This is a genomic window from Bacteroidia bacterium (genome assembly GCA_023228875.1).
Lineage (GTDB): Bacteria > Bacteroidota > Bacteroidia > NS11-12g > UBA955 > JALOAG01.
Genome location: JALOAG010000001.1, coordinates 115,343 through 173,013 on the forward strand (window position 1 = coordinate 115,343; position 57,671 = coordinate 173,013).

Below are 57,671 nucleotides of genomic sequence, written 5' to 3' on the forward strand. Positions count from 1 at the left end.
CCGGTCAGCGGCAACGTAATCAACAACGACATCGATCTGGAGGGGAATACCCAGAGTGCAACTCCGCAAAACATAAATGTTCCGGGAGTAGGAAATTTCACCCTCAGTTCCAACGGCAACTATACGTTTACACCCTTTATAGGTTTTCAGGGATTCACCGGCTTTGATTATGAAGTATGTGACAATGGCACCCCCGTGGCATGCGAAAAGGCTACTATTTATATCATGATAGACAATGAAATAACCGAGCCTGATATGCAAGCCACCACAGTCAATAAGAGCATAAACGGAGATGTGTCAACCAACGATCCTTTGCCGGCAGGATATCTTTACATCTCCGGTGGAGGTCTTGCGGGCAATCCGTTAGGCGGAAGTTTCAGCATCAATCCGGATGGCACCTACACATTTTCAGGAAGCAATGTGGGCACCTATCGTTACAAAGTTAACGCATGTACTCCCACGCCCAATGCAGTATGTATGGAAGAGTTGTTGGAGATCAATGTGAGCGATCCTAAAGTAAACTCCAACGACCCTATTACCAATCCGGATATGGTGATCATGTATGGACATGATTCGAATCCGGCAACCGTAACGATTAATGTACGCGCCAATGACAACATATCCAATATATATGGAAAAATAGGTGCTCTCGGCACATTAGCAAATCCAACCATAAGTGTAAGTGCTAAAAACAGCCAATCTCTCTCGGTGAATGGTAGTGGAAATATAGAATACAGACCCAAAAATGGTTTTTACGGTCAGGATACATTTTATTATGAAGTATGCGAAGCCTTAACCGTTTTGTGTAAAGAAGAAATGGTAGTTATAACAGTCAATGCTCCATCAACTCCTGTTGCAACTGTGGCATCGGATGATTACGGATTTACGTTTACAGCCACTACAGTCAATGTATCGGCAGCCAACGGCTTGCTAGCCAATGACTTTTCGAATTCAGGAGGAAGTTGGAATGTAACACCTCAAGCTATCAACAATCCATCAATCGGTAATTTAACAATCAACTCTGATGGGAGTTATAGTTTTGTCCCGGTATCTGCCTTTTTGGGTACGGCAGTTTTCCCATATCATGTATGTAAGGGAAGCGCATGTACCGAAGCAACACTGTATATTCAGGTATTTGATTTGAATCTGTTGCCCATAGAGTTGATAAGATTTCAGCCAATAGGCTTTGACAGTTATGTTGACATCTATTGGACAACCACAGTAGAGCAGAACAATTCCTACTTCACGATAGAGCGCAGTTATGACAAGGAATCTTGGTCACATGTAGGAGATGTACAAGGAGCGGGCACAAGTTTTCAAGAGAACAACTATCAACTCACAGATTACACAAAACCGGAGCCATTGGTATATTATAAGATTTCGCAAACCGACTTTGACGGCATCCGTTCTGATTTGCGCATAGCCAAGTTGCAGATGGGTACCGACTTAGTAGGAGAAGTGATGTTGTTTCCGAACCCATGTTACCAAGAGTTGAATTTGAGCGGCATGGCATCGAGAAAATTAGGATATGAGATATACAATGCATTTGGTCAACAGGTAATGAAGAGCGAAGGAGGCTTGGGCAATGAACTCAAGATAGATGTGAGTGGGCTGCCGCAAGGAACGTATTATATCCGAGTAACAGACAAAGGAGTTCTCAAAGTGAAATCCGCTTTTATTAAGTTGGATTAAACTTAACTATACAGAAATTAAGAGATAACAAAGAGGCTGCCCGTATCGGGCAGCCTCTTTAGTTTAATAACTGCTAATCAATGTGCAAGCTATCTTTTTCCTGACCACATCGCCATTTTCGTGAAACGCTTCAAATAGAATGATATAAATACCGATTGGACATCGGGTTGTGGTTGCATCCAAAAACCCATCCCAAATGAGCGTACCAGAATTTGCTATTGTATGATTTCTGATTGGATGTGCTACAAAAACCCCTGACGCATTATAGATATATACATTGGCGACAAAACCATTTTTTTCTAAATTAAATCTAATATTGAGCAAATCGTCAATTCCATTGCCGTCCGGGGAGAAAACTTCCGGGTCTAACCATACTTGTCCGATAGATGTTGAAGGCTTGCGAGATTGCGAGTTTTCATAACCGGGGGTAGCAAAACCTGCATTGGCAGTGGCTGATGTCCAATTTGTAGGGTCTGTGGCAGGTCGTTCAAATTCAATCCGTTCCAGACTTAGCCCTTTTTTGTCGGTAATCATTTTAAAGTGCATAGATTCATTATACAAGAAACTGTCTAACACTTGTCCTTTAGAATCGGTTAATACAACTCCTCCGCTCTTTTGTGGAAACGAAGGCATAGACTTGACACGAAAGATATTCCTTGGTTGCAAGCATGTATAAAAAGTACACAAGTCAGTGCCCGAAGTCGAAAAAACAACATATTGTTGAGGAAAAAGCAACATTCCATCGGAAACAGGTGTTGTAAAATCTCTAAAACTGCCATCGTCCTTGAGGTTTCCTAAACGCAAATTTTTTAAATCTAAAATTTTATTGCTGATATTATAGATTTCGACAAATTCAGAAAGCTCAGCAGGCGGGTTGAACAGTATTTCATTAATTAAAATATCTCCTTTTTGAATGGTATCAAACATGCCTACCCGAATGGAGGTTTCGTTTATAAAATTGCCGGAACAATCGCTAAGACCTTTGAGGGCGAGTGTATAAACAATATTGGGTTCAAACTCAAAATCCCATTGCAAATGGACTATACCCATAAAACATCGCGTAACCGCCACAGGGCTGATGGACAGTTCCTTGATGGTATATTGATTGGTGTTCATACATGAAAACGAATCAAGTTCCTCAGAAAACCTAAGTTCTATAATAGAGGGGTTGAGAGGGTAAGCCGATAATAAAGTAGGAGCAACATTATCAGAATTGGACGATTTAACAGTATTATGACTTGCCGGTGTACCTCCTTGTAGGTGCGTAGAAGCAGCCCAGTTTTCACTACCTCCACAAGGGTTGGAAGGGTCTATCATTTCTAAACTGAACCCGCCATTTTTCTTGAATTCATTGCCATACCACCGATCTGTATAGCGGATATTGTGAATGATATTGTTATTGGCATCGCGCAAAATGACATCGTCTTCGGTTTTGTTAAAAGTCGGGAAATTGCTTACACCTTTGGTAGTTCCAAAAATTGAAAGAGAAGCAACGCCTGAATGTGAGCAGATGATAAGAAAACTGTCAGGGAGCAAAAGAAAGGTGCTTATTGTTGCAGTACTCACCCTGTCCGCCAACTTGAAACCCGTCAAGTCAATCACTTTTGCAGAACGGTTGTAAATTTCAATATAACTATATTCGGGCAAACCAACCGAGGGGCTGGGAGTTGCCATAATTTCGTTTATTACCAAATCATACGGATTTGCAGACTCGGGTTTTAAATAGCGATAAGAAAGTGAGGTATCCCTCATAGAATTCTGTTCTTCATCGGTAATGTTTTTAAGTGTAAGTGTATATGTTGTTAAAGAAACAAGGGGTGAAGCAAGTTTCAATCCTACTTTTGTATTACTGTCAGAAAGATGAATAGATTGAATAATGAGAGAGGGGGCTAAAATAAAATTTGCAGGATTGGTGGCAGCAAGGGAATCTAATTGCTCACTAAAAACCAATGAAATACTGTCTTCACCTATCCAATTACTTTGCAATAAATACGGAGCTATGCTGTCGCGTATTTCCTTACCCATGTAATACAAACTGAAAAAATGTTTTTGAAAAAAGGATGCGGTAGATTGTCTGATAAGCAAGCCTGTATGTGGCAGTGCTGAAAGCGTTGTGTCGGTGGTTACTCCTTCTAAGCTCATTGGATTTAACTGTCCTTGCGTATTGACCGAAAGCGACCATGTGCCTTCAAAAGTTCTGAGCACACGAACCGTCAACAAATTATTACTTTTATTGAGTATGTCATCCGTGCCGTCTATAAGCAGAACAGGGGTTTGTCCATTCACTTTTTTATATAAACTTACTTCGTCCTTGGTGTTGCCAATTCTGACATAGTAAGCGTTTTTAACAGAAGGCAAATGACCGGTATCAGCCATCAAAAACCAATCAACATAATTAGCAGAAGAGGGATTAAACTTGAGCTCCATCTGAATCAACCATTCTGTAGTGTCATGGTGAAAAGATTTTCTGCTTAAAAAAAAAGTTGCATTGGCAAGTTCAGAATTGGAGCGTAAACGATAGTTGTCAATAATAAATGCCTGCGTATCTCCCTCCCATTCAGTGTTGTATCTTAGCGAATCATAATCAAACACATCATCAATTTGTGCTTGTAAGCAAGAGAATTTCCAAAAGAAAACAAATGCCAACACCATATATCTGATGGTTTTCATAAGCAAGCAATAACTGATTCATTGGAAAAACAAATATAAATTAAAAACTGTATTTAATTCATTAATTGCTATTTACAGCAATGCAATAGAGAAATCACCGCTATTAGCAGACACAAAGAATATGGATAATACAATTAAAACTGAAGAATATTGTAAGAGTACAAAGACCTTTCGCTATATCCTTATTTAGCTTCAGGCCGCATTTGAGGAAAGAACAAAACCTCTTGGATTGTGCTTTGGTTGGTCAGTAACATGGTTAAGCGGTCAATACCAACACCTAAGCCCGAAGTTGGGGGCATGGCAAATTCAAGTGCTCTCAAGAAATCTTCGTCCAAAGGCATAGCCTCATCATCACCCTTGCCTGCAAGTCTTAATTGGTCTTCAAAACGTTCGCGCTGGTCAATTGGGTCGTTTAACTCGCTGTAAGCATTGGCGATTTCTTTGCCGTTTACAAACAATTCAAACCTTTCTACCAAGCCTTCTTTTGTTCTATGCTTTTTGGTTAGCGGACTCATTTCAATAGGATAATCCGTAATAAAAGTAGGCTGGATGAGATGTTCTTCGCACTTTTCTCCAAAAATCTCATCAATTAATTTGCCTTTACCCATGCTTTCCTCAGTTTCGATTCCGAGCTTTTTGCAAGTTGCACGCAATTCGCTTTCATCCATCTTGCTGATGTCAATTCCGGTATATTCTTTAATTGCATCAAACATTGTAATCCTTTTATAAGGACCTGCAAAGTTTATGCTGTGTTTTCCTACTGTGGCCTCCGTAGTCCCGTTTACATCTAATGCTGCTCTTTCTATCACCTCTTCCACAAAATTCATCATCCATTCATAGTCTTTATAAGCCACATAAATTTCCATACCTGTAAACTCGGGATTGTGAGTGCGGTCAATGCCTTCATTTCTGAAGTTTTTTGCAAATTCATACACGCCTTCAAATCCGCCAACAATTAATCTTTTTAGGTATAATTCATTGGCAATTCTCATATACAGGGTCATGTCCAATGCGTTGTGATGAGTAACAAAAGGTCGCGCTGCTGCTCCTCCGTGAATGGGTTGCAAAATCGGAGTCTCAACTTCCAAATATCCATGAGAATTAAAGGTGTTGCGCAATGATTGAATGAGTTTGGTACGCTTCACAAAAGTTTCTTTAACCTGCGGATTTACAATTAAATCTACATAACGCATACGGTAACGTAGTTCGGGGTCTGTAAAAGCATCATGAATTACACCATCTTTTTCTTTAGGGAGTGGGAGCGGGTTTAAGCATTTTGATAACAATTTGAACTCTTTCACATGAACAGAAGTTTCGCCCGTCTGTGTAGTAAATACAAACCCTTTTACACCAATGATGTCGCCAATATCCAGCCATTTCTTAAAGAGGTCATTATAGAGTGTTTTATCCTCGCCCGGACAAATTTCATCACGGTTAAAATACAGTTGGATTCTTCCTGTGCTGTCTTGTAATACTGCAAATGAGGCTTTGCCCATGATTCTGCGTGTCATGAGTCTTCCTGCCAATGAAACATCTTTATATTCTACTTTATTGTTTTCGTAATTGGTCAGAATCTCTTGTGCAGACGCATTCACTTTGTATTCTTCAGCAGGATATGGGTCAATACCGACTTTTCTTATTTCATCCAAAGCTTGTCTGCGTAGTATTTGATGCTCGTTCAGTTCCATTGCCTTTATTTTGAGTCTGCGAAAATAATCCTTGTTTGTATATTTACTTGCTTAATGCGATTAGTTTTCTATCAATATAAAATGAAGCAATATTTAGAACTAATTAATCATGTATCAGCCAATTTTATTCATCAAAATAATGACTCATCTTCTCTTTATCATTTTGCTTAAACGCTGTGTATGGAGCTGATTGAGCCAAAAGATTCCCCTTTATGATGCGCCTGAAAAGGATTGTTACTAACTTTTGAATTGCAGATACACTTTTTTGAACTTTTTCAAAATATGTGTTCAAAGTGTCTTGCCTAAAATGAACAATATTGTCTAAATCATCACTATCCGTATAATATCCGCAATGGTAATTCTTTTGAACAAAGGCATAAGTCGGGAAATCCAATTTGCCCAAACCAAAGAGTTCAAAGTTTTTTTGAAGAAAGTCTTTGTTAATAATCCTGTTCTTTTCACCACCTCCTAAATTGAATGTTTTACCCGCTAACTCTCGTTGATGTTCTATACTATTTACAAATGCCCTTGCAGTATCTTCCGGTGAAGTAATTTCCATAGGAGTTTTTAATGGCATTAGAAACATAATTCCGCTCATTTTGTGATTGTCTGCGCCCATAATTGCGGATAATCTGAAAATAGTCCAGCGAAGTTTACTGTTTTGAATCACCTCTTCTGCTTTGATTTTGCTCACGGCATAATAATCACCAACGGTATTTAAAGCATCGGTTACACTGATGTTTGGATTGTTAAGCCGGTCTCCGTAGGTTGCAACTGAGGAGCTGAAAGCAAAGAATGCATCCGGTGAATTTTTTTCGAGATTTGTAATAAGGTTTTTGGTGCCTATAAAGTTAATTTTCTCAGTAATCTCTTTGTTTCTATATGCCGAAGGAGGGATAATTCCTCCCAAATGAATAACAACATCCTGATTTAGTGATGGTTCGATAGTGTCCTCCGGTTTAGATAAATCTCCATAAAAGATCTGAATATCAATTTTGATATTTCGAGAAAATCCGATTGCTGTGCTTAGTTTTTAAATCAAATACCGAGATTGTAAATTGATTTTTTTGTGCGATAAGTTGCTTGAGCACCTCATGTCCGATGTTGCCGGATGCGCCTGATAATAATACCCTTGTTTTCATCACGTATAAAATATGTTTCTTGTAAAGTTACAAAAAAGTAGTGATAGCAGCAAGGTGTTTATAGTAAAATCGCGATGCGCAGTAAACAAAAACCCCCTACCTTTCACAAAGTAGAGGGTATTATGATGAAAAAATATTCTATTTATTTACAACTAGTTTGCTATTGGTAACACTATTGTTGTTTTCCACTTGAATAAAATACACTCCGTTTACAAGATTTTCTGTATTTATCGTTTCTTGAGTATTCGAATTAGTAGCGAAATAAATCAATTTGCCTGTCATATCAATAATACTTATGGTTGAATGACTAGGAATATTATTAATAGTAACAATATTGCTGGCTGGATTAGGATAAATGGTTATAAGGTTATTAGTGATGGGTGTCGCTATTGAACTAGTTGGGCTTTGCTGCAGCTTCACCAAGTATAAATCAGCAGAAGCGGAATGACCGCTTGAAAATCCTGCGAGGTAAATGGAACCGTCTTGCGCAATGGCGATGGAGTGTGCTTTATCGTTCTGGTTGTTGGGTCCGTCATAGCTGTAAGACCATAGCTGATTTCCGTTTTCATCTAATTTGAAAGCGCCTAAATCAAAGTATGATGAACCGGCATTAGAGTATGAACCGGCAACATAAATATTATTATTGGCATCAGTTACAACATGATAAACGTGATTACTCCATTGCCCTGTTCCGCCATATAATTTCAACCACAGCAGATTTCCGTCAGGCGAAAATTTAGCAACGCCCATTTGTGTGTTCATGTTCACGGCAACAATCAGATTGCCCGAATTGTCAAGCACTAATGGCATATCTGCACCTGTGAACGAAGCAGTGTTATTAACATTTACCGTGTCAAACACATAATCCCATTGCTTTGCACCGGTAGAATCATGCTTAGCCAGATAAAACTTAACATTTGAATTAATCCCAAGCGAATATGAGTTGCCATTAGCATCAACATTGATATTATCAAACTGTTCGCTCGTGTTATTTACAGGTCCCGGTATGGTATTTATCCATCTGAAATCACCGTTACTATCAATTTTCCAAACAGCCATATCGCGCCATGTTGTTGTTAAAGTAGTTACACCGCATACATATGCATTACCGGCAGCATCCACTCCAACACTTTGCCCGTAATCAGCATATTCATGTATGTTGGAATTGTTGAAGTATCTTAGCCACTGGCGATGACCTGACAAATTATATTTCACCAATAGCATTTGGTCGAATTCGGTTGTACCGTTGCCTGAACTTGATCCAGTTATAATAATGTCACCCGAAGCAGTAATCTGCAAAGAAGTACCTCTATTCTGGTTTATATTAATACTTCCGGAGAGGTATCCGGACCCTCTGATGCTGTCTGACCATAGCAAATTACCGTCAGCATCCAGAGCGAAAACAAACATATCGGAATTATTAGAAGAAGATGCATCGATTTTACTGTATCCTGTAACAATGATACTATTGTCAGGCGTGATGTCCATATCTCTTGGGTAATCACTGAAATTGAGATTGTCATTATTCCACTTATGAGACCATAACAAATCACCATTGGGTGCATATTTCCGAGTAATAACATCAACATATGTAGAAGATGTGCCTGAATTAGTGGTACCTGTAACTATTATATTGCCCTGTGCATCTAAGCGGACAAACTTTGCTTCGTCATGTAATCCCGCGCCATCAAAAGTTCGCGACCATTCTACAGAAGGAACTTGTGCAAATGTGAAACTGTTGAGCAGTGATAGTAGGAAATAAACTGCACTGTGTTTAATCTTTAGTGTTTTCATGTTTTTTAGGGGTTAAAGAATAGCAAATATATATATTATATTTTATAGAAAGCTCATTGACTTAAGAGGTGTCATGAGTTTTCAAAATTTAAGTTATGATAATAAAATTTCAGATTTATCTTTTTTGTCGCTATTTTGGGTTGTATATTTTGTTTTTCTTGGAGTTTTGTGGTTGATTTTGTGCATCTTATGCAATTAAACTTCTATGGGTTGTTTAGATATGTTATAGTATTTTGCTTGTAAAAAAATGGACTGTGTTATTTTGCTTAGTAATGAGAATTTGTTCTAGAACCATTATTTTACAAATACTTTATATTATTTCTATATTATACTGATTGGTTTATTGATGGTAGTTAGACGAATATTCAATGATATTTTTGTGGCTTTGAGTTGTATTTTGCTATTGCATATACATACCTTTTTCATTACATAAGCATTTCTCATATTACTAGCTATGATTCTACTTTGCAGTGGTCTTATACCCTTGTTTTCATCATGTATAAAATATGTTTCTTGTAAAGTTACAAAAAAGTAGTAATAACAGCAAGGTGTTTATAGTAACATAGCGATGCGCAGCATTCGGATTAAATCAGATTAAATTACCGGAGAAGTTTCGTTCTTCCTTTTATTCTTTGATAAGTTTTACTACCGAATCATTGATTTTTACAAAATATAAACCGGTAGCTAAAGTTGAGATATCTATTGTTGTATGTTCACTTGTGACCACGCTCCTGTGTAGTATTCGTCCGCTTAGGTCTGTAATCGTAACCGTACTTCCAATTTGTTCTGAATCAATACTCAATGAATGATTTGCAGGATTTGGAAACAAGTTGTATGAACGATTATCAATAAACTGTGCTAATCTAATAGGACCTAAAGTGCTATTTCCATCTATGTCAACTTGCAAGAATCTATAATAGTTTATCTCTAAAGGAATATAATCATAAAACGAGTAATCATTTGTTTGGTAGCTGTTTCCGGAACCTTTGATACTTCCAATGCTTTCCCAGCTTATACCATCAACACTCCTTAGAATATCAAAATTACTGTTATTTATCTCTTGTGATGTTTCCCACATTAATTGTACCTGTTTTTTTGCATAATCAGGAACCGCTTCAAAATATATCAGACTTATAGGCAAAGGAGTAGGTCCATTACCAATGGCAAAAGGCGAGAAAGAGCCATTGTAATTCGAATGAACCAATTTTTTGGAACTGTACATTGAACTACCTGCTGTGGCCATTTCCCATTCTTTTTTTATGCTGTTAAAATGATTAAGAAGCGGGGCAAGCAGTGAGCCCGATTCGTCAGCTGCATTCCATTCAAAAGTAAAATTAGTGTAAGGATTTAATCCTACTAATCCGTAATTGTTTTTTGAAATATTCTATGTTGTTTTCACATGTGGGGTGTTCACTATCGTTCCGCTCTGACCATTAAAATAAACCTCACCAACCAGATTGACTGAATAATAAGAGCTTTGATCCTTATTTTCTATTGTTACAGGAGTGTATGTGGTAATACCTACAGGAAACAATTTAGATGAATTGTTTTTAACATCAATTGTAAGCACACCTGCATTGTCGCAACGAACATAGCTATTACTACCCGAAGACTTAAAATATTTATCTACCGACAAATCATAACTTCCAAGTATTATCTTCTTTTTTGAGCCATTAAAATCAACGCTTCCCACTTTTCTGTTTTGATCCAATTCAAGATTATTAGATGCACTATTGTCAAATTGTATATCAGCGAGAGGAAGCGGTACTATGCCTGTTTTCCAGTTATTTGCATTAGCCCAGTCTGTACTGGTGGCTCCTGTCCACAATTCCCAACAGTCACTTGCTACACCGCCATCTTTAAATGTCCAGGATTTTGTCTTCACAAGATAATCAACAGCAGAACTTGCAGCATTAGAGTATTTTATTCCATCCGCACCCAAGGTAATAGAAGAAGGTGCAGAACCATTGTTAGCCCATCCATATATTGTCCTGCCATAATTAATACAATCCATTCCTGATTTATCAAACATGTATTCCATGTCCGTTATTGATGCAAGATTCCAATCTTCTAATGTTTGATTGAATGATGTTGCATTGTCAAACATTCCTTTAGAAGTAGTTACGTTTTTTGTATTCCATTTGTCTAATGGTTGGTTAAACGAGCCGGCATGTTGGAACATGCCTTGACAATACATTACATTTATAGTATTCCACTTATCTAATGGTTGGTTAAAGAATTTATTATACGCAAACATACGCCCTAAATGTCTTACATTAGACACATCCCAATCATTGATAGGTTTGTTGAAAATACAATTATAGAACATGCCATTCATGTCTTTCACATTACCAGTATTCCAGACACCAATATTTTGATTAAATTTTAATGTATTACCAAACATCCCGCTCATATCCTCAACGTTTTTTGTGTCCCAACCGGTTATGTCGGCATTGAACATATAGGCACTGTTGAACATGGCGCTCATGTTTTTTATATATACAGTATGCCATTTCCAATTAGCGGATTTACCCTCTAAAGACTTGCATTCCCTAAACATGTCAGAACAAAATATTACTTTAGCGAGTATAGGTGTGTCTTTTGCTGTCAAATCCATGTTAGATGAACCCTCAAATGAAGAGTGAAAATCTTCCCATTCTATATCACCCCATTGAGAGATTTCTAATAAAAGGTTTTTATATTTTGCAAAGTTATCTCTAACTCCATTATTAAAATGTGGGAATAGACCGGTAATGGATACTAGATATCTGTCTCCGGATGATAACCCGGTAATGTTATAGTCTCCTGTTTCATTCGTACTTGACCCATCACCAACACCCGCATTGTCTAAATTTTTCCATGCTATATCATATTTATAGCTGTAAGAACTATTGGTATAAATCATTAAATCCCCTCCTGCACTGACTTTCCATATAGTTTTAAACCCGCCACAAAAATCATTAAACCCGTCATCCTTTATTGTCCAACCTAAATTACTAATTAAGTTGTCGTGAGCTGTTTTACCGCTGGTATTATACTCTACACCTACTGCACTTAAGGTTATATTTGAAGGAGTATTTGCGTTTGCTTCCCATCCTGTTAAAGTTTTACCATAATTAACACAACCCATTCCTGAGTTATCAAACATAGATGTCATGTCTTTATTTTAGATAAATCCCATATTCCTAAATCTTGGTTGAAACCATAACCATCATGAAACATGTCATTCATAAGTTCGACACTACTTACATCCCAACTGCTGATATCCTCATTGAAAAGTGTGCCTTTGCAGAATATGCAACTCATGTCAATAATTGAACTTGTCTTCCACTTCCAGTTAGCAGTTGTGCCTTTCAAATTTTCACAGCCGGCAAACATGTAATTTGTATATTTAATTTTTGAGAGGTCGGGAATATCCGTAGCTGTTACATCCAGATTATTGCATGAGGCAAATGAGAAGTCAAACCTCCCCCAAACAATATCACCCCGTTGTGTAATCAAAAGAAGCATATCAGGCTTTCCTATAATTCCGTTATTTGAAACGAAATATAGAAAATCTTTACTTATTTCTACTTGGTATTTATCTCCTTTATTCAGTTTAATAATAACAAAGTCACCGGTCTCACCTGAGGAACTGCCGTCACCTTGTCCCACATTGTCCAAATTCGTCCATTTAATATCATATTTATAGCCGGGACCATTGGTAGGGATAGCGATCTCACCATTTGAATCAGCTTTCCAAACTGTAATAAAAGGCTTTTGAGCTTAAATCAGATTGTTAAAGCCGAACCCTATTGTACATAATAGCAGTAAAAAATATTTTTGCATGATTATATTTTGTTTATCATGCAAAAGGATATAAAAATGTTACTCACAAGAATATTTTGAAATTTAGTAAACAAATTAACGCAAAATAACATTTGGTTGCTTTTTATTGTTTAATCAGTTGGCGTGTAGTTTGACCTTTTGGTGTAATCAGCTGATAATAATAGTTTCCGCTGGGTAGTTGTCTTCCGTCTAACATGTAACTGTGTTTGCCTTTGGGCATATTTTCCTTCAACAGTGTCTTCACTAATCTTCCATGTATGTCAAACAGTTTAATTTCGGTTAAACCGCCCGGAGAAAAATAATCTATCTGAATATTATCACTAAACGGATTTGGATAACTCTGGAGCAAGTAGTTTGTATGTTGTGGGGTCTTGCTAACCGATGAAGACATGTTTTCTTTGAAAATTGCTAGTTTTTCAAAATGCTTAAACAGTAAATCATCATCTACCAAATCCTCAGGCGCTTCAAACCAATCTCTCAAAACACTGGTATAAATCTGTCTGAAATCGTATTGCATGGCTAAATTGTCATTAACCGTTACTTCGTCCGGAATAGTTGGACTAGAACCAATTATGATTGGATTCACATTTGTTCCAAATACAAATACAGGAGCAGCAGTACCATGATCGGTTCCCATACTGTCATTGCTTTTTATACGTCTGCCAAATTCGCTATAGGTCATACCCGCTACACGATCGGCTATACCTAATAACTCGCAGTCTTTTTGAAATGCAGCAATTGCATCGGATACTTTTTTGAGCAAATTGGCATGATTTCCTGTTTCTGTCCCACCGGAATTGCTTACTTGAGCGGAGTGAGTGTCAAATCCGGTAATATATACAGTGTAGATGGGAGTTTTTAAGCCCCCTGCAATCAAATTAGCAACAATTTTAAGCTGGTCTGCTAATTCGTTATTAGCAGGATATGTTGCTTTATTTGTTGCGGACTGAGCCGCAGCTTTTACAGTTGTATTGTATTCTTGGGTTTGTTGTAAAACAAGTCTAATATAGGTGAGTTCATGTCCCATTGGAGTGTCGGGTTCCGTGTCAACGGTTCCACTGACTAACTGGTAGAAATTTGTTGGATCTGAGATACAAATACCTGTATTGGCATTGACTCCCATCAAAACAGGTGAAACCCTATAACCAATAGAAATAGCAAGGGGATCCGGTTCATTTGCGTTGGGGTAGCCATTTGGATAACCAGGATATTCTGTCTCAAGATATCGCCCGACCCAACCCGAATTCACAACCTCATCACTTTCGCTTGCTGAATGCCAAATGTCTGTAGCTCTAAAATGTGAAAAGTTCGGGTTTGGATACCCAACAGACTGAATTACATTTACTTTACCTTCATTAAACATTGTCCTAAGACCGGTCATAGAAGGGTGCATGCCGTTTGAAGTATAGCCATTTAATGAAAGTACTTTACTCTCTTGTATAAGAATATTGTTTCTTGCTTTTGATAAGTTGCTGTATTGATCTAAAGGGATGAATGTGTTTAAACCGTCATTACCACCGCTGAGTTGAATTAACACAAACACCCGACCATTTTGTTCAGAAGCCTTTGCAATAGCTTTTAACATGGGCGAAGCAGCATGACTCTGAAATCTCATTCCATTGATAAAGAATGGTAATAATCCTGCTTTTGCAGACAGTTTTAAAAAATCTTTTCTGTTCATAAGTTAAAGTTTTATGCTAATTGGTTTTCAGCTTGATCTAATAAATATTTATACATACCCAGCAGAGCAGTTGTTACAATCTTCTTTTTGGCATCATCAGATGGGTTGGCAATGTAGTCATTCCATGCGGAAGTCCAATAATAGTCAGAAGTTAAGCCAAATAATAATGTGCTCTGTTTTAAACTCTGTTTGCGTGTCGCAGATATATCCATTGCATACATTAAATCAATGGTTTCTTGTATAAGTTTATTCGGATTAGAAGGGTCTGAACATTGTTTAGCTGCTTCTATCAAATCCACCTGTAATTTTTTACCGGGTGAGTAATCAATTCCAATCATTAAAAGTACCGTATATAATATCCTTTTAGGCAATGTGTCAGAGTTGAGCCACAATTGACTGTATTGTGGTTCTTGATAATAAGCAGGCCAGCCTGAAACATTGGGAGGATTTCCCCAAATTAATCCGGATAAAGATATGCCTATAAATAATGCATAATATGCAGCATGTTTGTCTTCGGGAGTGTTGTCCGGCATCTCTAATTTAAATTGTTTTGCATAGGTTCCAAAAACATCAAATGCATTTTTAATATAACAACCCACATTGTTTGCATGAAAAAAGTGCTCACTCTTAAGCAAGGTGGATACAACATTCTTGATATTCCAATCTTGTTTAAAAATATTAGCTAACGGGATGATGACGTTTGTTTCGATAGAGTCGTCAATTACATAGTAAAGAAAATATCTGTACAGTTTTCTCACAATAAATCTTGCTACTACATCTTCCTTAGTGAAAATCATATCAATAAGTTCATCCGTCTCATTGGCTCCGGCTGCTCCTGACTTGCCGGTGATTACAGTGTTGTTAAAGAAAGAGGAGAATGTTTTATCATCTGTATCATGTACTACGCCTGAGAAAAAGGAAGAGTAAGTGCTGGGGTTAATTCTCCACCCTGTGAGAACACGAGCTGCTGCTTTTACATCATTTTCAGTGTATTGACTGTCAGGTGATTTGCCCAGTGTAAACAATTCCATTAACTCTCTTCCATAGTTTTCATCGGGTGCTGTTTTTGTATTTAGGTAACCATTCAAATAAATCAACATACCTACATCTGTTGTTACCTTTTTTACCAAGTCTTTAAAATTCCCTAGACAATTCTCTCGCAACATTTTATGATGATTATATGCAGCAATTGGATATCCTATGGTTTCTACCTCGGTTGCAAAGTGATTGTGAAGAAAGAAGGTCATTTTTTCTCTAATATTGCGTTGCGGAGATATAATTTGTTCTGCGCTCCAAGCATAAAGAGAATTGCGCCTTTCCCCATTAAATGCTAGATTTTCAGGTCCGTTAACCCATGTATCACCGGATGCAATATCCGGATCAATTTGTCCTGGTTTGTTATATCCGTTTACTGGTGGATCCGGTTGGGTAAGAGGTAAGGTTAATAAATAATCTACCGTATCGCTCATGGTCATATTCTTAAAAAATGCAACATCGTCTTTGGAAAAACCAAATAGCGTTCTTCTGAGCAAGTGCTTTAGAAGATTTTCATTCCATGCGCCTGCGTATTGATTGATACCGCCTTGTCCCAACACAAGATCATAGGGCATTTCTTGATTTTGAAACTTTTCAGCAGGTAGTGCTTTAGGAGGGTTTTTGTCTAAAAGCATACTGCTCAGAAACTCTCGTCTTTCCATAAAAAAGATTTTTTAAGTGAATTAATACGGCTAAGAACAAAAATAATGCTTTTAGACAAACGGTTGATATTGCAGGATGAATTATTTTTATGTTCAGTAGTGTGGTGTTTTTGATAGAATACAGCCCTTTTTAATATATCAATGTTGATTACTCATTTCGAGTATATTGTTTTGATTCCTTGAGGGTATTAGGTTAAGATAAATCTAAAGGGCATAAAAAAAATGTTTGTTTGAACAAAGTCAAAAACATACTTTTGCACCTCGTTTTAAAAAATATATAGATTCATTATGAGCTTAAAAAATTATGAATCTGTGATCATTTTAACACCCGTACTCTCAGAACAACAGATGCAAGATACTGTTAAAGGTTATAGAGAGTTGATCACAGAGCAAGGTGGAAAAGTAATCCACGAGACAAATTGGGGGCTTGCAAAATTTGCATACCCAATCAACAAAAAAGTAACGGGTTTTTATCACATCTTTGAATTTCAGGCAGAACCTGAATTTATTGCCACATTGGAGCTTAGCTATCGAAGAGATGAGCGTGTGATGCGTTTCTTAACTACCGCCCTTGACAAATTCGCTGTTATTTATAACGAGCGTAAGAGAAAAGGCGAAATAGGAAAATCGAAGAGCACCGAGCCTGTGAAAGCAAAGAAGAAAGGAGATATTGAATTAATTGAAACTGAAGATTTGGAGGACTAAAAATATGGCACAAGTTAAAGACACAAATTTTGTATTTGCCCCACAGACTAAGAATATCAATAGAAAAAAATATTGCAGATTCAAAAAAGCAGGTATCAGATACATCGATTACAAGGACGTTAATTTCCTTTCTAAGTTTGTAAATGAACAAGGCAAAATTCTTCCAAGAAGAATTACCGGAAATTCTCAAAAGTATCAAAAAAAGGTAGCGGAAGCAATTAAGAGAGCAAGATTTATTGCTATCATGCCTTTTGTAACAGATGGTTATAAATAATATTAGGAGGAAATTGAGATGAAAATTATATTAAATCAGGACGTTAAACACCTTGGACATAAAGATGATGTTGTAACAGTTAAGGATGGTTATGCAAGAAATTTTCTTATTCCACATGGAATGGCAAAACTTGCTACTGCATCTGCTGTGAAGGTGCTGGAAGAGGAAATCAAACAAAGAGCGTTTAAACAAGAAAAATTGAAGAAAGATGCTGAATCTTTGTCAGAAAAATTAGCTAACCAATCAGTTACTATTAAAACAAAGACCGGTATTACCGGAAAAATCTTCGGAGCTGTTACTACTCTTCAAGTTGCAAATGCTCTTAAAGATAAAGGCTTTGATGTTGATAGAAGAAAAATTGTCTTCAATGATGAAATTAAGATGATTGGTAATTACAAAGCTACTATTAACCTGTACAAAGGCATATCTACTGAAATTGATCTGAACATAGAAAGCGAAGGTTAATTTATTGTAATAACGATTTTTAAAAAAGGCTATCAATTCAGATAGCCTTTTTTATTTGAATTCACCGGACCCAAAGCGTTCCAACAATACTTTACAACATCTCCATCTCGTTGTGTCAGAAGGGGCTGCATTTATATATACATCTCCCAAACCATAGAGTTTTGCCTGCATAATATCTCTTGATTGGATATATGATGAACGAATGCTATAATGAAATATATAAAGATCATCCACTGTAAGATTGCGCGTATCAATGTATGAAGCATCGTCAATGGTACATGTCAAATATCCTGCTTGACCTTTTATCTTAAACCCTCCGGAATTAAAACCATTACACTCAATTCCATTGACATCAAAAATAGTGAGCTCTACATCTTCAACACTCAAGTTGTTTATTGTTATTTTATTCAATTTAAGTGTGTCAGTATTGAATATTTTGGCTGCACCTATCGCTGTAATTGTTTGAAGGTCATAGGTGTAAAAAACCCGAATTTTAGGTTGTAAGTTATAATTGCGAACCCAATTACATCGGTTATTATCATCTATAATGAGTTCTTTGTCAATAATTTCTCTCTGAATGCCTGAGATGAGATTTTTATTGTAAGTGATTTCAATTCGGGGTTTAGCAGAGGTATAGACAAGTTCTAGGTTAATTTTATTACTGACCTTGAGAGAGGTAAATTCTTCTAATTCATAGCTTTGGGTTGTAATACTGCCTGCTGATTTGAAGCAATCAAACTCATGTCCTTTTTTACAAGTACACAAGAAAATACAAGCCAATATCAACACAAAAGTTCTCATTTCACTTTTTTATAATTAGTATCAAACCTATATCCTACACACCAATCAATAAAGTCAGCATTGGCAGCATGTGATTTTAAACGAGTACCTATGAAAAACTTTTTATAGTGATAGTTAATACCAATAGAGATGTAGTACTTTAATTTACCGACCTGTTCTGGTTTATAAGCATAGTAGCCTAAATCAGCATAAATATTTACGTTTCTTAAATAGTATTCATATCCTGCTTTTACAGCTGCTTCAAAAGCATCAGAGAATGGAAAACTTTGTTTTGAATCCGGAGTGAAGACGATATAAGGATCTAGTTTATCATAATAAAAATCTAAGCCAAATCTTGCTCCACGAATAGGAGTGATACCTAAACCCTGTGTTAGACTCAAAGTATAGACAGGGCGCATTGTAGGGTCAGAAACTGTGGCAGTTTTCAATGCAAAACCAATTCTTGTTTCTAAATAGGTTTTTGTTTGAGGCAGTGTAGTGTCCGAATGGAATCGTAAAGTTCTTTTAACAGGAGTACTAAAATTGATTCCAAAATTAATTTGTGGTGTATTCAGTCCAAGATTAGGTCTTTTGAAGTTGGCGTTTGACAAATGTGACATTCCTATTCCATAGAAGAATGTAGCGTTTGAGGAGTATTGCCTATAATTGAGCAGAAAAAATTGCATGGTACCATTTAATTTACTGCTCATTGCACGATTCTTAAGATTATTTACGGAGTTAAATATTTGAGTACAGTAGCCAATTCCTGCGCTCAATCGCATCATGGTTTCTGAATATTTGTGTTTTTTTATTCTAACTTGGAAATATGGAATAACTCCTAATGTACTGCCATTCAGTGCATGTTTACCCAGGTAATTATAGTAGAATAACACTCCCCAGTCAGCATTTTTATACAAACTGTCAATATGTTTGTTTCCCAATCCTTGAAATTGAAATGCAATCTCTCCGCCAATTGAATGGGCTGCCATGTGTGGCATCGAAACAGAATGAGGCATCAGAAATCCCGGCAGAAATCCAACATGTATAGTTTCTTGTGTGAAAGCCCTATTATATGTAACTATGATTAACAGCGTTAAAAGAATTTGCCTCATCCGGTTCAAAAGTAGGACTTTGCGACAATCTGTAATAAACAAAAAAGTCCTGCATTGCAGGACTTTTTTGAACTTGTGAAAGATTATGGTTATTTAATAATGCTCACTTTAACAGTTTCTGTGCTTACTCCGTTGCTGTATTGAATGAAGTAAATACCATTGTTAAGATTAGATAAATCAATTTGTTGAATGTTAGTCAACACATTCAATTCTGTAGAATAAACAACCTGTCCATTTATATCCAAAACATTAATTTGGTTTGAGGAATTGTCAGAGTTGATAAAGGGAGTGTTGATATTTACAATACCGTTAGAAGGGTTAGGATAAACAGCAAAAGATTGTGCAGCTTCAATATTGTTAACTCCTACGCCCCAGCCTTGCCATACATACCATACTAATTGTTCTGTTAAAGTATTATTACCCATTTTGGAATTGTCTTCCATCGCAATAGAGTCTGCATCTCCTCTATTTAATAGTAAAGATACCACAGTAAAATTTATATTATTTGAAACCGAATTAGGATATAAGTTTACATCATTGCTTCCTGAAATTGAAATTGTATCACCTGGTGCAAGGTCTGCTGTTAATACTCTTGATAGATAATTACTTTGGTTAGGTCCGGGAATCAAGATTGCTTGTGATTGTGAAATTGGAATTTCAATTCTGTAAAAAATGGAGTCTCCTACTTTTGCAGTGTCAGTTCCGTTATTTTTAAATACTGCTTGATAGGTAATTGTGCTTCCTTGTTGATATCCTTTTTGACGAATTTCGGAAGGAGGAGTTAAAATACCTTCTACAGACCAGTCAATATGTCTTTGTGCTGATACATTTGAGGTAAAAAATACGGCTGCTGCCATACTTAACATTGGTAAAAGTTTTATTTTCATTTTGATTTGTTTTTGTGCGTGTCAAAAGTAAGAAATTCTCTTTATACACCATCTAAAAATCAGATGAAAAGTATAAAGTGCTTATTCTAATAGATTTAATTCGCTCAAAAACAAGTTATAAGCTTACTTCTTTGTGTCAGCGTAATCAAAAACCTTTTTTAATAATTCAGTAGTTCGTTGTGCAGGATTCTCTCTAATTAGATTCTCTTGCGTTTCAACTTCTTTGAATAATGCAGTCATTGCTTTTTCAGTTACATAGCCTGTTAAATCAGGGTTTATTTTTTTTGTTGCAACCAAATTGTATTTTGTCATTACCTCACCCCAATACTTTGTTGCGTTTACTTTGTCAAGGGATTGAGAAATAATTGGACGAAATTTTTCTGTAAGAGATTGCGTTGTAGATTGTTTTAAGTAATTTGTAGCTGCACTCTTTCCTCCTGTTAATATTCCCATTGCATCTTGGATGGACATAGTTTTAACTGCAGTTACAAATACATCAATAGCTTCTTTTGTTGCTAGTTCAGCTCCTTCATTCAATGTTTTGGTTACTTTGTCCACCTGACTGCCAAGACCAATATTTCTGATGGTTGATTCTACATTCCTCACTTCTTCCGGTAATGGTATTCGGATGGCAGGATTTCCCCAAAAACCGTCTTTTGCAGATAGCTTAGACACTCCTGTTTGAATGCCTTTTGTTAATGCTTCTTTGAGTCCGGCAATTATTTCTGTATTGGATGGTCCTAAGTTTTTGTTCACAGTTTCCATTGTGCTTAATACAGAGTCACATGCGCTGAATCCCATCCAGAGTCCGAAAATTACAAGTAGTTTCTTCATTGATTTTTTATTTGAGTTTTACGTATGCAAAAATTAGCCATAACTTTTAATTATCCAAAAATATATTGCACTGATTATGTAAGAAGTTGGCAACTTTACAGATTTTTCTAAGGATTAACTTTCAGAATATAACCAGCATAACTCCTTACTTTTAAGGAAAGTTTATTGGACTAATGATGTGCAAGATGTTAATAGTTACTCATTTAATTTAGTTTTGAAAACAAGACTTATAAAGGCTGAAAAGATGCGTGGTACCAAGTGTATTGTGCATCATGTTGTTCAATTTTTTTATATGCATAACTGTTAAGAATCGCATTTTTTATTCTTGAGCTCAATCAAAGCGATATATACTGTCTTATGTTTCACTGGTTTTTAAAGCAAAATATTTTTTAAGAATTTAGTTGGAGCAATGTAATATTAGCGTATCATTGTCCCGTGCAAAATAAGACGCACAAGTTTAAAAGTTAATTGTATGAATATTTATGTAGGTAATCTTAGCTTCCGTGCCAAAGAGCAAGATGTTTCAGACCTTTTCTCCACTTATGGAGAGGTTGTTTCGGCTAGAATTGTTAGAGACAAATTCACCAAACGTTCACGTGGATTTGCTTTTGTTGAAATGAGCAATGATGCTGCTGCCCAAGAGGCAATTCAGGCTTTGCATGAAAAAGAATTCATGGAAAGAGCATTGGTTGTGAATGAAGCTAAACCAAGAGAAGAAAACGCAGAATAGTTTTTGTTTCAAGTCTCATCTAAAAACACGGTTACACAAACCGTGTTTTTTTGTTTTTAGTTGAAACTGATTTCAGCACTATCTCCCAGATTTAGGGTATATGATATCCCTTTCAAACGGGAGTCGTTCCCTATTAAAGTGTCTTGTAAAATAGCACTTTCTATATGTGCAAATGGTCCTATGATTGAATCTTTGATAATACTTGATTGAATCACGGTGTTTTCTCCAATTGACACATTCGGACCTATTACAGACTTTGTGATTCTTGCGTTCTTGCCAATATATACAGGTGGTATAATGATACTGTCTTCGAATGTTTTACTATCAGGAGGTGCGGCTTTGAGCCTCTTTAACAATAGTTGGTTGGTTTGCAGTAATATTTCTTTCTTGCCACAGTCAAACCAGTTGTCAACTTCAAAAGTTTTCATGGTAACACCTTGTTCAATCATCCTCATCAATGCATCGGTAAGGTGGTATTCGTTTTGTGTTTTGACTTTATTGTCAATATTATATTGAAGTGCTTCAAACAACGCAGGTAATTCTTTAATATAATACACCCCAACCAATGCCATATTAGACTTAGGTATTTGTGGTTTTTCCACCAACCTGATAATCCTATTGTCATCACCGACTTCTGCAACTCCAAATTGTCTGGGATCGTCAACTTTTTTTACTCCTAACATCGAAGTCGGAGAAGAGAGCATTTTTTTTAAATTGGTTTCAAAAATTGTGTCACCCAGTACAATCAGCAGACTATCAGATTTAATAACCTTGTCTTTGGCTAAATGTATGGCATGTCCGATTCCTTTGCGCGAAGTTTGAATTACAAACTTATGTTTGAGTTCTGAATAGTGTTTTGTTATATAATTCTCCACTTTATCACCCATGTAGCCAATGATGAAGATAAATTCTTCAATTCCTGAAGATTTTAAATAATCAATGATATGAGCTAAAATAGGTTTGCCTGCAACGGGAATCAGTGCTTTTGGTTGAGTGTGAGTATGTGGCTTAAGACGGCTGCCAATCCCTGCAACGGGAATTATTGCTTTCATTAGTCAGATTGCTTTCTCTAATACAAAACTATGCTTTTTGAATAAATGATAAACTGATGTCACGAGAATTTTTGAGTGTTCTTTTGTTATCGCCTATCTTCAATTTTTAGTAACCTCCCGACCTTGATATCATTGCCTTCCAGATTGTTCCATTGTATAATTTCATCAACGGTAACTCCATATATACGCGAAATAGAGTATAAGGTTTCGCCTGCTGATACGGTATGGCTGATAAAGTTCTTTTGAGGAGGTGTTAAAGTACTCGGTGTTTGAATGTAATATTTCAAATTTTGCCCCACGCTTATTGTATTATTGATGATATTGTTCCAGGTAATCAGGCTATCTATGGATACATTTAATTTTTTAGCTATGCCATATAAGGTCTCACCTACATTCACAGTGTAATACAAAGCATTATCCTTTATACTGTTATTTGAATTACTTACAGGCTGTTCTGTTTGTTGAGGTGGCGTAACAACCTCAATCTTATTGTTAGGGTTAGTAGGTTTAATATCTATTATTTCTTCCTTTTGTGGTATAATAATACTACCGGTGTCGGGCATTTCTTTTCTTTTTCTCCTCATATTAATAACCTCGCCAGGTTTTACTTCAGTTCCCGGCTCCATACGATTTTTCTTATAGAGTTTTTTGAGTTTTATTCCATATTTCTGAGAAATCTCCCACATACTTTCGCCAGGTTCTACTGTGTGAGAGGGTATTGAAGCTTTATTTCGCTTTGGTTTTAAATATATTACCATGCCTGGGTCTATGCGTGCATCTTTTGGTAAATCATTGTATTTGTATATTTGCCAATCACGCATATTGTTTTCTTTTGCTATAGAATGAACTGTTTGTCCGGGACGTGCTACTGTCAAGGGAACACCATTATCTACAATTTGAATATTTGCTTTAAAAAGCGGTTGCTTAAAATAGTCTTCATCCTTCTTGCCATAAAAAACAATGGTGTCATATTGAGCGAGTTGTAGTCTCTCTATGAGTCCGATCAGTAGCTGAGGATATTTTTGATTGGTTGCATAGCCGGCTTTTCTTAGTCCTTCTGCCCAACCTTTATAGTCTAAAATATGTAAATCAAATAGGAATTCATATCTTGGGTTGCTCTTTAAAAATTGGGAGTGATCTTCATACGAATCAAATGCACTGGAATAAGCCCTAAAACATTCTCCTTTTTCATCGTCATCTTCAATAATGGTAAGTCCTGTCCAATTTTTTTTACATTTAATTCCAAAATGGTTATTTCCTTGTACAGCCAGACGGCTATTACCTGACCCCGACTCTAAAAGTCCTTGTGCTAAGGTGATACTGGCAGGAATTTTATGAGATTTCATTTCCTGCATTGCAATGTCTTTATATAAGTTAATATACTCCTGATTGCTTATCTGACTTGCGTTTAACGAAGATGTTTGAACAAAAAATAGTCCGAAAAGAAAAAAATATATTGGGCGTGTTTTCATCATTTTGAACGAATTAAAAACAATTAATTGAACTTAAACATCAATATTTGTAAACAGTTTTTTTTGCGAATTTTGTAATATGATTTTTTCTATCCGAACACCATCTTTTGTTAAACGTTTTTCAGTTCTTTTTCTTGTTGCAGTTTCATCATTTTTTACCGTTCAACACTCCCAAGCCCAAATGGTCAAACAACCTGTTTGGGAATATAAATTTTCTCAAAGTGAGGCCAAAGTTGGCGATGTGGTTGAAGTGGTTTTAACTACAAATGCCCCCAAGGATTGGTATATATATTCTACCAATGTTAAGTGTGAAATCGGACCTATTAAAGCTGCCTTTAATTTTGAGCCAAACAGCTCCTTTGAGCTTGTTGGTGAGCTTTATTCTGTAGGTGATAAGAAGGAAATGGATGATGTGTTTAATTGTCAGGTAGGTAAATTTGAAAAGAAAGCCGAGTTAAGACAAAAGATTAAAATTCTTTCTCCTAAGCCAGTAATTAAAGGTTACTTGGAAGGTCAAATGTGTAGCAACGTGTCCGGTATGTGTGTGCCATTAGAAAGTGCAGATTTTGTCTTTTCAGGATTGTCTGTTACGGGTACAGCCATTAAAGGCACAACAGAAGTTAAAGAACAAAACACAGAAAACGTTGAGTCTGTTAACAAAGTCGAAATAAAAGATACAATTGAAAATAATAGTTCGGAGTTTGCCGAAACAACAAATATGCAGCCGACAGCTATGCCTGATAACAAAGGAGCATACAAGCCTTCATATTTATACAAAGCCAAAGATGAGAATGATATAGGCAAATGCGAGGTGAAGAAATACGAAGGAGCCATTGGAGGAGTTTCTAAAGATAGTTTATTTGGTTTTTTCTTATTGGCTTTCTTGTCAGGATTGGCAGCTTTGCTAACACCTTGTGTGTTTCCGATGATACCTATGACTGTGGCTTTTTTTATGAAAGGTGGCGAGACAAAGAGCAAAGCACAATCAATTAAAAGTGGATTACTCTTTGGGGCATCTATCATCTTTATTTATACTGTATTAGGAAGTTTTGTAGGGGTTGTATTTGGTGAAGATGCAGCTAATTTTGTTGCAACACACTGGATTCCCAATATTTTCTTTTTTCTTATCTTTATCTTTTTTGCTGCTGCTTTTTTCGGAGCATTTGAATTGGTATTGCCTTCATGGTTGGTTAATAAGGTAGATAAGCAATCTGACAAGGGAGGATTCTTAGGAATCTTTTTTATGGCGTTAACATTAGCGTTGGTTTCGTTTAGCTGTACTGGTCCGATTGTAGGAATTGTTTTGGTTGAGAGTTTAAATGGAGAGTTTGTCAAACCGGTAGTGGGTATGTTTGGGTTCTCATTAGCTTTTGCATTGCCCTTTGCACTGTTTGCCATGTTTCCTACTTGGCTCAATACTTTGCCTAAATCCGGAGGATGGCTTAATTCTGTTAAAGTAGTATTAGGGTTTTTGGAACTTGCTTTGGGTCTAAAGTTCCTTTCCCTTGCCGACCAAACCTATCATTGGGGAATATTGGACAGAGAGGTATATCTGTCACTTTGGATTGTCATCTTTACCCTCATGGGTATTTATTTATTAGGCAAACTCAAATTCTCTCATGACAGTGAATTGCCATATTTAAAAGTGCCTCGCTTAATCTTGGCTATTATCACTTTTTCTTTTGTAATTTATCTAATACCGGGAATGTTTGGAGCACCATTAAAAGCACTTGCAGGTTATTTACCCCCAATGTCAACACATGATTTTGCACTGCTCGACAAATTAGAAGGGGATAGAGGAGATGTAGAAGGGACTCCTAAATATTCAGACAAATTGCATCTGCCGCATAATCTAAAAGGGTATTTTGACTATGAAGAAGGAATGGCTTATGCTCAAAAGGTTGGTAAACCGGTATTCTTGGATTTTACCGGACATGGTTGTGTTAATTGCCGTGAAATGGAATCCAGGGTGTGGAGCGATGAAAGAATCTTAGATATTTTAAGCAAGGATTATATTGTTATTGCCCTTTATGTTGATGATAAGACCATAACACTTCCGGAAGAGGAACAATATATTTCAAAAATTACGGGTAGAAAGGTTACTACATTAGGCAAGAAAAATTCTGATATTCAGTCATGTATGTTCGGAAGCAATTCCCAACCGAACTATATCCTCTTGGATAATGATGAAAATCTGTTAAATGCTCAACAGCCTTATGATTTGAGTGTAGAGAATTTTATCAGATTCTTGAAATCAGGAGTTAAACACTATAAAGAAAATCAGCAGAAAAAAGCAGAGCAAGTGCAACCGGCTTTTGAAAGCGCAGACTAATATGACAGCAAAAAAACATTTTGAAGAAGCACAACAAATTCTAAAACAGTTTTTAGAGAATGAAAACAATTTTTCGCGCATAGAATCTGCGATTGAACTGATGTCAAATGCCATCAATAATGGCAGGAAGATTATTTCTTGTGGAAATGGAGGTTCTATGTGTGATGCAATGCATTTCGCAGAAGAGTTAACGGGACGTTATCGCAATAACAGACGAGCAATTCCGGCTATCAGTATCAGTGACCCGGCTCACATCACTTGTGTTGGGAATGATTATGGATTTGAAGAAATTTTTGCCCGATATATTGAGGTTGTGGGCAATCGGGGCGATGTATTGCTTGCTATCAGTACGAGCGGTAACTCTGCAAATATTATTAAAGCGGCTCAAATTGCTAAGAAAAAAAGTATCCATGTAGTTGGGCTTACAGGCAAAGATGGAGGCGTGTTAAGTCCTTTATGTGATGTGGAGATTCGTGCTCCATATAGCGAATACGCAGATAGAGCGCAGGAAATTCATATTAAGGTTATCCATGCATTGATAGACGGTATTGAGCACAAATTAGAAGCTTAAATCAGTAGTCCAACTGGCTTAATTTTACTTGAAAATAGGTCGATTCAATAAAATTATTGTAGGTTGGAATTTCAATATGCCCGAAATTTTTATGTTTAGTTAAAATGTTTTTTCCCAGAGCCTGTTTAAGTGATAGTTCAATCAACTCGGTGCAATAGAACTCGGAACTATCATTGTTGTCGAATTTATAATCAAAAGCAATTTGTTTCTCAAGATACGTATTTGCACTATTGAGGAATAGGGCAACTGTTTCTTCATTTTCATTCAATCTTACCACAATAATTGAGTTTGGATGGGATTCTTTCAAAAACCGGTTTAGAGGTGTTAACTGCATACCTTCATGTTCTCCATTTGATTCGCAGTTAATTACATGCCATTCCTGATTCTTTTTATTCAGGATGCCGCAATGTGTAACCCCGCTATTTTCACTAAAATATTGGTATATGAGATTACTTATGCCGCCAAAACCTCTACGCAAGATAATATCACCATCTTTGAATGTTGCTATTTCTTGTTGTGATAATTGAGCGTGTTTCCTGTTGTTGATAGGGCTGTTTTGAGTTGAACTACTCGCAGCATATAGAGAAATCCATCTTCCCGTTTTGTTTCTGATAAAATCAATATTATACACCAGCAATATGGATATGATGATGAAAAACATCCCCCATAAGCCTATTTTTATTGATTTAATCAAGTGTTGTTTCTTGTGTTTAACCTAAAAAACAAAGACCTCTCATTTATGAAAGGTCTTTGTGTAATTTTGTATTATAGAATAAATTTATTCTTCGGTGCTAATGTCAGCGGAATCATTCAAATCTTCAATCATATTGGAGTTGTCTTCTTCTTCAATACCGGGTTCTTGCGTTTCACCTGATGAATTTTCTTTTGAATTAAGTCCTGCATCTTCTTTGCTCATATCAACCAGCCACTTTCCATCTACTTTGCTCAATATTACCGGACTGGATTCGTCTGTTTTTTCTTCGTTTTTAATTGTAACTGTGCATTTTTGCTTGTTGGCATCAATTTCAACACATTGACAATCTACAACTTCAATTTTTGTTTTTTCGGCTTTTTCTTTTTCTTCTTTAAATTTTGCGTCTCCCATCATCGTGGCAAAGCCTTGCATGGTTTTCATATACTCTTTGGTTTTGTCGGTTCCAAGTTCTCCGGCTTTTTGAAAATCTAATTTCAAAATTGCTGTCTGAAATGCAATGGCTACATCTTCAGGTTTTGACTGTTTTGAACATGAAAATAATAATCCTGATGTTAAAATAATCAAACTTAAATCTCTGATTGTTTTCATATTCATATTGATAAGGTTTTAATGAAGTTACAAACGTAATGTATTTATTTAATCTGCAAAGGTGTTTTTTAGAAAGCACACTTTTTATTATTCTAAAAACAATAGATGCTCAGTACCCGTATTTGTCGCCCCAATTTCCCTTGAGTTTTTCGCGTATTTTCTCTTCTATAGGATTTTTTCCGGGGTCATAGAACGTTGTTCCACTAATTTCAGAAGGTAAAAATTCTAAATTTACAAAATTGCCCTGATGATTGTGTGCATATTGATAATCCTTGCCGTAATCAAGTTCTTTCATCAGTTTTGTTGGGGCGTTGCGCAGATGCAATGGAACCGATAGGCTGCCTGTTTTCTTTACAGTAGCAATCGCTTTGTCGATAGCTATATATGAAGCATTGCTCTTTGCAGATGAGGCAAGATAAATTGCAGTTTGAGACAAAATGATTCTACTTTCAGGAAATCCGATTGTGTTTACTGCTTGAAAACAATTGTTTGCCATTAGTAAAGCATTGGGATTAGCATTTCCAATATCCTCAGAAGCAAGAATTACCATTCTTCTTGCAATAAATAAAGGATCTTCTCCGCCTTCTATCATTCGTGCCAACCAATAAACCGCAGCGTTTGGGTCACTTCCGCGCATGGATTTTATGAATGCCGAAATGATATCATAATGTTGTTCACCTGTTTTGTCGTATAATGCCATGTTTTGTTGCACTTGCTTCAGCACAAAGTCATTGGTTATATCAACTGAATCTTTTTCTGCGGCATTTACAACTAATTCTAACACATTCAGCAATTTGCGTGCATCCCCACCGGAAAGTCTTAATAATGCTTCATGTTCTGTTATGGTAATTTGAATTGTTTTTAAAGTTTCATCTGTCTGAATAGCTCTATTTAATATCTCTAAAAGTTCTGATTTTTCTAAATGTTGTAACACATAAACTTGGCAACGTGATAACAATGCTGATATCACTTCAAAAGATGGATTTTCGGTTGTGGCACCAATTAAAGTAACAAGACCTCGTTCAACTGCTGCAAGTAAAGAATCTTGCTGAGATTTTGAGAATCTGTGTATTTCATCAATAAATAGAACAGGTTGTTCTTGCTGCCCTTTCTTTAATGCTTCTGCTTTTTCTATTACTTCTCTAATGTCTTTTACTCCTGAATTTATTGCACTCAGACTAAAAAAAGGTCTTTGTAATTCTCTTGAAATAATAAAAGCCAATGTGGTTTTGCCTACACCAGGAGGTCCCCACAAGATCATAGATGGAATATTCTTTTGTTCTATTGCATTTCTCAAAACCGCACCTTTCCCGATAATGTGACTTTGTCCGATATATTCTTGCAGATTTTTAGGTCTCAACCTTTCTGCCAATGGAGTTATTGTTGCCATAGTGAAAGGACAAAGATAATTTATTGAGTGAGAAGGGAATTGTATTTTTTACCTTAGTCTATGCCTACATTTTAGACCAAAGTTGTTTTAGAATTATCTTGTTATTCTTATCTAAAATCCGCACTATATAGATTCCTTGGACAAAATTTGTTTGAATTGTTAACTCATTAGACTGTGAATTGCTATTCAGTTTTTGAATGATAACTGTTTTGCCTGCAAAATCTACCACTTGAATTGTTCCAATCCTGTCTATTTCTCCCTTGATTACAAACGAGTTTTGACCCGGGTTTGGGAAGATAGAAAACTGAAGCAAAGGGATGGAGTCAACCGAATCGTTGACATGATTAAGTGTCCCGTCACACCAATCATTAAGCAATAACAGTGCTTTGTATGCATTGAGCCTGCCACCGCTTACGGTATTTCCACTGAGTTGAGCAAAAGTATCTACACTGTTCATGATAAAATATTTGACCCAAAGTGCAGCAGAGTCGGGATATTGGTGTGCATATTCAATGAATGAATCGCAAGCAGCCGAATAAAGTATGCCTATAACAGCAGCAACATGAGGTGCGGCAAGAGAAGTGCCGGTAGAGTATTTGTATTTTTGTTCTATATATGATCCCGTAGTCAATATAGAGCTGCCGGGTGCCCCTAAATCCACATTTAATTTACCAAAACCACCGTGTAAATCTTCCAAACTATTGGTATTGGTCACAGTGATGGTGTAATCGCTCGGGCATAATGTAGGCAAATCACCTGCATTATCAAGGTTGGTTTTACTGTTACTCACTGATGTGGCATTCAAAATTCCGTATTTACCCATGCTGTCATACAGTGCGCACCAAATTGGTGCGTCTAAGGCAAACATCCCTGATTTACCCCATGATGAATTTACAGATACTATATAAGCGCCATGTTGCCCATTGGTTTCTAAGTACCGTTTTTTCTGTGTCAAAACATATCCGTAAGATTTGATAGCATTTGCTTCATCTCCTCCTCCAATGATTGCTAAAAATTTGTTTTTCCAACTGATGCCTGCAATTCCAATTTCATTATTGCCCACTGCGCCTATGACACCTGTTACACTCATTCCATGTGTGGCAAACTCAATTGAATCTATGATAGTGCCTTTGTCTGCATAGGTGTTCCATCCTAAGTAGTCGCCTGCATATCCGTTGCTGTCATTATCAACCAAACTACCTGGTTTTTCATCTTTGTTTATCCATAGATTGTTTCCAAAATCAGGATGAGTGGTGTCAAAACCCGCATCAATAATGGCAATCACCACAGTGTCCCCTAGTGTTGTAGGACCTCCGCTTGTTATTCCCCACACTGAATCCATCAGAATTCTCTTCATATTCCACTGGTTTTCATACAGAGAATCATCAGGAGTGAGCGCACGCCTTTCTAATGGTCGATTGGGCTGTGCACCGGCTACAAAGGGTAAGGATAAAATTTGAGTAAGGTGTTTGTTTATATCGCCTTGTATATTTGCTTTGTATATGTGATAAGGTTGATAAACTACCTCAAAACCACTAATCCACCCATATTTTAACGATCGTAATTTTTCTAACCCTTCTTCTGTATCAAATTGAATAATTATTGAAGAGCTCTCTACCGGTTTGTTAAATGAAACTTGCTGTGCTTGACTTGCAAGGAAAGAGAAAAATAATATGATTCCAAGAGAGAGGTTTTTCATGGTCAACACAAAGATATGGTGTTTAATAAAATTCTCATGAAATGAATTTTCTATCGGAATTAAAAAGGCAGGTCTATTGATAATGGATCTATATATTGGTAATCCTTTTCAGTTTCAAGAAAACTTTTTGTTCCTTCAGGAAATTTAACAATGTCTTTTGCTTCAATCCCCCAAGGTTTCCAATATTCGCCCAACACAGCTGCAAATGTATTGTCATCCCGTTTGCCAAATTCGGCTTCACCTGTTGGCAGAGCCTCAAGAACATATCCGGAACCATTGGTCTCAAATTTGAACTTGGGTTTGTTTTTAAGCAAGAAATTTGAATATAGAAATCTGCTGTATAACTCTTCAAACTGTATTGGGTGCATAACAGTCTGACCTATTTGTCCTAATATGTCTGCATAGTGATTTTTGATCAGCCCGTTATCTTGCAAACAAACAATAATGCCAAAGCCTTTCATGCCTAAGGAAAACAGTAAGTTAATCGTGTCATCATGGTAATTAAACAGGTCTTTTGTGTATTTAAGTTGCACTATTGAAATACTCCATGGTTGTCTGTCTTTATATTTCAAAGGGTGAAGAATGGTTTGTAGGGTCAAATGGAAGAAACTCAATCGTTCTCTTAGTGTGGGCGAAAGTTCCAGATTTTTATTGGTAGCATCTTGTTTCTTCTTTTCAGCTACTAAATCAGTGTAGAGTGTACCATATACAATCTTTGCCGACCACCAGAAAATCTTTTCTGATTCGAGTTTGCACACTGCTTCATAACCACCCTCAAAAGCTGCTTTTATTTCTTTTTCTAAACTGTTAAAAACAGATTTGACCTCCTTAGTACAAGGCAATTTCATGTCCTCATAGCGGATGGTAGTATGATTGTCCATCATCTTGAAGGTTCGACTGCGCAACTCAAATCTATCCATTACCCATGAGGGGAATACAGTAATAAAATCAGGGTTGTCGTCTAATTCTTCACCGGTTAAAAAACATACTTTTTCGTCAAAGAGTGCATTTATAAATGGATTGAAATATTGAACTTGTAACATCTTGTAAGCGTGATAAAAGTAGTGGCGAAATTAGCCTTATTCTTGTATAAAGTAGGCGTTAGGGAAACGTTTGTATGTTTCTTCTGTCGGATAGCCATTTGCATCTAAACCCAATGAGTCTTTGTAGTATTGAAATGTACTTTCGGGTAGCCGGCTCAAATATCCTCCTACAATCGTTTTTCCATGTATCGTTTGATAAAACAACTGGTTGCTGTTAAAATATCCAAACCCTTTGATACCATCGCGCAAGCCGGTTGGAACAGGAATTACAAGCTCTGCATCAGAATTTTTCACTTCATAAACCCATGCAGGTACATCCTTTTCAGATAAAGTTGAATAGGTTTTTGGGTAGTATTCTATAAACAGAATTGACAGGAGGATGGCATAAAGATAGTCTGCTTTGGGCATTGTCTTAAAGTAATTCACAAGAATAATAGGCAAGAAAAGACAAGCCATTAACACAAATCTTGTTGGAACATGAATGTGATTAAAGAAAGGAATAAAGTGCAATGCTGAAGTAGGCATATTAAAGAGGAAAATATTAAAAACCCGAACTGCAGGAATGCAAATCGCTATGAAAGCCAATGCAGTAAACACACTCATAGAGAACTGAAACTCTTGTTTGCCGGTTTTGTACCAAACATAGAACAAAACCAAAATAAAAGTCCAACCCAAAAACATTTCATATTCCACACTGTCTTTTTCAGGATGAAAACTATCCTTAAAATTCTGTAACCATTGACCACCAAACCACAAGCTGTTGTGAGAGGGTACAAAAAAATCAATCACATTTCCACCAAGCCAAAACGCGCCATTGTCATCTAAAAATAATTTTGCTTGTTGTAATACAATATGAATGAGCACAAATACAACCAGCAATTTGAGCATCGGTTTCCAAGTCATTTTGAATGTTTTACCTGCTATCCATGTATTATATGCCCAAACAATGCCGACATAATACAACATAAAAAATGTAGTATAGTAATCGCTAAGCAATCCAATAAACCCTAATAGGAAGCACACAACTATCCATTTAGTATGAAATTTAACCGGTAGAAATTTGCCGCTTTTAAACTCAAACGCTTTATTGAAATTCAATACAAAAAAGGGAATGACAGCCGTCAACATCAGATTATAGTGAGAAACAAGGTGAGAAACTTTGTAGGGAGCAAAAGCAAAAATAAATCCGGCTAAGAGGCTACCCCAAAAGGATTCTGTAAACCTAAATGCAAGAAAGAACGCTCCCAACCCCGATAACGCAAAACTTAGCAAGAGTGCAATATTGATTGAAAGTATAGGGTTGTCAACTGCAAGGTTCAGCAAAGAGATGATTGTAATATTAGAATTCATGATGGTGTTTCCACCCAATGGATATAATTGTCTGTGGGTATAAAACCAAGGTTCACCTTTCTTTACTGATTCGCAAAAATTATAGACATTCCAGACAAATGCCGGTGAATCGCCATCTTTAGGCGGGCTGATAAATGAATGAGCAAAATCTTGTACAAGAGGAAAAGTATAAATGATGAAAATAGTAGCATACAACAGCAGTGCAGTCAATGACCATGAAACTCTTGGTAACCCATATTTAAAGCCAAAATGTGAGTTAAGGGTTTTGTTCATAGAAGCGGATTATGTTTGGTATTGTTTGCGCGCCAATAAGCGTAACAAACTATTATTTTCTTAAAAATCCCAATATCTTCTCAACGCTATCTTTCGCATCGCCATAAAGCATATCGGTATTGTTTTTATAGAACAAAGGATTTTCAACACCAGCGTAGCCCACAGACATAGAGCGTTTCATCACTATCACTTTTTCTGCTTTCCACGCTTCAATCACAGGCATTCCATAAATTGGGCTTGAAGGGTCGTCTTGCGCACCCGGGTTTACCACATCATTTGCACCAATTACCATGACTACATCAGTTTCAGGCAAATCTTCGTTGATTTCATCCATTTCTAACACAATATCATAAGGTACGCTTGCCTCTGCAAGTAAAACATTCATGTGTCCCGGCAAACGACCGGCTACGGGGTGTATGGCAAAACGAACTTCCTTGCCTTCCTTTCTGAGTATATCTATCATTTCGCGGATAGGGTATTGTGCTTTTGCAACCGCCATTCCATAACCGGGAACAATCACAACGGATTTTGCCTCTTGGAGTAGTTCGGCTGTTTCTTCATGAGTTATTGCTGTTACTTCACCCTCTATTTCTTGTGCAGAACCTTGAATTGGTGTTTCACCAAATCCACCAAAAATAACAGACAAGAAAGAGCGATTCATTGCCTCACACATAATGATAGAAAGAATAGCACCGGAACTACCTACCAATGCACCGGTTACAATTAATAAATCATTGCTGAGCATAAAACCTGCAGCTGCGGCTGCCCACCCTGAATAAGAATTGAGCATTGAAACAACAACAGGCATATCTGCACCGCCAATTGCCATCACCAACATGATACCCACAAAACATGCGATTGCAGTCATCATTAACAAATAAAGTAGTCCCTCAGTACCCGGGGCTTGTACAAACAAAACTCCCAAAACCACCGATATTAACACCAGTATAATATTGACTGTATGTCTTCCTGTATATAGCAATGGTTTGCTGCGGATTTTTCCGTCTAATTTTCCCCATGCAATGATAGAACCGGTAAATGTGATGGCACCTATAAACACCCCTACAAACACTTCAATCAGATGCACCGTATCTGCTCCTTCGTGATATGAACCAAAACCTACTAATACTGCTGCAAGACCTACGAAACTATGTAAGATAGCAACCAGTTGAGGCATTGCGGTCATTTCTACTTTACGAGCCATCATCACTCCAATGATGGAAGCAATGGCTACTGCAATGACTATATAAACATGCCCATTTACATGCGTGTCTAATACCGTAGCTAATACGGCTATTATCATCCCTACGATTCCAAATAAAACACCCCTTTTTGCAGACTCTTGTGAAGATAATCCCCCAAGGCTTAAAATGAACAGAATGCTTGCGAATAAGTAAGCTGCGGTTTGAATATTTGCGAAATTTTCTAACATAATCTCTCTTTTTACTTTTTAAACATTTTTAACATACGATGTGTAACAAAAAAACCGCCCACTATATTGATGCTTGCAACCAATATAGCCAAGAATGCAATGATTGTAACAGGGGCAGAAAAATCATCTGTTACTTGCAATAACCCCCCAATCACAATAATTCCACTGATAGCGTTGGTAATAGCCATCAAAGGTGTGTGTAGTGCGTGGGTTACATTCCAAATCAAGTTCCAACCTACAAACACAGCCAACACAAATACCGTGAAATGCTGCATAAATTGAGGTTCTGCAAATTGACCAACCAAAAATAAAAGCGCACCTACTACACCAAGCTGAATCAACATATTACTTGTTTTTTTCTTTACTTTATTTGCTTCTTGTACTCTTATTTCTTCTGCTGAAAGTTCTTTTACAACAGGTTTGGGTTTTTGTGGACTCACAGGCAAAGGCTCAGGGGGCCAATTGATTTTGCCATCGTGTGTTACCATAGCTCTTGAAACAATGGCATCTTGGAAGTCAATTTTAAAGTTAGCTGCCTTACCCATATCATCAAGAAGATGACACAGATTGTTTCCATAGAGTTGTGAAGCTTGAGCCGGTAATTGGTCGAGTTTGCCAATGATAGTTACGCCATTGCCTGTTGTAAATATTTGACCATTTTGGGTTAAAGCACAATTGCCTCCGGTCGATGCAGCAAGGTCCACAATGACAGAACCCGGTTTCATGGCTGCTACATGATAGTCTAAAATTAATTTGGGAGCTTCTCTCCCGGGTATTTGTGCAGTTGTAATGATGATATCAACGTCTGAAGCTTGTTCCAAGAACAATTTCATTTCGGCTTCAATAAACTCTTTGCTCATTTCCTTTGAATAACCTGATGAAGTTGCACCATCTTCATTTATGTCCACAGTGAGAAATTGAGCACCCATGGATTCTATTTGTTCAGCCACTTCTTTGCGAGTGTCGAATGCTCTCACAATCGCACCAAGAGAATTAGCCGCACCAATGGCAGCTAAGCCTGCTACACCTGCTCCAATGACCAATACTTTGGCAGGATCAACTTTGCCCGCTGCTGTAATTTGACCATTTAAAAAACGTCCAAAATGATAAGCCCCTTCTATTACAGCCCTATATCCTGCAATGTTTGCCATAGACGAAAGGACGTCCATTTTCTGTGCACGGGATATTCTTGGAATTGCGTCCATTGCAACGGCATTGACTTTTTTCTCTGCAAGTAATTTCAACAAGTCTTGATTGGTTGCGGGCCATAAGTAACTAAGAAGCACTAATCCTTCCTTCATTTGATTTACTTCTTCTGGACTGGGTTCTAATACTTTCAGCACTATATCGCTATTGCTATATATTTCGTTTGCTGTTGCAGACAGATGCGCTCCGGATTCTTCAAATTCTTTGTCTGTAAAATTTGATTTTAATCCTGCTCCTTTTTCAATGTAAACCTCAAACCCTTGTTTTATCAACCTTTTTACGGTCTTGGGTGTGGCTGCCACTCTCGATTCGTTAGGATTTAATTCCTTTGGGATTCCTACTCTCATTCTTTTAGGTATTTATATCTTATTAATAATCAACAAAATAACTCAATACATCTTATTTTGCGTGCGCAAATATAAGCGATTAAATTTTGTCAGATTTGTTCATACTAATGAATTGTTGCGAATCACGATTACAAAGCCGCTACTATGGATTATCGAGGGTTATAATCTGACTAATGTAAGGTGATGTTTTTTGAAGATTATTTTAAGAATCGTTCGCCCATTCTATTTTCCATAATTTTCATATATCCGATTCAGCTCTTTATTTTTGCGGATGATTGCATGAAAGCGGTTGTAATAGCTTGGAGGAAATTGTTGAATAATATTCTTGTATTGATTTGGGTCTTGGTTCAGGTTGTAAAGCTGCGCATGGTGTATATTGTCAATGATATAACTGAAGGAGTCTTGATAGATACCCATACCTTCATTGGACCAGATCCTAACTTCGTTTGTACTTAAAAAAACTAAGGTTCTGTGGTTGTCTATGGGTTTGAATAGCGATGTGCCTTTGTATTGTTCATAGACTGCGGAGTTTGCTTCTTGAGCATCAAGAAAATCAACTAATGTAGGCATTATGTCAAGATTGGTAATTCTTTTGTCTCTGTTGTGTAGCATCTGATGATATTGCTCAGGATTTTCATCTATCCATTGTGTTGGTATTCTTATGAACAACGGTATATGTAATGCCTCTTTGAGAAATGAACCTAATCTGGATTCACGTTTGATGGAATATTCACCATGGTCAGCAGTAAAAATAAAAATTGTTCTATCTAATTCTCCCCGACTTTCAAAGGCTTTGTAAATGTTTTCTATGCTTTTATCAATGATATACATTGCTTTGCCATATCTTTCCTTGATGTGCTTTGGGATTTCAATAAGAGGAGAAGATTCTTGAAAAGGTTTATGCAATGCATTGGTATTGTATATCACAAAAACCGGTTTGTCTTTAGGCATCTCCTCAATTTTTTGTTTGGCTTTCAACGTCATGGCAATGTCGTCCACACCTAAGTCGTTAACAGTGCTCAAGTCTGTGTCTTCTGAAGTAAAGAGTAAATCCAGATTTTTATTTTTAACAAAATAGCGAAAATTGTCCCAAGTATAGCGTTGAGATGAGATCAGGGCGGTAGAATATGCATTGGCTTTTGTGTAGTCCCACATAAAGGGAACTTGCATCAATTTTTCATAAGGTTCTTCGGGTCCCACACCGGTAAAAAGTGAAGGCACGCTGATGTTGGTACAACCAGAAATGGACATAGCATCTTGAAAAACCACAAATTGTGATTTTTCGAGTGTAAACCATGATTGCAGAAAGGGAGTGTAGTCGTTTTCATATCCATAAATAGACAAAGGTTCTGCACTCATGGATTCTTGTAGAATGATAACAATATTATATGCTGAAACACTCCCCTTGTGAGGATTTATCCTTATATCAGAAGGTTTCAGGTATTTTCGTGTAATTCTTTGATTCTTTTCTCTCAGGTATTTTTTTGTTGTAAATAAATACCGTGTGTCAATAGTTGAAAATAGAGTGTCGCCATATTTTCCAAATTGATTTTGACCAATAGCTACTAATAGGAAAAGGGCGATTACCCTAAAATAACCTTGTTGTTTATAAACAGCGTTGCGTGCAAAATACCAAAACATCAATACAGACAGTATGAGATATGTAATCATGACACTTGGTTTGCTGAAAAATACTTCAAACACATTGACAAAATATTCCGGGTCATCCATCACAAACGCAATGAGGTTGTCATCCAAAAAGACTTTAAACTCTAAATATACTTGGATTCCTACTGTAAAAAGTATGGGTAAAAATATTACCATCAAAGCACGGATGATCAAGGAAGGAATCTTTGGCAACATTTCGGTAATGGCTCCGGCTACATTCCAAAAACACAAAGACCACAGTGCACTTAACAAGAAAATTGTAAAGGAAAAAGGATGAATAGAAGGTTTGTAAACATACATCCCTAAACTGATTGCTGTTAAGATCAACGACAGCAATGTCCAGCGGTTTAAAAATAAAGCGAAAAACTTGTTTAATGTAAATTTGTTTAGCAATGGCTCCGTTTGTCAATCCGTTGCAAATGTAGAAAAAAGACTATGTCTGACAAGTATAGAATGTTACTATCTAATGAATTAAACAATAAGTAATTTCTTGTTTCTAACTTTCATATTTCTAGATATTGTTTTCTTAACTTTGCTACCTATGAATATAGAGGTACTCAGCAAAAAAATCAAGAAAATAGCCCAAGAAATTTCTAGTTTAACGCATGATATTGAACACAATACTGCCAGAAGACAATTTTATATTGATTTGATAAAACAACGTGTATTTGATTTATATGACCTTACACAAGAGTTTAGTCAAGCAGTTAAAGGAAAAGAGGTTGTGAAAGATGGATATTTCTTGAAAAAAAACCAACCGACTGGTTTTTTCAGAACCGAGAGAGACGAAACTGTTAAAGAAAATCCTATTGAAGAAAAACCTGCTGATATCACTAAGATAGTTACAGAACAACCAAAAGCAGAAGAGAAAAAACCGGAACCTATTTCAATTGAAAAGCCAATCGAAACCCCGGTAGCTAAAAATCTGTTTACAGAGGAACCCAAGGTTGAAGAGAAGGTAATTATTCCAACCCAAGAAGAAGTTGAAATACCCTTAGAAGATGCAATAGAAGAGGAAACCGTAGTAGGAACAAAAGAAGATATTAAAGAAGAGGAAATAGAAGAAGAAAAGGTTAATATTATTGAAGAAAGTGCTCCGGTATTATCTACTCCCGCAACAGAAGCAAACAAAGTCTCATTAGCAGAAAAACCTTCCGGTAATACGAATCTCAGGCCATTATTAACACAACTTTTGGCAGACATTACAGCTCGTAAAACACTGGCAAACGATATTTCACATAAATTGCAAAGTGCACCTATTACGAATTTTTATAATACTGTTTCAATTAGCCAGAAACATCAATATATAGATGAACTGTTTGCATGCAAACCCGATGTGTATCGCAGTGTTTTACAAAAAATTGAAGAAATTGGGAATTTACAAGACTCTTTGGAATACTTAGGTAAAGAGATTGCGCCAACGTATCATTGGGAAAAGAGTGAAAAATTAGTTTCAGAATTTTTGTATTTGGTAAACAGGAGGTTCTTGTGAAAGCATATATAGGTGCTGCACGATTGCGCACTTTGCCATTAGCTGCTGCCGTAGTTGCAATGGGAGATATTTGCGTTAGATTGTTCTATCCGTCATTCTACCGATTTGAAATTACCGGTTGGATTTTAATTACAGCTATTTTGTTGCAAGTGTTATCAAATTTTGCAAATGATTACGGTGATTTTAAAAAAGGCACTGACATTTATGCTAAACGTAAAGATAGGGCAATGTCTTCAGGTAGAATCTCGGAATCAAAGATGATTGTTTCGCTTGTTTTAATTTCAGGTTTATCCTTATTGTCAGGATTGAAATTGTTGTGGGTAGCTTTTGATGGAGATTTATCTAAGGGATTTATTTTTATGCTCGGAGTTGGATTGCTTGCTATTTTAGCTTCCATTACCTATACAATTGGCAAGAATGCCTATGGATACAAAGCTCTTGGGGATTTGTTTGTATTTATTTTTTTTGGTCCGGTGGCAGTGTTGGGGTGCGTTTATTTGCATGCTACCGATTCTTTTGTTGTCCAACCCAATCACGTTTTTCCGGCATGTGTAGCAGCTTCTTGTTGCATGGGCTTTGCTTCTACCGCTGTGCTTACTATTAACAATATTCGCGATATTGAAAAAGATAAAAGTTCAGGTAAAACTACAATACCGGTATTGCTGGGTTATGTTAAAGCAAAAATGTATTTCTACACTTTAGTAATTGCCATGTTAATCAGTTTTGTGGTATTTATCTCTTTAACAGATAAAGACTTAGGAGTCAAGCTGTTTGTATCAATTATTGCCTTGTTGATTTTTACATTCAGAATAATGAAAATTGCGCTTGCAAATAGACAAACACCTTTTTTTTATTACATGCGTGAACTTAAATATTTCTCAATTTCTGTGTTGGTATTGCCTTTGTTATCATGGTTCTGAAATTTGAATTAGAAAAACACACCCTTATATACAAAAGACCTGCAACCACAAGCAGAGGCGCGCTTAATGACCGCAAACTATGGATTATCAAAGTGTTTGATGTATTGCAACCTGATATTAAAGGTCAAGGAGAATGTGGCATTATACACAAACTTAGCCCGGAAGATACAATAGATTTTGACTCTATAATTGAGGAGCTTGTTTTCAAGTTAAATTGTGGCGAAAACATTGACCCTGAGATATTAGAGCAGTATCCGGCATTCAGTTTTGCATTAGAGTCCGCCTTGTTAGACCTGCAAACCGGAGGCAAACAAATATTGTTTGATACTCCCTTTAGTCATGGCTTAGCAGGCATCAAAATAAATGGATTGGTGTGGATGAATGACATTGAGGAAATGCAAGCAGAAGCTCAACTAAAGTTGCAAGCAGGATTCAATTGCCTAAAATTTAAAATAGGGGCACTTGATTTTGAACTTGAATGTCGGATGATTGAGCAAGTGAGAAAAACTGCTGACAGTTCGCACTTGCAAATCAGATTAGATGCTAATGGAGCGTTCCCTGCTACAGATGCGTTGTTGATGCTCAAAGATTTAAAACGCTTCGAGATTCACAGTATAGAACAACCAATAGCGCGAAATCAATGGGGAGAGATGGAAGAACTCTGTGCAAAATCTCCTATAGACATTGCCTTGGACGAAGAGCTGATAGGGTTAAATATTGACAGACAAGCAGAGGCATTGCTGAAACAAGTTCGTCCGCAATGGATTGTGCTCAAACCCTCTCTTGTGGGTGGACTTGCTGCGTCTGATAAATGGATAAGCATTGCAAAGAAATACAATGTGGGCTGGTGGGCAACGTCTGCTTTAGAAAGCAATATTGGATTAAATGTAATTGCTCAATGGGTCTCAACTAAGGAAACAAAATTGCATCAAGGGCTAGGAACCGGTCAGCTATATACCACAAATTTTACTCCCAATACTCAAATTAAATTAGGGGAGTTATGGAGGGAAAACGGCAAATAATTTGTAATACATAAACACACAAAGAATGTTATCTTCGCACACCCTTATTAAAGGAGGAAAAATATGTCATTAATCAAGTCAATTTCTGGAATCAGAGGAACGATAGGAGGCTTGCCGGGCAACAATCTTACACCACCCGACATTGTTAAATTTACTGCTGCTTTTGCAACTTTCATTGGCAAACAAAATTGGGGTAAGACGATTGTTGTTGGACGTGATGCTCGTATTTCGGGTCAAATGGTTGCAGGTTTGGTTAATTCAACTCTTGTTTCTCTTGGATTTGATGTTGTTGACTTGGGCTTGAGTACCACCCCTTCTGTTGAACTTGCTGTTATTGAACTCAAGGCAGCGGGTGGAATTATTATTACTGCAAGCCATAACCCAAAACAATGGAATGCACTGAAATTACTTAATAATGACGGAGAGTTTTTAGATGAAGCACAAGCAGGTCAAGTGTTAGAACTGGCAGAAACTTCAGCAGTAAACTATGCAGATGCTACAGAAATTGGTGAGATTCACCATCAACATGGAGGTTATATCAACAGACATATTGAAAGAATACTTGAACTACCTCTTGTTGATGTAAAAGCAATCAGAGAGAAAGGATTCAAAATTGTGGTAGATGCCGTTAACTCTACAGGCGGAATAGCTGTTCCTGCTTTGTTAAAGGCACTGGGAGTAAGTGAAATAATAGAGATAAACTGTGAGCCTACCGGACATTTTGCGCACAATCCCGAACCATTGCCCGAAAATCTTACAAGTCTGGCACTCAAGGTGAAGGGGCGTTCTGCTGACTTGGGTATCAGTGTTGACCCGGACGTGGATAGATTGGCATTGGTGTCTGAGAATGGCGAAATGTTTGGAGAAGAATATACATTGGTTGCTGTAGCTCAATATGTGTTACAACACACACCCGGCAATACCGTGTCTAATCTTAGTTCCACTCGAGCACTGAGAGATGTTACAGAAAAAGCAGGGATGAGCTATTCGGCTTCTGCTGTGGGAGAAGTGAATGTTGTGAAACAAATGAAGGCTACTAACGCGGTTATTGGAGGCGAAGGAAATGGAGGTATTATTTACCCTGAAATACACTATGGAAGAGATGCATTAGTGGGCATTGCTCTTTTCTTGTCTCATCTTGCAAAAATTGGTAAAAAAGCTTCTACCTATAGAGCAACTTTGCCCAATTATGTGATTTCTAAAAATAAAATCAGTATTGCAGATAATTTCTCTGTAGATACGATTTTAGAACAAATTCAACACAAATACAAAAGACACCCTATCAATACTGTTGATGGTCTGAAAATAGAATTTGATGACGAATGGGTGCATCTAAGAAAATCAAATACAGAACCTGTTATCAGGATTTATGCTGAAAGCAAATCGTCAACCTTGGCGGATAATCTTGCTGAAAGGATAATGAAAGATATAGGAGAACTCTTAAAAAGTAACGGAAAATAAATGGCTCTAAAATGTGGTATCGTTGGATTACCCAACGTAGGTAAATCAACACTTTTCAACTGTTTGACAAATGCAAAAGCTCAAGCAGCAAACTTTCCCTTTTGTACAATCGAACCCAATATTGGTATTATAACCGTTCCCGATCCAAGGTTAGAGGAATTGACTAAAATCGCTAAGCCTCAAAACATAGTGCCCGCAACTATTGAGATTGTGGACATTGCAGGTTTAGTAAAGGGCGCTAGCAAAGGCGAAGGTTTAGGAAATCAATTTTTAGGAAATATCAGAAGTACCAATGCCATTTTGCATGTTTTAAGATGTTTTGAAAACGACAATATCATCCATGTTGAAGGTGGCATTGATCCTATTAGAGACAAGGATATTATTGATACAGAATTACAATTCAAAGACTTAGAATCTGTAGATGCAAGGATTAGCAAAGTAGCAAAGGCAGCTAAAGCAGGTGGTGATAAAGATGCAGCCAAAACTCACGAGGTATTGCTTAAAATTAAACAACACCTTGAACAAGGTAAATCTGTGCGCTCCTTAGGCTTGGAGAAAGAGGAGTTGGAATTGATTGACGACTTGAATTTACTTACTGTTAAACCAATTTTATACGTCTGCAACGTGGACGAAGCAGGGTTAAAAGGCAATAAGTGGGTAGATGCAGTCAAGGAGAAAGCAAAAGAAGAACAAGCAGAAGTAATTATTATCTCTGCAGCATTGGAAGCGGAAATTGCCGAACTGGAAGATTCCGAGGAACGCGCAATGTTTTTGAAAGATTATGGTTTAAGCGAAAGTGGATTGGCGCAATTAATCAGAGCTGCTTATAAACTCTTGGACTACATTACTTATTTTACCGTAGGAGAAAAAGAAGTGAGAGCATGGACTATAACGAAAGGCTTTAAAGCACCACAAGCTGCCGGAGTGATTCACTCAGATTTTGAAAAAGGCTTTATCAGGGCTGAAGTAATCTCTTACGATGATTATGTTCATTACAAATCTGAAACCGCTGTTAAAGAAGCCGGAAAGTTAGGCGTAGAAGGAAAAGAATATATTGTGCAAGACGGGGATTGTATGCACTTTAGATTTAATGTATAACCCTTCCTGCACTAATCAGTACATGGCTCAACTTTCCTGATTCATGTATTATACCTTCTTTGCTCAATTTGTTTATCTTTACCTTACCGCTTGCGTGCATTACTTCACTGTTTCCAATATAGATTCCTACATGGGTTATTTTTTCTGAATTTTTACCGAAAAACAATAGATCTCCTGCTTGTATCTCATCAAAAGAAACGGTTTGACATACAGCGGCTTGAGGACGCGAATCTCGAGGAATCGTTATTCCGTTTATTTTAAAAACAATCTGTGTGAACCCTGAACAATCTATACCTGAGAAACTTCTGCCGCCCCATAGATACGGAGTGTTTATGAATGTGTGAGCCGTGTCAATGATGGATTTTTGTAAGGTGTGCGGGTGAACCTGTCTGTCTTTCCATGCGGGAAAGTGGTCTATCTCATTTTCGCGTAATACCGCACCTCCGGGAATGATTGGAGGAAAGCCGGGCAAATGAATTACTGTAAAACATTCGGGAACGATAATTGTCTTGTTGCCGGTAGGAAAAGTGTTTTCACTAAATTGGTCGGAAGAAATAAAAGCGTGGTAATTGTCAAAATCTGTGAGTATTTCAAACCACCCATTTTGCTCGCTTTGCACTTGATAGGTCTCACCAAATAGTAAACAACTCACCATTTCTGAAGCAGACTCTGGTTTAGCCCTGAGTGGTATCCACGAAAGGCGACATATCCCTTTCATAGGTTAAGCGTTTGGATGAAGTTTGTCTTTCTTTGCCAGAAGTTGCTCCTTGGTTTCAACTCTGTCAACATCAGGAATACAGCAATCAACAGGGCATACTGCCGCGCACTGAGGTTCGCCAAAGAATCCTTCACATTCTGTGCATTTATCAGGGACAATATAATATACTTCATTGGATATAGCGGGATGTCGTGTGTCCACATCAGTAACATCGCCATTTTCCAACGTAAAAGAACCTGTTACTGTAGTGCCATCAGCAATGCTCCATTCGGCACCTGATTCATATATTGCGTTGTTTGGACATTCAGGTTCACAAGCTCCGCAGTTGATACATTCGTCTGTTATGATAATAGCCATTTGAAATTCGTTTTGATGCCACAAAATTATACAAAATGAGAAATGCCAAGTGAATTATTCCTTGTAGGACTTTATTTTAAAATGAATCCAAATAGAGAAGATGAAAGTAAAAGTAAAAAGAAAAAAGCAGTTCTATAAGCCGGATTCTGTTTTCGGCAAGCCGAATTTTGTCATTTATCTGGGAATGGTTTCACAACCAAACTCTATCAGCCTACCCACTGACTTGCTAACTATGAGTTATGCTTAGGCGAACAGCCCTCGGAAGTCAGCTTATTTGGCTTTTCAGCGTATGAGGTTTGTTCAAATTGTATGTTACCACACAATCTCGCAGGCTCTTACCCTGCATTTTCACCCTTACCCAATGAATAAACTCAGGGCGGTTATTTTCTGTAACACTGGCTGTATTTTTGTAATTACTCACAAAAACCCTTCCTGTTAGGAAGCATACTGTTCTGTGCTGCCCGGACTTTCCTCTCCGCAATAAGCGGAACGACAAAAAGAACTGCTTGGTACCCGAGGCGGGACTTGAACCCGCACAACCGATAAAGGTCACAGGATTTTAAGTCCTGCGTGTCTACCATTCCACCACTCGGGCAATTGGATTTTTGTATTTGAACAAAAAATCCCGACTAAGCGGGATTTCGAGCGAGAAACGAGGTTCGAACTCGCGACCTCAACCTTGGCAAGGTTGCGCTCTACCAACTGAGCTATTCTCGCTTATAAATTTTTATTTTAAAGAACGGTTGCTTGCAATTTGGGATTATTTATCTTCTAGGATAATCCCTGATTCCCCTTTGTAAGGAGATTTTATATATACAATCTTTTGAAGATTAGTAATGTTAATAGTACGCAATTTTGCTCTGCTAAAATTTCTTCTTGCTTTTCTTTTTATAACTGTTATCGCCATCTCTTTGAAATTTTGAGGTGCAAAGGTAATGCTTTTTATTTTGTTTGCAAGTGTATAATTAGGTTTTTTTAATTTCTTCTTATGAAGTGATGTCAACCTGTTTTAGGACTAGACAGACCTTAGACGCACCCGAAGGCGCAGGGAAAACAAGGGCGGCTTTCCAGTTTCTTGGTGCTATGGCGGAAAGCGGCTACAACTGCCTGTTTATTTCTTTGGAGGAACATAAGGACAGTGATTTGTTCATTAAAAAGCGTGATGAATACTTGTCAAAGAAAGCGCAACAATACATAGAATGTGTGAGTGAATTACCGCAGGGGTATGATACCCTTGTAAACCTTGCTCCTTATTTTGACTGCATATTCATTGACGGTTGGGGCAAGGTGGCAGGCGGTCAGGGGAAACTGGATTTTTTCCGTAAAAGTCAGGACGGGAAGTTTATGTTTATCATTTATCAGCGCACAGTTAAAGGCAGCATGAGAGGAGGAAGCGACAGCGCATTTGACGGAGATTTGATTTGCAAGGCGCACAAAGACGCTGACTATAAAAATAACTACCTGTATTGGAGTAAAAACAGGTATAATTCTAACATGAAGTATCGCTACCTGATACATGAGGAGGTCTGTATCAGCCAGTAAGAGGGACTACTCCTTCACAAACCTTGCCTGCCACACCTGCTCCTGTGTTTGGATTTGAAGCAGGTAAACACCTTGTGGCAAGGCTGAAACAGGGATTGCATTACCCTCATAAACACCTTTTGTTACTTCTGCTCCTACAACGTTCAAAATTCTGTATGCTGAATGTAGGGGGATTTCCTGTAAAAAGAGTTCGGTTTGGGCGGGATTGGGGTAGATTTTAAGGGGTATTGAAATAATATGTTCTACACTAATAACCCTTGACCGAATTGTATCCTCATTACAAGCGTCCTCAACGTCAATCGGATAATGTGTAGGGTTATTTAAGTAAATAGGGGTGTTGTCTTTACAAGCGGATACCAGCCCTTGCCAACCAGTTCGTCTGACCAAAAGTTCAAAGTAAACTAAGCCCCTGTTTGAACCAATCCCTTTTACAGTATAATCTAACTTGATATTATTGAACTCATTGTGAGGGTCTATAACAGACCAATAGAATGTCTCTCTTGAAATCCCGTCTAAATACGTTATATCTACAATAGTGTCTAAAATCAAGCCATAATACAATCCGCTTAACGTATCAGAAACAAACATTGTATCGCCAATATCCAGCGTAAAGTCATAAATAAGCAGGTCATTTATTTCAAATGAATCGTTATTGTTGTTTGTCAAAAAACCAGAAAGATAAACTTTGTCATTAAAAACCCGCAACTTGTATGTGAGCGAATCATAACCCCAAAAGGGTTTATACGGGGTTCTTTCAACAGTATAATACTCCCCCATATCTCCAATCGAATCAATCCTCAACAATTCTTTGCAATAAGTACCAAAGTCCAAACCAGGCGTGAGTGAATAAGCATCTTGATATACAAAATAATAAGTACTATCTTCAAAGAAAGTTTGTGCTTTTGCGGGCTTGCCAATCAACAGCACCAAACTAACGCTCAATAATAATCTTATGTGTTTCATAGTGAAAACTGTTTTGTTGTTGCAAATATAAGAAATAAACACCTGCGGACAGGTCTTGGACAGGAATAGATGTTAAGGCTTCTTCTGAATGATAAACAGTTTTGCCCAATATATCCGTTAGCTGAACAGTCCAGTAAGAGGGCATATTTTCGGGGTACTGAATTTTGATTTCGGAATTTACGGGATTGGGATAGACAAGGCATAGCGATACAGAGGGCTTAACAGTTGCTACGTTATCCGTAGCATCGCAGCCCGGTGTTAGACACCCCTTGCTGTCTAACCTCAACAAGGCTGTTTTCTGCCAAAGTTCTCCGCCACTAAACTCCCCAAAACGGTTTAGGTATTCTCCTGTAAGTATAAATCCATTGTCAGGTGTTTGTACAAAGTTAAATACCTGCATACCCTTGTCCCCTGTATCATCAGGAACTAAATCATATTCTCTGTACCACACGGGATTGGCTTCAAGGTCGGTTTTCAGCAAAGCAGGTATTCGTTTCCAGTAATTCGGTTCAGGGTATAGTATATAACGATACCCCACCCAAACTATATGCCCGTCTTCTGTCAGTTGTACATCGCAAAAATATATGTCCTGAGCATTTTTGAACCTTGGGTCGTCTGTTGTCTGAGGTATCATTCTCCATTCCAAAAACTGCCTGATGTTTTTCCTCCACAGCACCTGACCCGTTTCATACTCTATCTCTGCAAACCAAACAGTTGTGTTTTCATTAATCTTTGCCCCGACCACAGGTCCCGATTGGGCATAGGAATGGTCAGACCAACTGCATAGAATGTTCCCGTCAGGCTTCTGTACCATCTGAAAAAATGAAGTATTAAAGCTGTCATTGTTATTGGGTCTGCACGTCCATAGAATATTACCGTTGGTATCCATTTTTACTACATCGTTCTGATAACAACGGGGTGTTGAGGCAAAACACCACATATCAACCGTTGATAAGAATACATTGCCTATATCTTGATTGTCTGCATATACTCCTTCTATATGTGTCTGATAAGTTAGGGTGTTAATCTGCTGCCTGACTAAACTCACCTCGTCTTCTCCTTTTAGTTTAACAAGATTAAAGTTATTTATGCCATTTAGGGGGCTAATGTACATATGCCATACAGTAATAGCATATCGGATTCCGTTAATTTCTATATAGTTTAATACATGAGTAGTAAAAGTGTCCACGCCCAGGTAATGACCTGTTTTCTGAAAGGGATTGACATTAAATATTCCTGACTGCCATTTGCCTGTTTCCCCCACTGACCTATCGCCATAGCTGAACCCGACTTGCAAATTACCAAAAGAATCTATCAAAGCAGTACGAGAGGACAACCCGTTATTAACCGTAGAATCACCTGTTATCCGGGTTATATCTAAGGTATCTGTTTTAAATAACTGCCCTGAATAAAGCGAATGATAATTGACGTGTATGTAAGTTTTCCATACATATTCTCCTACTCCTGCTGTTACTGTAATAACAGTATCTTTATGAAGAAGAATAGTACCACGCCCACTATAACCATTGCTTACAGTAAACCATGTAGTATGCTGTCCGTAAGCAATGGTTGTTGCCAAGAGCAGGATTAAGGCAAATCCCTTTCGCTTTAACATGAGTGCCTTATTTATTGATAACAAGTTTCATGTACATTCTTTCCTGCTCGCCTGTTTCTATCTGAATAAAGTAAGTACCCTCTGCCCACGCGCTTGTGTTCAGGGTAAGAGAACTTTCTTTTTTCCATACCCTTTGGGCGATTAGCTTTCCGTTTATGTCATACACCTTTACATCGGAAGACTGAAACCCTTTTTTCCATTGCAGGGTTACTTCGTCTGAGGTAGGGTTAGGGTAAAGCAATACGGCTGATTTTTCAGTTTCTGAGTCAATTTCTTCAATAAGGGTACTCAGTTGTTCCTCATCAAGAATGAGTTCATACCCCTCCTCAGGGAAAAGGTAAACATCTGCAACATAAGGTTCTCCCGGTGTAGGGTAGTCTGTATTGGTATAGACAAAATATCCCGGGTGATTAACTGTTGTAGTTACAGCATCTCCTTCTACCAGTTCTATCACAATACTATAGGAACCGTCAGGTAAATTCGGTAATACCTCTGACATAAATTTGACACGAAGCATTGTGTCGTTTTGCCCAAACCCTGTTACTGAACAAAAGAATAACAAGGCTACCATCATAATGGATTTTCCTAAGTAATTTTTTTTCATGACTTTGCTTTTTTTATTGAATGATAGTTTTAGTTTTGCTTCCGCTTGACAAAGCTACAAAACAACATTTTGACAAACCAAGAAAAAAGTAAATTGTTTCTATCTTGCTTATTATCAATCTGTTACTGTTATGCTTAACTTTGTTTTTAGTGTGATTTTTGCTGTAAATTAGACCAAAATGTCCACTAATCCCCCGCCAGTAAAAAGACACAGCATATCAAATAGGCAAGAGTGTCTATTTTGGTGGAAAACACCTGTTAGGCTCTGAAAATTGCTAATTAAGTCGTAAAAACGCAGATTTTTGTCCTGTGTCTGAAAAAAACTGTGATTTTTCCTCCCCAATTCCCCTTTTTGTCTGTCAGCACACTTTTTGTGTGCTGACAGGGTTTAAGCACACAAAAAGTGTGCTGAATTAAATAACTGATAACCAAGCCTATACAGCGCAAAAAACACGCACAGCACACAAGCACACTTTTTTTCAAAGTTTTTTGACACAGTAAAAGGTAGCAGGTTTCTTCTGCACCCAACCCAATCCCTTGTCTGCTCTTGCTTTCCACCCCAAATCTTTCATTTTCCTTAAAACCTTACCCTGTCTTTAACTTCTTATAACGTTATGTATTTCCCTACATTTTCCATACTTCCTTACAGGCGGTAAATTTCTCTGATTAACCTTTGCCCGAACGCTTTGCAGAAAAGCGACATTTTTATTTGTCTGTAAACTAAGTATCTAAGTATCCTGTACCTTTGAAACATCAGAAACCGCACAAGCCCGACAGCAACAAGAGCGAAAGACTGGAAAATAAACAGGACAGTATTCCCCCTGATGAGTTCTTTCACCGACTTGCTATACTCACTTGCAAGGTTTGGGAAAACAGGAAAAGAAAAGCAGCAAATAAAAATAAAGACGAATGACAAAGGTAATTACCTATGTACGGGTATCCACCGATGAACAGGCGCAACACGGATACAGCCTGCGCGACCAACAGGACAAACTCAATACTTATTGTAATCTGAAAGGCTACAAAATCATGCACAGGTTTTCAGAGGACTATTCCGCAAAGACCTTTAACCGCCCCACTTTTAATGCCCTGCTTTCTTTCTTGAAACAAAACAAAGGACAGGTAAACAAACTCGTCTTTCTGAAATGGGACAGGTTCAGCCGTAACTCCATAGAAGCCCTGATGACCATACAGAAGTTAGGCAATTTGGGTGTTCTTTGCGAAGGCATAGAGCAACCTTTGGATATGGACGTACCCGAAAACAAGCTGCTGCAAATGATATACCTCGCCACCCCCGAAATAGAAAACGACCGCAGAGGCATGAACACTGCCAACGGAATAAGAAGAGCCTTAAAAGAAGGCAGGTACTGCAACGTAGCCCCCTTCGGATACAAATACAGCCGCGATGAAAAAAACAAACCTATCCTGATACCTAACGGACACAAAGCGGAATTAGTCAAAGAAGCGTTTGAACAGTTTTGCACAGGCTTATACTCAAAAGAGCAAATCCGTAAGAAACTTACTCCCAAAGGCATGACCCTTTCACGGAGCAGGTTCGCCACCCTGTTTGACAACCTTATTTATACAGGTAAGATTACAGTCCCCGCCCATAAGAACGAACCTGAACAGATAGTATAGGGAGTACATCAGGCACTCATCAGCGACAGCCTCTTTCAGAAAGCGCAGGTTCTTTCAGGCAAGGTTAAAGCCATTCAGTCCAAGCCCAAGACGGCAAGAGAAGAACTGCCGCTAAGAGGTTATCTTGTGTGTCCTGATTGCGGGGGCAACCTGACAGGGAGCGCATCAAGAAGCAAAACAGGCAGCCGATTTTTTTACTACCATTGCAGACTGGGCTGCAAGCACAGGGTTTCAGCACCGCTTGTCAATCAATGTTTTGAGGAGTGGCTCGATGAAATATCCATTAACCCCCAATACGTAGAAACCTACCTTAAATCCGTTGAGCGTATCATCGGTATAGACAAGACTTCCCGCAGGGGAGGCATAATCAAAATCAACAGCCACATAGAGCAGGTAAAAGCCTCCCTTTTAAAGACAGATATGTTGTTGGTAGAGGGAAAAATAGAAATGGTCTCGTATCAGCGACTAAAAGACACCTACAAAGAAGAACTGGCATTACTGGAAGTTCAGAAGTCGGATTTTGAGATAACAAATACCGATACGCTTTCTCAAATGGAGGTAGCATTTGAGGTCATGGCAAACCTGCGTAAACTGTGGCAGGACTTGGATTTGGAGGATAAAGGAATGTTTCTTAGTTCGATTTTTCCAAAAAAACTGCTATTTGAGAAAAACAAGTGTCGAACTATTGACGGCAGTTCTGCTATTTCTGATTTTCTGTTGATTACTAACGAGTTACAAGCCGATAAAACAAAAAAAGTCGCCAATTTTGACGACCTGTCCTGTTCAGTAGCCTCGACAGGAATCGAACCTGTATCAAAAGTTTAGGAAACTTCTATTCTATCCATTGAACTACGAGGCCCAAAAGGGTTGCAAAACTAAGAATTTTAAAATGATACAACCTTAAAAAAGTTATTTCACTTTTGCTCCTCCTTTGAATGTCTTTTCAGGGCGCATAAAAGAGAGTTTGCCATCTTCTTCCGCCATGAGAATCATCCCTTTAGATTCAATCCCTTTGATTTTTCTGGGAGCTAAGTTTGCTATGATTAATACAGTATTACCTATTGCTTGTGCAGGTGTGTAATGTGCTGCGATACCACTGACAATGGTACGCTTCTCATATCCCAAATCAATTTCTAACTTCAATAATTTATCAGTATTTGGAACCACTTCTGCATGGGTAATAACAGCAGTACGTAAATCCATTTTTTGAAACTCATCAAAACTAATTTCTGTCTGCGTGTCTTCGACTTTTGTTTGTGCAATATTTTGTTGAGCTGATTTTTGAAGCTTAACTAACTGTTTTTCAATTTCGGAATCTTCAATTTTTTGAAACAATAAATCGGCTTGCTTTATTAAGTGACCTTCCGAAAAAAGGAGTTCAGCATTCCAATCTGAAAGAGCAGAAGTCGGCAAGTTGAGTAATTGCCATATTTTATTACTGGTTTTAGGTAAATACGCATACAACACCCTCCCTAAGTGGGCAGTAATTAATAAACATGCAGCTAAGTCTTGTTTTACTTGAATGGGGTCTGTTTTAATCTTTTTCCATGGTTCTTGAGCGGTGATAAACCGATTGCCAAAGCGAGCAAGTTCCATCGCTGCATTTAACCCTTGTCTAAAACGATAAGATTCGGTGTGTTCCTTTGTTTTAGTATAAGCTGTTTCAATCTCTTTGTGTAATTCCGGATTGATTTCGGATGTATTTAAAATTGGCGCGACACCGTCATAGTATTTATGAATTAAAGTAATGACTCTATTTACAAAATTGCCGAGTATAGCCACTAATTCATTGTTGACCCTTGATTGGTAATCTTTCCATGTAAATTCACTGTCAGAAGTTTCGGGAGCAATGGATGTCAGTACATAGCGCAATTCATCTTGTTTGTGTGGAAAATCCTCTAAATATTCATGCAGCCATACTGCCCAATTACGAGAAGTAGAAATTTTATTGCCCTCTAAGTTTAAAAATTCATTTGCCGGAACATTCTCAGGTAAAATATAATCACCGTGTGCGGCTAACATGGCGGGGAAAATCAAGCAATGAAAAACAATATTATCCTTTCCGATAAATTGTATAAGAGCCGTATCTTCCTTTTGCCAAAAATCTTCCCAAGATTCAGGCAGAATCTCTTTGGTTGCTGAAATATATCCAATAGGGGCATCAAACCAGACATAAAGCACTTTGCCATCTGCTTCTGCAAGCGGTACCTTTATGCCCCAGTCCAAGTCCCTTGTCATAGCACGAGCTTGCAACCCTTCTTTTAGCCACGAACTACACTGCCCGTAAACATTTGGTTTCCAATAATCTTTTTTACTTTGAATATATTCTTCTAAGGTATGTTGGAATTTTTCTAAGGGCAAGTACCAATTCTTGGTTTTCTTTAAACTTGGTTTTTTACCTGTAAGAGTTGATACCGGGTTAATTAAGTCGGTTGGATTGAGTGATGTGCCGCATTTTTCACATTGGTCGCCATAGGCTTCTGTAAAACCACATTTTGGGCAGGTTCCTTTAATGTATCTGTCTGCTAAAAATTGTTTAGCTTCTTCATCATAATATTGTTCTGATTCTTTTTCTTCAAAAATCCCTTTTTGATACAAAGTCAGAAAAAAGTCTTGTGCTGTTTTGTGGTGTATTGGCTTGCTGGTACGGGAATAGATGTCAAATATAATCCCGAAGTCTTCAAAAGCTTTTTTTATTTGAGCATTGTAAAAATCCACAATTTCTTGTGGTTTTTTCCCTTCTTTCCTTGCTCGCATTGTGATAGCCATTCCATGTTCATCGCTGCCGCAAATAAATTTTACTTCTTTGCCCTGTGACTTAAGAAAGCGAACGTAAATATCGGCCGGAAGATAGCATCCTGCAATATGTCCAATATGGAGAGGTCCGTTTGCATAAGGAAGAGCAGATGTAACCAGAAATCGCTGGGTGTTTTCTTTATTCTTCATCTTCAAAGTCGCTCAAGAACTCGTTTTCAATTTCTTCAAAGTAAATATAATCAATGGCTTCATCAACAGTAGGTACACAGACTAAACCTAATGACTCCAATTTTTGAGAAAGATTGTCTTTGAGGTTGCATAGTATAATAAAACCGGCACGTTCTTGATTTTTATCTCTTAAAAATTTAATTCTGAATGCCTCTTCGTCAGAGATTTGCTCAATATTTTCGCAATCAATCACCAAATTAGGTTTGACGGTTTGGATTTTTTCAATTTCTTCAATTAAGCCACCCTTTTCTCTGAGTTCAAATTTAGGAGTGGTCATTTTAACATAAATATAATTATCCCTGATTTCGCTGATATGTGCCATATTTGAATGTTTGTTAGGGTTAGCAAATTACGGATATAATTGCAGAACATACAAACTATTTCACAAGGCTCTAAAGACTTTATGAAATAAAGAAAAGAACAGAGAGTGCTACGTGTCGCTCTCTGTTCTTATATGATGGAATTCTTGTTATTTAGCAGATACAGCGTTGCTATGAACTTCAGCCAAATAGCGTTCTGCATCAAGGGCTGCCATACAGCCGCTACCCGCAGCAGTAACAGCTTGACGATAGTGTTTGTCTTGTGCGTCTCCGGCTGCAAATACTCCGGGGATGTTGGTTTTGGATGTGCCGGGAATGGTTTTGATATATCCCTGTTCGTCTAAATCAATCCAAGGTTTAAAAATATCAGTATTTGGAGTATGTCCGATTGCAACAAAGAAACCACTGATTGATAATTCACGGGTTGAGTTGTCAATTCTGTTTCTCACTCTAACTGCTTCCACTGCATCTTTTCCCAATATTTCATCAGTTTCAGTTTGTAACAATACTTCGATATTAGGCATTGATTTTACCCTGTGTTGCATTGCTTTGCTGGCTCTAAGTTCAGAACGAACAATCATATATACCTTTTTGCAAAATTTGGCAAGGTAAGTAGCCTCTTCTGCTGCTGTATCACCACCACCCACTATGGCTACATCATTGCCTTTGTGAAAAAATCCGTCACATACCGCACAAGCAGACACACCGTTTCCGTTTAGTCGCTGTTCAGAAGGAAGACCAAGCCATTTTGCAGATGCTCCCGTTGAAATGATAACCGTATCACAGTGAATTTCAGTCTTTTCATCTACCCATACTTTATGAATAGGACCACTAAAATCAACTTTGGTAACTATTCCGTAGCGTACATCGGTTCCGAGCCTTTCTGCCTGTTTTTTGAACTGGTTCATCATTTCAGGACCCATGACTCCATCAGGATATCCGGGGAAATTTTCTACTTCTGTTGTGATTGTAAGTTGTCCACCTGGTTGCAATCCTTCGTACAAAACCGGTTTTAAATCAGCACGTGCTGCATAAATTGCTGCTGTATATCCCGCAGGTCCGGATCCGATAATCAAACATTCTACTTTTTCTGCCATATTTTGCTGTTTTTTTGACTTGCAAAGATACAAAAAAACAAGCCTGTTAGAGCGGTTGTTTATCTCTGAAAAGTAGATACTCGTAGTGAAATTATCATGACTTGCGACCCTTATGTAATTTACTTCAACTTGCCTACATTTTTAATGTAGGGAGTATAGCAAAAGCACTCTTTTTGCCGGTAATGTACTAAACTTGGTCAGACTCATGCGGTATCAGCAACCTTATCAAGCACAATAGCCTTTGTTATATGATGCTTTATAGTGACTAACTTAGTATTTTCATTGAATAAGTATAGCAAAGTAAAGGCGAGATATTTGAATTTTTATTCGATAAAATCGTTTGTAGGCTGAGGGAGTATGACTACTTTTGCATTGATGAATATACGTGCTGTCTTATTATCATTTTTCTTTATAGCACTTCTCTTTATTCCTACCGTATATTCATTTAGCAATTCATTGACAGCAATGATTTCTGTTAGCCAACAGATTGAAGAAGAAAACCACAATCATATTTCCATTGATATAGTGGATGAACTATATTATGATACTAATAGATTTGCAGATATAGGAAGTTTAAGATCAGAGAAACTTCATTATCAATATTTAGCACATTACGAGAATATAGTCCAAGAGACTTTATTCCCACCTCCCGAACATAGTTTAATTTAATACAAATCACTTGTAAGATGCACTCATTGTGCGTTACGATTGATTAAAACCGGT

At 37.4% G+C, this 57,671-nt stretch carries 48 protein-coding genes, 3 tRNA genes and 1 other RNA gene (1 of these 52 cut by a window edge); 15 read left to right on the forward strand and 37 right to left on the reverse strand.

Going from position 1 to position 57,671, the window contains the following annotated elements:
• Positions 1-1,692, forward strand: partial view of an Ig-like domain-containing protein gene (locus M0R38_00540; GenBank protein ID MCK9480234.1) — the 3' end only. The gene continues 2,331 nt to the left of window position 1, outside the view; 1,692 of the gene's 4,023 nt are visible here — the last part of the coding sequence; the start codon falls outside the window, past its left edge; the stop codon is at positions 1,690-1,692.
• Between the two features lie 63 nt (positions 1,693-1,755).
• Here the strand turns inward: M0R38_00540 and M0R38_00545 are convergent, their stop codons facing one another.
• The 9 genes from M0R38_00545 to M0R38_00585 form a co-directional block, all read right to left on the reverse strand.
• Positions 1,756-4,362 (reverse strand): lamin tail domain-containing protein, encoded by a 2,607-nt coding sequence (locus tag M0R38_00545; GenBank protein ID MCK9480235.1) that lies wholly within the window; start codon positions 4,360-4,362, stop codon positions 1,756-1,758.
• Positions 4,363-4,544: 182 nt separating this feature from the next.
• Complete coding sequence (lysS, locus tag M0R38_00550; protein ID MCK9480236.1) at positions 4,545-6,050, reverse strand: lysine--tRNA ligase; 1,506 nt, start codon at positions 6,048-6,050, stop codon at positions 4,545-4,547.
• 124 nt (positions 6,051-6,174) lie between these two features.
• Positions 6,175-6,996, reverse strand: a complete 822-nt coding sequence (locus M0R38_00555) for an NAD(P)-dependent oxidoreductase (GenBank protein MCK9480237.1) — start codon at positions 6,994-6,996, stop codon at positions 6,175-6,177.
• A 334-nt stretch (positions 6,997-7,330) separates the two neighbouring features.
• Positions 7,331-8,986 (reverse strand): T9SS type A sorting domain-containing protein, encoded by a 1,656-nt coding sequence (locus M0R38_00560; protein ID MCK9480238.1) that lies wholly within the window; start codon positions 8,984-8,986, stop codon positions 7,331-7,333.
• Positions 8,987-9,611: 625 nt separating this feature from the next.
• A complete protein-coding gene (locus tag M0R38_00565; protein ID MCK9480239.1) occupies positions 9,612-10,208 on the reverse strand; it encodes a T9SS type A sorting domain-containing protein in 597 nt (198 codons plus the stop codon).
• Positions 10,209-10,370: 162 nt separating this feature from the next.
• On the reverse strand, positions 10,371-12,143 hold the full coding sequence (locus M0R38_00570; GenBank protein MCK9480240.1) for a BspA family leucine-rich repeat surface protein: 1,773 nt from the start codon (positions 12,141-12,143) through the stop codon (positions 10,371-10,373).
• A complete protein-coding gene (locus tag M0R38_00575) occupies positions 12,140-12,640 on the reverse strand; it encodes a BspA family leucine-rich repeat surface protein (GenBank protein ID MCK9480241.1) in 501 nt (166 codons plus the stop codon). The genes M0R38_00570 and M0R38_00575 overlap by 4 nt, the downstream gene beginning before the upstream one ends.
• Before the next feature lie 277 nt (positions 12,641-12,917).
• Positions 12,918-14,495, reverse strand: coding sequence for a DUF1501 domain-containing protein (locus M0R38_00580; protein ID MCK9480242.1), 1,578 nt, complete (start codon positions 14,493-14,495; stop codon positions 12,918-12,920).
• Positions 14,496-14,506: 11 nt separating this feature from the next.
• Positions 14,507-16,192, reverse strand: coding sequence for a DUF1800 domain-containing protein (locus tag M0R38_00585; protein ID MCK9480243.1), 1,686 nt, complete (start codon positions 16,190-16,192; stop codon positions 14,507-14,509).
• Between the two features lie 288 nt (positions 16,193-16,480).
• On the opposite strand from M0R38_00585, the gene rpsF reads away from it, so the two are divergent.
• Genes rpsF through rplI form a run of 3 tightly spaced genes read left to right on the forward strand, consistent with a single transcriptional unit; the run spans position 16,481 to position 17,636 of the window.
• Positions 16,481-16,897: a 30S ribosomal protein S6 gene (gene rpsF, locus M0R38_00590; protein ID MCK9480244.1), complete on the forward strand. Its 417-nt coding sequence runs from the start codon at positions 16,481-16,483 to the stop codon at positions 16,895-16,897.
• A 4-nt stretch (positions 16,898-16,901) separates the two neighbouring features.
• Positions 16,902-17,171, forward strand: coding sequence for a 30S ribosomal protein S18 (gene rpsR / locus M0R38_00595; protein ID MCK9480245.1), 270 nt, complete (start codon positions 16,902-16,904; stop codon positions 17,169-17,171).
• A gap of 18 nt (positions 17,172-17,189) precedes the next feature.
• Entirely contained in the window at positions 17,190-17,636 is a 447-nt protein-coding gene (rplI, locus tag M0R38_00600; protein ID MCK9480246.1) for a 50S ribosomal protein L9, read from the forward strand.
• 51 nt (positions 17,637-17,687) lie between these two features.
• On the opposite strand, the gene M0R38_00605 is transcribed toward rplI, so the two are convergent.
• The 4 genes from M0R38_00605 to M0R38_00620 all read right to left on the reverse strand — a co-directional run bounded on the left by M0R38_00605 (position 17,688) and on the right by M0R38_00620 (position 21,249).
• Complete coding sequence (locus tag M0R38_00605) at positions 17,688-18,437, reverse strand: DUF2807 domain-containing protein (GenBank protein MCK9480247.1); 750 nt, start codon at positions 18,435-18,437, stop codon at positions 17,688-17,690.
• Entirely contained in the window at positions 18,434-19,528 is a 1,095-nt protein-coding gene (locus tag M0R38_00610; protein ID MCK9480248.1) for an acyloxyacyl hydrolase, read from the reverse strand. Before M0R38_00610 ends, M0R38_00605 begins: the two co-directional genes overlap by 4 nt.
• Positions 19,529-19,617: 89 nt before the next feature.
• Positions 19,618-20,415: a T9SS type A sorting domain-containing protein gene (locus M0R38_00615; GenBank protein MCK9480249.1), complete on the reverse strand. Its 798-nt coding sequence runs from the start codon at positions 20,413-20,415 to the stop codon at positions 19,618-19,620.
• A 123-nt stretch (positions 20,416-20,538) separates the two neighbouring features.
• The gene (locus tag M0R38_00620) at positions 20,539-21,249 is read right to left on the reverse strand and encodes a DUF4197 domain-containing protein (GenBank protein MCK9480250.1); all 711 of its coding nucleotides are present in this window, start codon (positions 21,247-21,249) and stop codon (positions 20,539-20,541) included.
• Positions 21,250-21,721: 472 nt separating this feature from the next.
• Between M0R38_00620 and M0R38_00625 the strand changes: the two genes are divergently transcribed.
• Positions 21,722-21,979: an RNA-binding protein gene (locus M0R38_00625; GenBank protein MCK9480251.1), complete on the forward strand. Its 258-nt coding sequence runs from the start codon at positions 21,722-21,724 to the stop codon at positions 21,977-21,979.
• Positions 21,980-22,035: 56 nt separating this feature from the next.
• Here M0R38_00625 and M0R38_00630 read toward each other — a convergent pair whose 3' ends face one another.
• Positions 22,036-23,031 carry a sugar phosphate nucleotidyltransferase gene (locus M0R38_00630; GenBank protein ID MCK9480252.1) on the reverse strand — a complete coding sequence of 332 codons (996 nt, stop codon included), beginning with the start codon at positions 23,029-23,031 and terminating at the stop codon, positions 22,036-22,038.
• Between the two features lie 86 nt (positions 23,032-23,117).
• Complete coding sequence (locus tag M0R38_00635; GenBank protein MCK9480253.1) at positions 23,118-24,506, reverse strand: LysM peptidoglycan-binding domain-containing protein; 1,389 nt, start codon at positions 24,504-24,506, stop codon at positions 23,118-23,120.
• A gap of 76 nt (positions 24,507-24,582) precedes the next feature.
• Between M0R38_00635 and M0R38_00640 the strand changes: the two genes are divergently transcribed.
• Both M0R38_00640 and lpcA read left to right on the forward strand, forming a co-directional pair.
• Positions 24,583-26,835 (forward strand): thioredoxin family protein, encoded by a 2,253-nt coding sequence (locus M0R38_00640; GenBank protein ID MCK9480254.1) that lies wholly within the window; start codon positions 24,583-24,585, stop codon positions 26,833-26,835.
• A gap of 1 nt (position 26,836) precedes the next feature.
• Positions 26,837-27,406, forward strand: a complete 570-nt coding sequence (lpcA, locus tag M0R38_00645; protein ID MCK9480255.1) for a D-sedoheptulose 7-phosphate isomerase — start codon at positions 26,837-26,839, stop codon at positions 27,404-27,406.
• 1 nt (position 27,407) lies between these two features.
• On the opposite strand, the gene M0R38_00650 is transcribed toward lpcA, so the two are convergent.
• The 9 genes from M0R38_00650 to M0R38_00690 all read right to left on the reverse strand — a co-directional run bounded on the left by M0R38_00650 (position 27,408) and on the right by M0R38_00690 (position 39,453).
• Positions 27,408-28,100 (reverse strand): hypothetical protein, encoded by a 693-nt coding sequence (locus tag M0R38_00650; protein ID MCK9480256.1) that lies wholly within the window; start codon positions 28,098-28,100, stop codon positions 27,408-27,410.
• An 84-nt stretch (positions 28,101-28,184) separates the two neighbouring features.
• Positions 28,185-28,709, reverse strand: coding sequence for a DUF4878 domain-containing protein (locus M0R38_00655; protein MCK9480257.1), 525 nt, complete (start codon positions 28,707-28,709; stop codon positions 28,185-28,187).
• Between the two features lie 109 nt (positions 28,710-28,818).
• Positions 28,819-30,099 (reverse strand): replication-associated recombination protein A, encoded by a 1,281-nt coding sequence (locus tag M0R38_00660; protein MCK9480258.1) that lies wholly within the window; start codon positions 30,097-30,099, stop codon positions 28,819-28,821.
• 64 nt (positions 30,100-30,163) lie between these two features.
• Complete coding sequence (locus M0R38_00665; GenBank protein MCK9480259.1) at positions 30,164-31,798, reverse strand: S8 family peptidase; 1,635 nt, start codon at positions 31,796-31,798, stop codon at positions 30,164-30,166.
• Positions 31,799-31,857: 59 nt separating this feature from the next.
• Positions 31,858-32,841: a hypothetical protein gene (locus M0R38_00670; GenBank protein MCK9480260.1), complete on the reverse strand. Its 984-nt coding sequence runs from the start codon at positions 32,839-32,841 to the stop codon at positions 31,858-31,860.
• A gap of 36 nt (positions 32,842-32,877) precedes the next feature.
• Positions 32,878-34,464, reverse strand: a complete 1,587-nt coding sequence (locus M0R38_00675; GenBank protein MCK9480261.1) for a hypothetical protein — start codon at positions 34,462-34,464, stop codon at positions 32,878-32,880.
• A gap of 52 nt (positions 34,465-34,516) precedes the next feature.
• Positions 34,517-35,896 carry a Re/Si-specific NAD(P)(+) transhydrogenase subunit beta gene (gene pntB / locus M0R38_00680; GenBank protein ID MCK9480262.1) on the reverse strand — a complete coding sequence of 460 codons (1,380 nt, stop codon included), beginning with the start codon at positions 35,894-35,896 and terminating at the stop codon, positions 34,517-34,519.
• Positions 35,897-35,907: 11 nt separating this feature from the next.
• Positions 35,908-37,449: a Re/Si-specific NAD(P)(+) transhydrogenase subunit alpha gene (locus M0R38_00685; GenBank protein MCK9480263.1), complete on the reverse strand. Its 1,542-nt coding sequence runs from the start codon at positions 37,447-37,449 to the stop codon at positions 35,908-35,910.
• Positions 37,450-37,671: 222 nt separating this feature from the next.
• On the reverse strand, positions 37,672-39,453 hold the full coding sequence (locus tag M0R38_00690; protein MCK9480264.1) for a sulfatase-like hydrolase/transferase: 1,782 nt from the start codon (positions 39,451-39,453) through the stop codon (positions 37,672-37,674).
• A 205-nt stretch (positions 39,454-39,658) separates the two neighbouring features.
• Here M0R38_00690 and M0R38_00695 point away from each other — a divergent pair, with 205 nt between their 5' ends.
• The 5 genes from M0R38_00695 (at position 39,659) to ychF (ending at position 45,110) form a co-directional block, all read left to right on the forward strand.
• A complete protein-coding gene (locus M0R38_00695) occupies positions 39,659-40,609 on the forward strand; it encodes a hypothetical protein (protein ID MCK9480265.1) in 951 nt (316 codons plus the stop codon).
• Positions 40,606-41,529 (forward strand): 1,4-dihydroxy-2-naphthoate octaprenyltransferase, encoded by a 924-nt coding sequence (gene menA, locus M0R38_00700; protein MCK9480266.1) that lies wholly within the window; start codon positions 40,606-40,608, stop codon positions 41,527-41,529. The genes M0R38_00695 and menA overlap by 4 nt, the downstream gene beginning before the upstream one ends.
• Positions 41,520-42,551, forward strand: coding sequence for an o-succinylbenzoate synthase (locus M0R38_00705; protein ID MCK9480267.1), 1,032 nt, complete (start codon positions 41,520-41,522; stop codon positions 42,549-42,551). Before menA ends, M0R38_00705 begins: the two co-directional genes overlap by 10 nt.
• A 63-nt stretch (positions 42,552-42,614) precedes the next feature.
• Positions 42,615-44,012, forward strand: coding sequence for a phosphoglucosamine mutase (glmM, locus tag M0R38_00710; protein ID MCK9480268.1), 1,398 nt, complete (start codon positions 42,615-42,617; stop codon positions 44,010-44,012).
• Complete coding sequence (ychF, locus tag M0R38_00715; GenBank protein ID MCK9480269.1) at positions 44,013-45,110, forward strand: redox-regulated ATPase YchF; 1,098 nt, start codon at positions 44,013-44,015, stop codon at positions 45,108-45,110.
• On the opposite strand, the gene M0R38_00720 is transcribed toward ychF, so the two are convergent.
• The 6 genes from M0R38_00720 to M0R38_00745 form a co-directional block, all read right to left on the reverse strand.
• The gene (locus M0R38_00720) at positions 45,100-45,828 is read right to left on the reverse strand and encodes a C40 family peptidase (protein MCK9480270.1); all 729 of its coding nucleotides are present in this window, start codon (positions 45,826-45,828) and stop codon (positions 45,100-45,102) included. The genes ychF and M0R38_00720 overlap by 11 nt on opposite strands.
• A 3-nt stretch (positions 45,829-45,831) precedes the next feature.
• The gene (locus tag M0R38_00725) at positions 45,832-46,185 is read right to left on the reverse strand and encodes a 4Fe-4S dicluster domain-containing protein (protein MCK9480271.1); all 354 of its coding nucleotides are present in this window, start codon (positions 46,183-46,185) and stop codon (positions 45,832-45,834) included.
• A gap of 119 nt (positions 46,186-46,304) precedes the next feature.
• An RNA gene (gene rnpB / locus M0R38_00730) (RNase P RNA component class A) lies at positions 46,305-46,694 on the reverse strand.
• Positions 46,693-46,780 (reverse strand) — tRNA-Leu (locus M0R38_00735). Before M0R38_00735 ends, rnpB begins: the two co-directional genes overlap by 2 nt.
• A 49-nt stretch (positions 46,781-46,829) precedes the next feature.
• Positions 46,830-46,902, reverse strand: a tRNA-Gly gene (locus M0R38_00740).
• A gap of 43 nt (positions 46,903-46,945) precedes the next feature.
• A complete protein-coding gene (locus tag M0R38_00745; protein MCK9480272.1) occupies positions 46,946-47,188 on the reverse strand; it encodes a hypothetical protein in 243 nt (80 codons plus the stop codon).
• Here M0R38_00745 and M0R38_00750 point away from each other — a divergent pair.
• On the forward strand, positions 47,182-47,727 hold the full coding sequence (locus M0R38_00750) for a hypothetical protein (protein MCK9480273.1): 546 nt from the start codon (positions 47,182-47,184) through the stop codon (positions 47,725-47,727). The two genes, M0R38_00745 and M0R38_00750, sit on opposite strands and share 7 nt — an antisense overlap.
• Before the next feature lie 6 nt (positions 47,728-47,733).
• Here the strand turns inward: M0R38_00750 and M0R38_00755 are convergent, their stop codons facing one another.
• From M0R38_00755 to M0R38_00765, 3 genes are read right to left on the reverse strand one after another with little or no spacing between them, the layout of a single operon-like run.
• The gene (locus M0R38_00755; protein MCK9480274.1) at positions 47,734-48,690 is read right to left on the reverse strand and encodes a T9SS type A sorting domain-containing protein; all 957 of its coding nucleotides are present in this window, start codon (positions 48,688-48,690) and stop codon (positions 47,734-47,736) included.
• A complete protein-coding gene (locus M0R38_00760) occupies positions 48,659-50,305 on the reverse strand; it encodes a T9SS type A sorting domain-containing protein (protein MCK9480275.1) in 1,647 nt (548 codons plus the stop codon). Before M0R38_00760 ends, M0R38_00755 begins: the two co-directional genes overlap by 32 nt.
• A 7-nt stretch (positions 50,306-50,312) precedes the next feature.
• Complete coding sequence (locus M0R38_00765) at positions 50,313-50,909, reverse strand: T9SS type A sorting domain-containing protein (GenBank protein ID MCK9480276.1); 597 nt, start codon at positions 50,907-50,909, stop codon at positions 50,313-50,315.
• Positions 50,910-51,817: 908 nt separating this feature from the next.
• Between M0R38_00765 and M0R38_00770 the strand changes: the two genes are divergently transcribed.
• Complete coding sequence (locus M0R38_00770) at positions 51,818-52,546, forward strand: recombinase family protein (GenBank protein ID MCK9480277.1); 729 nt, start codon at positions 51,818-51,820, stop codon at positions 52,544-52,546.
• A gap of 787 nt (positions 52,547-53,333) precedes the next feature.
• Here M0R38_00770 and M0R38_00775 read toward each other — a convergent pair.
• From M0R38_00775 to trxB, 4 genes are all read right to left on the reverse strand, one after another.
• Positions 53,334-53,405, reverse strand: a tRNA-Arg gene (locus M0R38_00775).
• 50 nt (positions 53,406-53,455) lie between these two features.
• The gene (gene metG / locus M0R38_00780) at positions 53,456-55,492 is read right to left on the reverse strand and encodes a methionine--tRNA ligase (protein ID MCK9480278.1); all 2,037 of its coding nucleotides are present in this window, start codon (positions 55,490-55,492) and stop codon (positions 53,456-53,458) included.
• A complete protein-coding gene (locus M0R38_00785; GenBank protein MCK9480279.1) occupies positions 55,482-55,853 on the reverse strand; it encodes a hypothetical protein in 372 nt (123 codons plus the stop codon). The genes metG and M0R38_00785 overlap by 11 nt, the downstream gene beginning before the upstream one ends.
• A gap of 147 nt (positions 55,854-56,000) precedes the next feature.
• Entirely contained in the window at positions 56,001-56,948 is a 948-nt protein-coding gene (gene trxB, locus M0R38_00790; GenBank protein ID MCK9480280.1) for a thioredoxin-disulfide reductase, read from the reverse strand.
• Positions 56,949-57,305: 357 nt separating this feature from the next.
• On the opposite strand from trxB, the gene M0R38_00795 reads away from it, so the two are divergent.
• Complete coding sequence (locus M0R38_00795) at positions 57,306-57,617, forward strand: hypothetical protein (protein ID MCK9480281.1); 312 nt, start codon at positions 57,306-57,308, stop codon at positions 57,615-57,617.
• The last annotated feature ends 54 nt before the right edge of the window (positions 57,618-57,671 follow it).

Excerpts from the sequence above, each read along its gene's own strand:
- M0R38_00545 (MCK9480235.1), bottom strand. The coding sequence starts at position 4,362 with ATGAAAACCATCAGATATATGGTGTTGGCATTTGTTTTCTTTTGGAAA.
- lysS (MCK9480236.1), bottom strand. The coding sequence starts at position 6,050 with ATGGAACTGAACGAGCATCAAATACTACGCAGACAAGCTTTGGATGAA.
- M0R38_00560 (MCK9480238.1), bottom strand. The coding sequence starts at position 8,986 with ATGAAAACACTAAAGATTAAACACAGTGCAGTTTATTTCCTACTATCA.
- M0R38_00565 (MCK9480239.1), bottom strand. The coding sequence starts at position 10,208 with ATGTACAGTTCCAAAAAATTGGTTCATTCGAATTACAATGGCTCTTTC.
- M0R38_00570 (MCK9480240.1), bottom strand. The coding sequence starts at position 12,143 with ATGACATCTATGTTTGATAACTCAGGAATGGGTTGTGTTAATTATGGT.
- M0R38_00580 (MCK9480242.1), bottom strand. The coding sequence starts at position 14,495 with ATGAACAGAAAAGATTTTTTAAAACTGTCTGCAAAAGCAGGATTATTA.
- M0R38_00585 (MCK9480243.1), bottom strand. The coding sequence starts at position 16,192 with ATGGAAAGACGAGAGTTTCTGAGCAGTATGCTTTTAGACAAAAACCCT.
- rpsF (MCK9480244.1), top strand. The coding sequence starts at position 16,481 with ATGAGCTTAAAAAATTATGAATCTGTGATCATTTTAACACCCGTACTC.
- rpsR (MCK9480245.1), top strand. The coding sequence starts at position 16,902 with ATGGCACAAGTTAAAGACACAAATTTTGTATTTGCCCCACAGACTAAG.
- rplI (MCK9480246.1), top strand. The coding sequence starts at position 17,190 with ATGAAAATTATATTAAATCAGGACGTTAAACACCTTGGACATAAAGAT.
- M0R38_00605 (MCK9480247.1), bottom strand. The coding sequence starts at position 18,437 with ATGAGAACTTTTGTGTTGATATTGGCTTGTATTTTCTTGTGTACTTGT.
- M0R38_00610 (MCK9480248.1), bottom strand. The coding sequence starts at position 19,528 with ATGAGGCAAATTCTTTTAACGCTGTTAATCATAGTTACATATAATAGG.
- M0R38_00615 (MCK9480249.1), bottom strand. The coding sequence starts at position 20,415 with ATGAAAATAAAACTTTTACCAATGTTAAGTATGGCAGCAGCCGTATTT.
- M0R38_00620 (MCK9480250.1), bottom strand. The coding sequence starts at position 21,249 with ATGAAGAAACTACTTGTAATTTTCGGACTCTGGATGGGATTCAGCGCA.
- M0R38_00625 (MCK9480251.1), top strand. The coding sequence starts at position 21,722 with ATGAATATTTATGTAGGTAATCTTAGCTTCCGTGCCAAAGAGCAAGAT.
- M0R38_00630 (MCK9480252.1), bottom strand. The coding sequence starts at position 23,031 with ATGAAAGCAATAATTCCCGTTGCAGGGATTGGCAGCCGTCTTAAGCCA.
- M0R38_00635 (MCK9480253.1), bottom strand. The coding sequence starts at position 24,506 with ATGATGAAAACACGCCCAATATATTTTTTTCTTTTCGGACTATTTTTT.
- M0R38_00640 (MCK9480254.1), top strand. The coding sequence starts at position 24,583 with ATGATTTTTTCTATCCGAACACCATCTTTTGTTAAACGTTTTTCAGTT.
- lpcA (MCK9480255.1), top strand. The coding sequence starts at position 26,837 with ATGACAGCAAAAAAACATTTTGAAGAAGCACAACAAATTCTAAAACAG.
- M0R38_00655 (MCK9480257.1), bottom strand. The coding sequence starts at position 28,709 with ATGAAAACAATCAGAGATTTAAGTTTGATTATTTTAACATCAGGATTA.
- M0R38_00660 (MCK9480258.1), bottom strand. The coding sequence starts at position 30,099 with ATGGCAACAATAACTCCATTGGCAGAAAGGTTGAGACCTAAAAATCTG.
- M0R38_00665 (MCK9480259.1), bottom strand. The coding sequence starts at position 31,798 with ATGAAAAACCTCTCTCTTGGAATCATATTATTTTTCTCTTTCCTTGCA.
- M0R38_00670 (MCK9480260.1), bottom strand. The coding sequence starts at position 32,841 with ATGTTACAAGTTCAATATTTCAATCCATTTATAAATGCACTCTTTGAC.
- M0R38_00675 (MCK9480261.1), bottom strand. The coding sequence starts at position 34,464 with ATGAACAAAACCCTTAACTCACATTTTGGCTTTAAATATGGGTTACCA.
- pntB (MCK9480262.1), bottom strand. The coding sequence starts at position 35,896 with ATGTTAGAAAATTTCGCAAATATTCAAACCGCAGCTTACTTATTCGCA.
- M0R38_00685 (MCK9480263.1), bottom strand. The coding sequence starts at position 37,449 with ATGAGAGTAGGAATCCCAAAGGAATTAAATCCTAACGAATCGAGAGTG.
- M0R38_00695 (MCK9480265.1), top strand. The coding sequence starts at position 39,659 with ATGAATATAGAGGTACTCAGCAAAAAAATCAAGAAAATAGCCCAAGAA.
- M0R38_00705 (MCK9480267.1), top strand. The coding sequence starts at position 41,520 with ATGGTTCTGAAATTTGAATTAGAAAAACACACCCTTATATACAAAAGA.
- glmM (MCK9480268.1), top strand. The coding sequence starts at position 42,615 with ATGTCATTAATCAAGTCAATTTCTGGAATCAGAGGAACGATAGGAGGC.
- ychF (MCK9480269.1), top strand. The coding sequence starts at position 44,013 with ATGGCTCTAAAATGTGGTATCGTTGGATTACCCAACGTAGGTAAATCA.
- M0R38_00720 (MCK9480270.1), bottom strand. The coding sequence starts at position 45,828 with ATGAAAGGGATATGTCGCCTTTCGTGGATACCACTCAGGGCTAAACCA.
- M0R38_00725 (MCK9480271.1), bottom strand. The coding sequence starts at position 46,185 with ATGGCTATTATCATAACAGACGAATGTATCAACTGCGGAGCTTGTGAA.
- M0R38_00750 (MCK9480273.1), top strand. The coding sequence starts at position 47,182 with ATGTCAACCTGTTTTAGGACTAGACAGACCTTAGACGCACCCGAAGGC.
- M0R38_00755 (MCK9480274.1), bottom strand. The coding sequence starts at position 48,690 with ATGAAACACATAAGATTATTATTGAGCGTTAGTTTGGTGCTGTTGATT.
- M0R38_00760 (MCK9480275.1), bottom strand. The coding sequence starts at position 50,305 with ATGTTAAAGCGAAAGGGATTTGCCTTAATCCTGCTCTTGGCAACAACC.
- M0R38_00765 (MCK9480276.1), bottom strand. The coding sequence starts at position 50,909 with ATGAAAAAAAATTACTTAGGAAAATCCATTATGATGGTAGCCTTGTTA.
- M0R38_00770 (MCK9480277.1), top strand. The coding sequence starts at position 51,818 with ATGACAAAGGTAATTACCTATGTACGGGTATCCACCGATGAACAGGCG.
- metG (MCK9480278.1), bottom strand. The coding sequence starts at position 55,492 with ATGAAGAATAAAGAAAACACCCAGCGATTTCTGGTTACATCTGCTCTT.
- M0R38_00785 (MCK9480279.1), bottom strand. The coding sequence starts at position 55,853 with ATGGCACATATCAGCGAAATCAGGGATAATTATATTTATGTTAAAATG.
- trxB (MCK9480280.1), bottom strand. The coding sequence starts at position 56,948 with ATGGCAGAAAAAGTAGAATGTTTGATTATCGGATCCGGACCTGCGGGA.
- M0R38_00795 (MCK9480281.1), top strand. The coding sequence starts at position 57,306 with ATGACTACTTTTGCATTGATGAATATACGTGCTGTCTTATTATCATTT.